Below are 50,363 nucleotides of genomic sequence, written 5' to 3'. Positions count from 1 at the left end.
GTAGCTAGCCGTGTAAGAACAGGTCTGGTTGCTGATACAACAGGTCTGAGAATGGCTAAAACACAGGAAGAATATGACAAAGAAGCATCCATGGGCTGCGCAGATCCTACAAGAGCTCTGCTGATGACTCGTCCTGCATTCGGCGGTAACATCATGGCTACACTGATGTGCCCTAGAACAAAACCTCAGATGGCTACCGTACGTCCTGGCGTTATGAAGAGAATCGACAAGGACGAAACAAGAAAAGGCGAACTGATCAAATTTGACGTTGACTTCACAGAAGCAGACATGAACGTTGAAATTCTGGAAGTTGTTAAATCCGATAAGAAATCTGTTGACCTGACAGAAGCTAAACTGATCGTTTCTGGCGGTCGTGGTATCGGCGGTCCTCAGGGCTTCGACATGATCAGAGACGTTGCAGATGCACTGGGCGCAGAAGTTGGTTCTTCCAGAGCATGTGTAGACGCTGGCTGGATCGAAAAAGATCGTCAGGTTGGTCAGACAGGTAAAACAGTACGTCCTGACCTGTACATGGCATGCGGTATCTCCGGTGCTATCCAGCACGTAGCTGGTATGGAAGGTTCCGAACTGGTAATCTCCATCAACAAAAACGACACAGCTCCTATTTTTGAAGTATCTGACCTGGGTATCGTAGGTGACGTTAAACAGATCCTGCCTAAACTGGCTGATGCTATCAGAAAATACAAAGCTAACAAAGCTACAAACTAATTCGTTTGCTACAAAGGGCTTCCCGAAAGGGAAGCCTTTTTTTGTGGAAAAACGGATGTGGCAGTTTATGCGGTATTACATTTAGGGCAAAAAACAGTGGATGAAATGTTGAAATGGGAAAAAATCGGAAGAAAGATAAATGAAAAAAATTTAGGCGAAAAATAAAATCATATATGGGAAAATATGGATTTTCAAGGGGCTGTATATGATTTTTGCATAAGAAATTCGTGAGAAAAAGCGCAAAAAATAGACTTTTTGTATGACATATGGTATACTGCAAGAAAACAAAATAGGAAGGTGAGTATCGTGCCGGAATTGGATTTTCAATTTAAAGATATTATGCAGATGGAACATCCTGAATTGATTTTGAAAAAGGCAAGACCTTTTATGGACTTGATGATGGAATATCAATGTGCATTGATGGAAGTGGAAACAAAGCTGAATGTTTTGAATGAGGAATTTGCGGCAAAATACCAGCGCAATCCTTTTGAATCCATTAAATCCAGAATCAAAGAGCCGTTGAGTATCATCAACAAAATGAAACGAAAAGGTTTTGAATTATCTGTTGAAAGCATGGAAAAGAATTTATTTGACATTGCCGGGATTCGCGTTATTTGTTCTTTCTGCGATGACATTTATGCCATTGCCAGCATGCTGACAGGTCAGGATGACATCATTCTGGTGGATGTAAAAGACTACATCAAGAATCCAAAACCCAATGGATACCGGAGTTTACATTTGATTTTGGATATTCCCATTTTCCTTTCTTCTGGAAAGAAACACATGAAAGTGGAGGTACAGTTCCGTACCATTGCTATGGATTTCTGGGCAAGTCTGGAACACAAGGTAAAATACAAAAAAGATGTGGAACATTCAGAAGAAATTGTGGCAGAATTGAAAGAATGCGCTGACGTAATTTCTGCTATGGATTGTCGGATGCAGGAAATTCGAAATAAAATCGAGGGAAAAGCATGAATGATGCAGGGGCAAACAACAAAAATGGTTTATTGGAAAAAGGGCGCAGCGGTGTACTGCATGTGATTTTCGGACGTTCCGCAGTGGTGTTGGTACTGATTTTGATTCAGCTGATCCTGATGTTTTGGGTATTTGACTATTTCCGAAAAAGTGTGCCTTATTTCTTTGGGGGACATTTAATCATTGCGCTGGCACTTGTTTTTATTGTGCTGAATCGTCCGTCAAATCCTGCCATGCAGCTTTCCTGGGTGGTCATTATCATGATTTCGCCCGTTGTGGGTGGATTGTTTTATTTTTATGTGGAAACCCATCCGGGACAGCGGATTTTGGAAAAGCGGCTGGAAACCCTTTATAAGCAGACGGCAAAGTATATTACGCAAGATGAAGAAATTGCCCAGAAGCTAGCGAAGCGGGACAAAGGAACTGCAAGGATGGCAGACTACATCCGTAAGCATGGAAATTTTTCTGTATATCAGAATACGAAAGTGACATATTTTCCTTTAGGGGAAAACAAGTTTGAAGCCATGCTGCAGGAATTGGAAAAAGCTGAAAAATTTATTTTTCTGGAATATTTTATTGTGGAAAAAGGGTATATGTGGGCGAAAGTATTGGAGGTTTTGCAGCGGAAGGTGGCAGAAGGTGTGGAGGTACGTTTGATGTATGACGGCACTTGCGCATTTAACTATTTGCCTTACCGTTACCCTGAAGAAATCAGGAAAATGGGTATTCAATGCAAGATGTTTTCGCCTATTTTGCCCATATTATCCACCCATTATAACAACCGCGATCACCGAAAAATACTGGTCATTGACGGAAAAGTGGGATTTACCGGAGGCGTGAATATCGGGGATGAGTACATCAACCGTCGTGCTCCCTTTGGGCACTGGAAAGATACAGCCATCATGCTGGAAGGCGATGGAGTGGAAGGGCTGACACAGATGTTTTTGCAGATGTGGAATGTTACGGAAAAATGCGAAGATTTCGGTAAGTATTTGCAGAAAGAAAATTGCGGCATACAGGACGACAGCGGTTTTATTCTGCCTTTTGGGGACAGTCCTTTTGACCGGGAACTTATTGGGGAAACGGTTTATATGGACATCATCAACAGGGCGGAGGACTATGTACATATTATGACGCCATATCTTATTATCGACCATGAAATGGAAACGGCGTTATGCTATGCGGCAAAAAGAGGTGTGGATGTGAAGCTGATATTGCCGCACATTCCAGATAAGAAGATGCCTTTTGCTTTGGCCAAGACTCACTATCCCCAGTTATTGAAAGCGGGGGTACGGATTTTTGAATATACGCCGGGATTTGTGCATGCAAAGGTATTTTCCAGCGACGGCAGAAAAGCTGTTGTGGGAACCATCAATCTGGATTACCGCAGTTTGTATCTGCATTTTGAATGCGGTGCCTTTTTATTTGATCTGCCAGTCATTGAAGAAATCGAGAAGGATTTTGAACATACATTGGCAGAATGTCAGGAAGTGACCATGGCGGATTACAGAAAAGGAAATATAATACAGAAAATTTGCGGCAAAGCATTAAAATTGCTGGCGCCGTTGATGTAAGAAAATGAAGATAGCTGGAATTCTTGAAATACGAAGGATTCCAGCTTTTTTTGTGGGAAAAGTGTCTGTTTTTGCAGAGAAATGCGGTAGGAAAAAAAGAGGGTGCGACAGCCTTTGACAGGTTTTGCAGGGAAAAGGTGTTATATTTCATAAAGAAATGACATAGCAAAACCAAGGAGGAAAAAAGATGCGGTATTATTTCGATGGGGACAGCAATCTATACGGATATCATTCTGATGAAAAGCCCTTTACATTTCCCACAAAAGTAAAGCAGATGGGCGCCGTAGACCATAGACGGAAAATCTATGTAGAGGATTATGTGTATACATACTTATATCAATATGGCAAAAGTCACAGCTGTACGGAAAAGGTGGCAGCACTGGTAGGCAGGCAGATTGAGATAGATGGTGAAGAAATTCTCATGATCTGCGGTGCCATTCAGGGAAAAGATGCCACAGAGGAAAATGGTACACTGACATTCAGCGCGGCAACATGGGAATATGTGGGCAGTCAGATGGACAAGTATTTCCAGGGGATGACGCTGGTGGGCTGGGTACATTGTCAGCCGGGATTTGGCGCTTTTCTCATGTCCAAGGATGAGGCGTTTCACAAGTTATATTTTCAAGAGCCATGGCAGGTGCTTTTTGTGGTAGACCCTGTGGACAAGCTGGATACTTTCTACATATATAACGAAGAAGCGGACGTATTACAGCAGGCGAAAGGGTATTTTGTTTACTACGAAAAGAACGAGGAAATGCAGGAATACATGTTGGATCACAGTGTGGTAAAGCCAAAAGAGGCAAAAAATCCAGAAGAAAAACAAGAGAACGAGGAGCAGGAGAAGGTGGAAAAAGAAGAAACAAAATCCCAGGAAGGACCACGGAGAAGGCGGCGGCCGACACCAGAGGAACGGATTGACGCGGCGCAGGAAATTCGGCGGGTATTACAGCGACGGGCAAAAGAGGCGGAAGCGGCACAACGGAGCAAGTATACCATGCTGACCAGTGTAAGCTGTATCTTATGTGTGATTTGTCTTTGTCTGGGATATGGGCTATTCAGCAACTTAAACAGGCTGGAAGATCTGGAAACGAAAATGGCCATGGTACAGGATTCTTATACGGTACTGGCGGAGAATGTGGAGGATGTGAAAGTACAGGCGGCTTTTGCACCCCGCATGACTGCGGCGGCAGAAGAAGAAACAGAAGAACCGGAAGAAACTCAGAAAACAGAAGGACGGATACACGTTGTGGAAGCCGGGGAAACATTAGGCAGCATCAGTCAGAAATACTATGGCGATGGAAATGGTGTAGAAAAAATCATGAATGCCAATGGACTGGATAATCCCAATCATATTGTATGCGGACAGGAATTGCTGATTCCATAAAATGTGAAAAAAACACGAGAAAAACCAGAAATTCAGAAAAGAATTGAATTTCTGGTTTTTTGTGCCTTTGGAAATAGACAAATTACAGCTTGAATTTTACATGGAGCACCTTACCGATGATGTGCAGGCGGGGCAGTTCAGCAGGCGTAAAAACCATGGGCGCATATGCGGGATTTTCTGCTTGCAGAATCAGCAGACCATCTTTTTTCAGCACACGTTTGAGGGTGGCTGTTTCGTTGTCGATGATGACAACGGCAATGTCGCCGGATTCCACATCATCCTGTTTGCGGACAAAAACAAGGTCGTTGGGATAGATACGAGCATTGATCATACTATCCCCTTGGACACGAAGATAGAAATATTCATGGCAGGCTGAAACTTCCGAAGCGTCTACAGTTTCATAGCCTTCGATATTTTCCACGGCAAGGGCTGGCATGCCCGCATGAACGGCACCCAAAATGGGAATCCGCACAGAATGACGCAAAGAGAAGCTTTCCGCTGGCAGATAACCACAGGATACCATCAATTCTTCATAAGATACCTGAGGACCGGCAATGGCACGAAGCAGATCAGGAGAAGGAGGACGATCCAGACGCAGGTTCAGGTATTTGGACAGATATGTGCGGTTAAAGCCTGTACGCTCAGAAAATTCGGTGGTGGTGGAATTGCCTATGAGTTTTTGCAACTGTTCTTTGAATTTCACTTTTTGAAACATATACAAAACCTCCTATATATTTTCGTTCAGTATAACAGAAGAAAGAAAAAAAGACAACGGAATTTGTGAAAAAAGTTGACATGAACAGATGTTCGTGATATGATGATAAAAACATAGCCAAATCGTGATGAAAAACATTGTTACTTTTCGTAATGTGAATACTATTGCAGAATTTTGTCGAGAATTGTCGATTAAATATAGTGATTTACAGAAAATAAAGCAGAAGAATCACGATTTTCTACAGTTTATGTGAAAATAATTAACGAAAGCTGGGTGTTTATGGGGAAGAAGGAAGATGTATCCAAAATGCATGCGTATTTGCAGAAAGAAGCCGAAAGCACCAGAGGAAAGGTGAAGCGGATGCTTTTGGAATGGGGAGCAAGTTTAGACCAATGCGGAAGGAAACAAGAAGAAATCCGAAAAATTTTACGGCTGAAAGCAGAATGTGAAGGGTTGGCGGCAGAGGTGAAAAGCAGGAGCATGGAAAAGGGATTTTCTTTGATTGAGGAAGCCTATGACCACAACATTGCTGTTTTGCAGGAGGAAATTGAACGAAAACTCACAGAAAAAAGAAAGATTGATGGTATGGTGGCACTGTTGTCTAAGGAGGAACAGGAGCTGCTGTTTTTGCGGTATCAAAAGGGATATGGATATGATTACATTGCTTTGAAGCTGAATATGGGGCGGTCTACTTGTTTTCGCATTCATGACAGGATATTAACGGAATTGGCGGATAAGTTGGAATCGGACGGATTTTTTTGTGATAAACGTGAAAAAAATTAACAGATAGGAAGTTGGGACTTTTTGAGAGTTTTGGTGTGATAGGATTTGTTTGCGGCCGACAAAAGAAGCAAAGGAGGGAGGAGATGTCCCATGAAACATTGAGTGAGAAGGAAAAAGACTTTTGCAGGGCATATGCAGGGGGCATGACAGCGGCAGAAGCGGCAAAAGCGGCGGGATATGCAAGCGGAAGTTACGGAAAACAGCTATTGCAAAAAGAGAAAATTCGGGCTTTTCTGGCAGAAATGGAAAAGGAAGTGATACCTTCCAGTCAGAAAAAACAGGAAGGGAAAATTGCACCGGGGGATGAGATACTGGCTTTTCTGACGGAAACCATGCGGGGCAGTGAAGAAACGGACATTAAGACCCGTATGCGTGCGGCGGAACTGCTGGGCAGGCGGAACGGGGCTTTTGCGAAAGAGGAAACGGAAAACAGCCGAGTCATCATCATCGATGACATTGGGAGGGAAGAAGGGTGAAAGAGAAAAAAATATTCCTTTCTTCTCTCATTGGACCGGCGTTTTACGAGGTGCATCGGGACATTGCAGCCCACAGGCATGTGCATTACTGGCTAAAAGGCGGCAGGGGCAGTGGGAAATCTTCTTTTGTTTCGCTGGAAATCATATTGGGGATGATGGCTGACCCGAAAGCCCACGCGGTGGTGCTGCGAAAGGTGGCGGTAAACCTAAAGGACAGCGTTTTTGAACAGCTCTGGTGGGCGATCCGCAGTCTGGGGGTGGAAGATCAATGGGAAAGCAAGCTGTCCCCTATGGAAATGGTTTACAAAAAGACCGGACAGAAAATCATTTTTAAAGGGGCAGACAAGCCCAGAAAAATCAAGTCCGCCAAGTTTCGGGAAGGATATGTGAAATACATCTGGTATGAGGAAGTGGACGAATTTTCGGGAATGGGGGAAATTCGTACCATTAACCAGAGCCTGATGCGAGGTGGAGAGGATTTTGTGGTGTTTTACTCCTTTAATCCGCCCAGAAGCCTCCAAAGCTGGGTTAATGGGGAAGCAGCAGAAGAACGAGAGGACAAGCTGGTACATCACAGCACCTATCAGACCATGCCCAAGGAATGGCTGGGAGAGCAGTTTTTTCTGGAAGCGGCTTATATGGAAAAGCGGCACAACGAAAGCTACCGACATGAATATCTGGGGGAAGCGGTCGGATGCGGTGGCGAGGTATTCCACAATATCGTTTTACGGCAAATCACAGAAGAAGAAATCAGAACCTTTGACCATGTGGCAAGGGGCTTGGACTGGGGATATGCCGTAGACCCCTTGCACTATACTGTGAACCATTATGACAGTACCAGACGGCGGCTGTATATTTTCTTTGAATTGCATAAGGTTGGCATGAGCAATCGACTGCTGGCGGCAGAGATCCAGAAAGAAAATAAAGGAAATGAGTTGGTGGTTTGCGACAGTGCAGAGCCGAAGTCCATTGCGGAATTGCAGGAATATGGCATTTCTGCCATGGGAGCGAAAAAAGGTCCTGACAGTGTGGTTTATGGCATGAAGTGGTTGCAGGATTTGGAGGAAATTGTCATTGACCCGAAGCGGTGTCCTATGACGGCGAAGGAATTTACGGAATATGAGCTGGAAAGCGATGGGAATGGGGGCTGGAAGGCTTATTTTCCGGACAGGAACAATCATGCCATAGACGCGGTAAGGTACAGTCGGGAGAGAGATATGCGACCGGTGCGGATTTGGTAAAGATAAGAGGATGTTGGAAATGTGAGCAGATAGGGCGGCATAGGAAGGGGAATTTTAGAGGTAGAAGAGAAAAAGAAATTTTGCCAAAGGGTTTTTCAGGGAGAAATCGTCTGTTGAAATTTGAGAAAGGAATTGAAAAAGGAGAGCAGGCGGTTTTTGATAGAAGCATTTTGGCAGAAAGGAGAAAGCATGTATTTATCGGAAATGGATTTGCTCAAAGCCAGACTGACGGCGGAAGGCAGGCTCAGTCAAAGCAGGATTTTACAGGAGATTCTGCGGGAGGACAGTCAGAGCGAACAAAAACGAAAAATGCGGGAGGGAGAGAGATATTACCGCTGCGACCATGATATTTTACGGAAAGATTTTCGCAGGACGACCATTTCGGAAACGAAAAATGGCGCAGAGGAATTGAAACCATTTTTTAATCCCAACCGCAGCAATCACCACAATGTGAATCCTTTTCACCATACGCTGGTAGCCCAGAAAGCGGCGTACTTGGTGGGGAGAGAGCCTACCATCATGGTGAAAGGTGAGGAAAAAAGTGAATACGAAGGAGAACTGGCGGCATTTTGTGATGCGGGGTTCAATCGGCTGCTGCATCGCTGGGTAGTGGGCGCGGCAAACAAAGGGGTGGAATATCTCCATGTGTATTACAACGAGGATGGAGAGTTCTGCACCTGCATTGTGCCGGCGGAAGAACTCATTGTTTGCTATGACGCGGTACATCAGGAGGAAATGACCGACGTCATTCGATACTACGACATCAAAGTGTTGGAGGATGGGAAAGAACATCTCCGCAGGCAGGTGGAATGGTGGACAAAAGACGATGTGACCTATTTTTCTGAAAACAGTCAGGGGGAATTTTTACAGAAAAAACAGGTGCCTCACTGGCTGGTGACAAAAGAGGAAAACGGCGAGGAAGTGGAACGGATTGCACACAACTGGGGGCGGCTGCCTTTTATTCCTTTGCAAAACAACGGCGAGGAAACCACGGATTTGGAGCTCATCAAAGGGCTGGTGGATGCTTACGATTTGCTGAGCAGCGAAGGAACCAACAATCTGCTGGACTTGGTGGATTTATACTGGGTCATTCAAGGATATGGCGGCGAAGCGGCAGGCGCTATGGCAAAGAAATTGCAGATCAACAAGGCAGTGCAGATCAGCGATAGCAGCGGACATGTGGAGGCAAAGCAGGTGGAACTGCCTGTGGAAAGCCGCATGAGCTGGATGAAGATGCTGCGGAAGGATATTTTTCATTTTGGCATGGGCGTAGACACGGACAGCGAAGACTGGGGGAAAGCGCCCAGTGGTGTGGCGTTGCAGTTTCAGTATGCTATGTTTTATTTGAAAATCAACGGCGTGATGCCAGAGATTCGCAGGGCGGTGAAAGAAGTGCTGCGATTTGCTACGGAGGACTGGAACCGCAGAGATGGCGGGCAAAGGGACTGGCGGAAAATTCAGGTACAGCTGAACACCAGCGGCATTACGGATGATCTGGAGACCGTACAGATGATTCGAGAGTCCCAAGGACTTGTCAGTGAAAAGACACTGCTGGGCAAACATCCTTTTGTGGAGGATGTGAACAGCGAAATGGAACAGTTGAAGAGAGAAAGAAGCAAGAAGGAGGAAACAACATGACACAGGAATTGATGCAGAGATTGGGGATTCAGAGCCCGGAAACAGCGGAAAAGGTGGAACAGTTTCTGCTGGCGCTGGAAGAAAGAAACAGACTGCTGACAGAAAAAAGTGCGGCACTGGAAAGAGAAAAAACACTGGCAGAAGAAGCCCTGCAGAACGCGAAAAAAATCGCGGCTATGGAAAAAGCCATTTTGGAAGCCGGCGGCAAGAATGCCAAAGCCATTCTGGCACTCATTGACGCAGATGAAGTGACAATGAACGAAAAAGGGGAACTGGAAGGGCTGGATCTGGAAGCGGTGAAAGCCGAAGCGCCTTATCTGTTTAACGAAAAAGAGGAAAAGACAAAAGGCACCGGTTTTCAGGCGGCTTATAACAAAAAGAAAACAACAAAGGAAAACGAGATTGCGCAGACATTCAGAAAAGCGCTGAGAAGATAAGGGGGAGAGAATATGAGCATCAACACAATGGAATATGCAGCAGTATTTATGCAGGAACTGGACAGTCAGATGGTGGAATGTGCCACCAGCGGCTGGATGGAGGACAACGCCGGACAGGTGCAGTACAGCGGCGGTGCGGAAGTGAAGATTCCCAAAATGGAGCTGAGCGGTCTGGGAAATTATGACAGGGACAAAGGCTTTGCAACAGGCAGTGTGACCGTCAACTACGAAACAAAGAAACTGACACAGGATAGAGGTCGTGCTTTTCAGGTGGACGCCATGGATGTGGACGAAACCAACTTCGCGGCAGTGGCAGGCAATGTCATGGGGGAATTCCAGAGAACAAAGGTCATTCCCGAAATTGACGCTTACCGCTACAGCACCATTGCACAGCTGGCAGAAACAAAGAGCAAGAAAAAAGATTACACACCTGCGGCGGATACCATTCTGGAAACACTGCTGAATGATATGACAGAAATTCGTGACAAAGTGGGTGATGGCGCAGAAATTGTTGTGACTATGTCCGCAAAGGTGGCTGGTATGCTGGATTTGGCGAAGGGCGGCAACAACGTCATTGACAGCGGCGAATTTACCCAGGGCAATATGACACTGAAGGTGAAGGAAATCGACGGCTGCCCTATTATCCGTGTGCCTTCTGCCAGATTCAAAACAAAATATGATTTTTACGACGGCGTTTCCGAAAGTAAGGAAACAGGCGGTTTTGTGGCAGCGGCAGATGCAAAAGACATTAACTGGATTATTGCCGTAAGACAGGCACCCATTGCCGTTTCCAAAACAGATGTGACACGTATTTTTGACCCCATGACAAACCAGAACGCAAATGCATGGAAAATCGACTACAGAAAATACCACGATCTGTGGATTACAGACAATGGCATGGAAGGCGTGCTGGTCAGCGTAAACAGCGCCGAATAAAGGCGGTGGAGCCATGAAAGAAGCAATTTTGGCAAAAATGGCAGAACTGCGGCAGGTGGGGGCGGAAGATGCCGCCCTTGCCTTTGCGGCAGAGAGAAGTATGGAAATGGTGCAGGCTTACTGCAATCTGGAGGAAGTTCCAGCGGAATTGGAACATGTTTGTGTTTGTATCGGATTGGAAATCTATGACAAAGGCGGTTTGCAGGAAGGCGACATCAAGGAAATCACAGAAGGAAAGGTTTCTGTGACATTTGCAGACGGAGCAGATACGGCAGGGGCATTTTTGCTGCATTATCAGGAGGAATTGAACCGTTTTCGAAAGATGCAGTGGTGAGAAAAGGGGGGGATACCATGGCAGGAAGCTGGCAGGCAGCGAAAAGGGCTGTGGAAAGCCATTTTACGGACAAGTGCCGTGTGACGGAATTTACAGAAGAAGAAACGTCTTGGGGGGAGACCCGTTTCAGCGCGGTGCAGGGCAAAGAAATGACTTGCAGGCTGGTGGAAGAAGGCGATGGCAGTGACATTGAGGGACTATTGGCTTACGGACAGTGGGAAGGGGTATTATTATACCCTACGGAAAATCACATTGCGGCAGGCAGTCAGGTGGAAGTGACAAAGCCGGACGGCAGGGAGGTCATCTTTTTTACCACGGGAGAAACCCTTTCTTACAGCACCCACAAAGAAACGGTATTGACACGGAAGTGTCCCTTTTAAGGGGGTGGATGCGTGATGGAAAGAAAAGATATGATGACATTGCTGAAACGGGCAGTGATACAGACGTTAAAAGAAGGATTTTCCATTTCTGTGTATGGAGAGCGTGTGCCACAAAAGGCGAAAGTACCCTGTTTTTCTGTGACGGTGGAAGAAACTAATCAGAAAAGACTGCTTGGCAGGCGCAGGGCAGTGGAGGCAAAGCTGAAAGTGCGCTACACAGGAGCGGAAGAAAATGACAAAAAGGAAACGGCGGCTGCAGTGGCAGATGGGTTGTATGAGGTGCTTTGGCTGGTGGGCAGTGCGGAGCGATTTGGGGCAAGGAGTATGTCCCATACCATGACAGAGGACGGCGTGGATTTTTTTGTTACCTATGGCTGGCAGATCATTGTGGAACAGCAGGAAGCCCTTATGGAGCGGCTGGAATACAACGGGGAAAAGGTGATTGGATATGAAGAAAACGAAGTTTGAAAAGGCGCAGCTTTTGGAAAGCAAAACACTGGGGTATGGCAGGGATTTGCTGGAAGCAGTGCTGGAGGATGGAAAAAGGTATACAAAGGAAGAAGCCGCAAAGGCGGCAGAGGCATATTTGCAGGGGAAAGTAAAGGAGGAGAAGTAATATGGCATTAGGCGGCGGCACCTTTTTGGTGCAGAACAAGGTATTGCCAGGGGCGTACATCAATTTTGTATCCAGACCAAGAGCCATGGGCGTTATGGGTGAAAGAGGCGTGGTCTGCATGGGTATGGAACTGGACTGGGGTCCTCAGGAAATGATGGCTGTGGAAGCGGCAGATTTCCAGACAAATGCCATGGAGGTATTTGGTTTTGGATACAGCCATGACAAAATGAAGGATATGCGAGAGCTGTTCTGCGGAGCGAAAACAGCGAAGATTTATCGCATCAACAACGGTACAGCGGCAACTGCCACCATTGGAGGAATGACAGTAACAGCAAAATACGGCGGTCTGCGTGGCAATGACCTGCGTGTGGTGGTGGCGGAAAACGTGGACGAAGAAGGCATGTTTGACGTGGCTACCTATATGGAAATGGAACAGGTGGATGTGCAGACCGTGGCGGACATTGACAGTCTGGAAGAAAATAAGTTTGTGAAATTCAACGGCACCGGTGCACTGACACCTACAGCGGCAACCCCTTTGACTGGCGGCACTACAGAGGAAGTTTCCGGCAGCGGATACACGGATTTTCTGGCGGCGGCGGAAAAAGAAGATTTCAATGTGCTGGCGTATAACGGCACAGACGAGGTGACAAAGAAGCTGTTTGTAAGTTTTACAAAACGCCTGAGAGATGAAGAAGGCGTGAAGTTTGTGACAGTTCTTTATGATTATCCCCAAGCGGATTACGAGGGCATCATTTCTGTGGGCACAGCGAAAGAACTGGTTTGCTGGACAGCGGGCATGGAAGCCGGCGCGGCTGTCAACGAAAGTCTGACCAACCGCAAGTATGACGGGGAATACGAAGTGGATGCAAAAGACACCAAAAGCAATTTCATCAAGGGGATTCAGGCAGGGAAATTCCTGTTTTACGATGACGGCGGTGAGGTACGTGTACTGCGTGATATCAACTGTTTCACTTCTTTTGAAAGCAACAAAAACAGTGATTTTTCCTCAAACCGTGTAGTGCGGGTGCTGGACAGCATTGCCAATGATGTGGCAAGGATTTTCAGCCAGTATTATCTGGGCAAGCGCAGCAACAACGCAGACGGCAGAAATCTGCTGAAAGCGGAGATTATTGCGTATCATGAACAGCTGTTGCAGTTGGAAGCAATCGAAAACTTTACGGCGGAAGACATTACGGTGCAGCAGGGCGTGGAAAAACAGGATGTGGTGGTATATGAAAGCGTACAGCCCACCGACGCCATGGAAAAACTGTACATGAGAGTGGAAGTTGTGTAAAAGGAGGAGAAGTATGGCTTATTTACGGGCAAAAGATACGGTAAATGGTGCTTTGGGCACTTGTTACGCCAGAATTGACGGGGAGCGTCATGAACTGATGCAGGTGAAAAACGTGACAGCTACCGTAAAGAAAACCAGAACGGAAATTCCCATTCTGGGGCTGACAGGGAAACAGCACAAAAGCGGCGGCTGGGAAGGCACTGGAAAAATGACGGTGTATTACGTTTCCAGTCTGTTCCGCAAGGTGATGCTGGATTATATGAAAAATGGCGTGGACACATACTTTGAACTGATGCTGACAAACGAAGACCCCACAGGGGAAACAGGAAAACAGACAGTGCTGCTCAAAGATGTGAACATTGACGAGATGGTCATTGGGAAGCTGGATGTGGATCAGTTTGCTTTGGAGGAAGATATGACATTTACCTTCGGGGACGCGGATCTGCTGGATGCTTTTGACGAACTGTAAGAAAATGGGCGGGCGGTAGGGAACAAAAGGAGGAGAAATATGCAGGAAGCGTTTTACAAAGAAAATGCGAAGGCTTTTCGGGAAACGGAGTGCTCCATTGCGCCAAGATTTCAGCAGGATGGGAAAGAAATGCTGTGGAAGATTCGAGGTATTTCGCAGGCGGAAAACGCGGAAATCTGGAAGAAAAGCGGCGAAAATCCGAAAAGATATGAAAGCATGGTGCTGGCGGCTTCTGTGGTATTTCCTGACCTGAAAGGGGCGGATTTGCAGGACAGCTATGGCGTTATGGGGGCGGAAAATCTGCTGGAAAAAATGCTGACCGCTGGGGAATTTTCCGCTTTGCAGGAGGCTGTGGAAGCGGTGAATCAGTAAGGGGGGACGAGATTGTACCGATTTTATTTGAAACAGGGGGAAACACAGTTTTTGTTCCCCGTGACGCCGTCACAGGTGCAGACAAAAGTGGGAAATTGCAATGAGACGGTGCAGATTTTACAGATGGGACAGGTAAATTTGCTGAAAAACGCCGGTTTGGAAGAAGTGCGGTTTCGGGCGTTGTTTCCCGGCAGGCAGTATCATTTTGTGCAGGTGGAAGAAGGATTTCGAGAGCCGTCTTATTTTCTGGAACGGCTGAAAGATTTCAAAAAAGCCCAGAAGCCTGTACAGCTCATTATTTTTCGAAGGCTGGCAGATGGTAGTCAGATTTTTTGCAGCAATGTGGAAATGGGTCTGGAGGAATATAACATTTTGGAACAGGGCGGCGAACAGGGGGATTTTTGGGTGGAAATTGCCCTGAAGGAATACCGAAAGATGCAGAGCATTGCTTACAGACCCGCAAGCGGCGGAAATACACTGGAAAAACAGCCTGCTCAGCGTCCTGCCAAGGAAATGGCGAAAACTTATGTGGTGAAAAAAGGAGATAATCTCTGGAATATTGCAAAAAAAGAACTAGGAGATGGATCGAAATTTGGAGAACTGGCAAAGAAAAACGGCATCAGCAACCCTTCTTTGATCTACCCGGGACAGGTCATTAAGCTGTAAGGGGGCGAAGGAATGGAATTTCGGATTTTGATTGCCCATAATGGTACGGTATATGATGCCACGCCGGTGACATTGGAAGGTGTGGAACTTTTCCAGAGTATTCGCATGGAAGCGGGCTGTCTGCGGTTTTCTGTAGTGCGGGACGGCATTTTGAACTTTGTGGAAGGGGACAAGGTGCAGTTTTATGTGGATGGATTGCTGCGGTTTGCTGGATGGGTCATGACAAAGGAGAGGACTTCAGCCCAGATCATTGCGGTGACGGCTTATGACATGCTTTTTTATCTGGCGAAAAACAAGGACACCTATGTGTACTGGGACAAGACAGCAACAGAAGTGGCAAAAATGATTGCCGCAGGGGCTGGGCTGCCTGTGGGAACCATGACGGATACGGGATGGAAGATTCCCCAGCGGATTGAGGAAGGACAGACTTTGCTGGATATGATTCAGTCGGCACTGGACTTGACGGAAAAAGCAACGGGAAAGGAATATTTTTTCTTTGACGGCGGCGGCAGGCTGATGTTACGGGAACGGCAGGAGTTGGTGACAAATGGGGTGCTTCGCTGTGACGGGGGCATCAGTGATTACTGGTACCGAACAGACATCAGCAAGGATACCTGCAATACGGTGAAGCTCTATCAGGCAGGGCGAAAGGAAACAGAACATCTGGCGTTTCAGGCGGAAAATGCGGAGAAGGTGGGGACATGGGGAAAATTGCAGTATTACGCACATGTGCCTTTTACATTAACAGAAGCTCAGCTGAAGGAAATGGCTGAAAGCGTTTTGCAGGAAAAATGCCGTGTGGTGAAGGAGTTGACAGTGGAGAACATCAATGGGGATTTGTTTTTGACAGCGGGGCAGTCTGTATATCTGGAAATTCCCGATTTGGCTGAGATCGGCATTGCGAAAATGAGCCTCATTGAGAAGTCCACCCATATTTTCAAAGATGGGGAACACAAAATGAAGCTGGAAATGAGAGTGGAGGAGTAACATGAGAGAGCTGGAATGTTTTTTTCAGGAGAATTGCTATCTGCCGCCCAATGAGAAAATCATGGTGTCTGACAGATTTGGAGATGGGGAGCTGCTTTGGGAAATTCGGGCGGTAAGAGAAGCGGAACTGCGAAAAATGGAGAGAGAAACAGAAGAAAATCTCTGTGCGGCGGCAGTGGTTTTCCCTGACTTGCAGGACAGAAAGTTATGGGAAAGTTATGGGGCAAAAAGCGGTGCGGAGGTACTGCAAAAAATGCTGACACCAGCAGAATATCTGCGGCTGCAAAAGGCAGTTATGGCACTGAACGGATTTCAGAAGCGAAAGGCAGAACGGAGAGAAACGGCAAAAAACTGATAAGGGAGGGCATTGACGAGGCAGATTATGCCAGTTATGCCCTCCGAAAATATGGGGTGCGTCCCAAGGAATGGGTGCAGATGGATTTGGCAGAGCGGATGTTTTACTGCGCAGTTATTGATCTGGAAATAGAAAAAATGCAGGAGGCGGAAAGGGGGTAAGGTTATGGAAATAGTATCTTTTCTGAAAATGTGGATGGATGTCTGGAACGAAGCAGAGGAAAAGGGGTTGAAGATGCCGGAGGAGGCTGGTACTTTTCAGAAAAAAGAAACGAAACATGATGAAGTAATGAAAGAAATCATTAAGTTTTTGCCTAGAAGAGAGTTTTCGGCAGAAAATGGAAAAATGGCAGTAGATTCTTTGGAGAAGGCTGTTTCTCAAAAAAATTTGATGAGTATTTTGGAAAAAGGACAAAATGCAGGGGAAAACATTTCTTTTATAGAGGAAAGAAAAAAGAAGATTGCTGCCAATATGGAAGTCATTGAAAAGAGAATACAGGAAAGTAGGTTGGGGAAAGCAGAAGAAAGTTTTTGGATGGCACAGACAGAAAGACCTATGAAAATGCCGGAAGAAATGGCTGGAACAGGGATGGAGAAAATGGGAGAAACCTTGCTTTCGCCAATTTTTGCGGCAGATGGTACAGAAGGAGAAATCCTGCGGCTGCTGCGGCAATGGCAGAAAAAAGAAAATACTTCTGAAGGAACGCAGCAGATTTCTATTTCCATTGGGCAGGTACGAGAAAGTGCTGATGTGAATCAGGTCATGGAGGCGTTGACGACAAAACTACGGGAAGCCCATCTTTCTGGCGTGAGAAAGGCAAGAGGGGGTTGAGAAATGATCGAGTTATTGAAGGAAATTGCTTTGGAGGCAGTGGACAGAGGCAGTCTGGCGGATTTCTGTACGGGAACCGTTGTGGCGGCGGCACCCCTTTCCATTCAGATTGAAAATGGTCCTTTGCTGGCAGAAAGGTTTTTGCTTTTGAGCCGCGATGTGACGGAACATGAGGAGTTGGGGCAGATTCGCACATGGACAGATACGGAAGGAGACCGATGGTCTTTTTATCGCATGATTCGGGGCAAGGCTTTGCAGGCAGGAGAAAAAGTGCTGCTGGCAAAGGCAGCGGGCGGACAGCAGTATATTGTGCTGGATAGGGTGAAAGGAGGAGGTCAATGATTCCTACAGGAACGGAAATATTGATACTGGATACATCAGAGCATATGCCTTCCATGACATACCATATGGCAGAAGAAAAAAAGGAAATCCGCGGGGCTTTGGACGGCATGGACGCGGTGAAGCAGGCTGTTTACAAGATATTGCAGACGGAACGGTACAAATATGTCATTTATGACTGGAATTATGGTGTGGAACTGGAAGACCTTTTTGGAAAAGCAGTCAGTTTTGTGATTCCAGAGCTGCAAAGAAGAATCACGGAGGCTCTCCTCGCCGACGACCGCATCGAAGCGGTAACAGATTTTTCTTTTGAAACAGAGAAGGGCAGTGTAACGGCGGCTTTTCGGGTACAGACCATATGGGGGGATTTGGAGGCAGAAAGGACGGTGGAAATCTGAATGTACGAAAGCTATGAAGAATTGATGGAAAGAAAGTTGGCAATGACCCAGGACAAAAGGGATAGGAGGCAGGGGAGTCTGATCTTTGATGCCATGGGACCGAATGCGGCAGAAACAGCGGCTTTTTATGCGGATTTGACCATGCTGGAAGACAGAACTTTTGCGGATACGGCAACGGGAGATGATCTGACCAGACGATGTGCGGAACGTGGTGTGATTCGCAAAGAAGCAACAAAGGCGACTTTTTACGGAAGCTTTGTGGATGCAGAAGGAGAAGCTTATCCTCTGAAACAGGGAGAACGGTTTTATCTGGAGCCCTATTACTATCAGGTGCTTATGGAAGAAAACGGCAGAGTGGTGCTGGAATGCGAAACAGCCGGAGAGGATGGCAACAGTTATCTGGGGACACTGCTGCCGGTGAACCATCTGGAAGGGCTGGCAGAGGCAAAGCTGACAGAGCTGCGAACAGACGGCGAAGATGCAGAAAGTGACGATATGCTGCGAAAACGGTATATGGACAGTTTTTCAGCTGACGCATTTGGGGGAAATGTTGCGGACTACAAGCTGAAAGTTGGGGCTTTGCAGAATGTGGGCGGCGTGAAAGTCTATCCTGTATGGCAGGGCGGCGGCACGGTAAAATTGGTGATTATCGACCAAGGATGGAAAGCACCTACGGAAATGGAACTGGAGGCTTTGCAGAAAGAAATCGACCCGGAGAAGCGGGGAGAAGGATATGGCATGGCGCCCATCGGACACCGTGTAACAGTGGCGGGTGTGACAGAGGTGAAATGCAATGTTTCCATGGAGATTACTTGGCAGGCAGATGCGGATACGGAAAGCGGCAAGCGGGAGATACAGGAAAGAATCGAAGCATATCTGCTGGAACTGCGGAAAGCATGGGCGGAATCTGAGTATCTGATTGCAAGAATCAGCTATCTGGAATCGGCAGCTCTTGCGGCAACAGGGGTGCTTGATGTGCAGAACTGCACCATCAATGGACAGGGGAGCAATTTGCAGATGGAGGCGGATGAAATTCCTGTTTTGGGAGAATTTGAGGTGGTGGTATGACAGCACAGAGATATTTGCAGTATTTGCCTGACTTTGTGGCAGAATATGTGGAATTTCAGAAGTTAGGAGAAATCGAAGGAGAAGTTCTGGAAGAAGAAAGCAAGGCAAAGCAGGAGATGGAACAGGATCAATGGATTTTGACAGCCACACGAAAAGGGCTTTTGCGCAGGGCAGCCATGATGGGCTTATCTGTTGCAGAAACGGAAGATACAGAAATTTTGCGGGAAAGGGTGCTTTCCTACTGGAACAGCAGAAGACCATATACATTTTTCATGATGCAGGAATGGCTGGATACGTTTTGTGGTGCAGGAAATTATCAGGCAAAGCTGGATTATGGGGCTTATCGGTTGACCATTGTACTGGAACTGAAAGAAAAGGAAAAAAAGGAACAGATTTTATCTTATTGGAAAACACTGATTCCAGCCAATTTGGTATTTGAGGTGCTGCTCAATACCAATACCCACGGAAAAGTGGGCGCGCTGACACATGGACAATTGAAAGAAAGCGGCTGGACTTATGGCGAGATTCCTTTTGCAGATCTGTCGGAGTATGTTCGTGCATAAGCAAAATACATGGGTTTGTTTTTCGGAAAGAAACGGAAAGGATTGGAGAAAAATCTTTTCCGTTTTTTGTTTGTCGGAAAAATGATATTTTTCTTAAAATGCCTTAGAAAGCCTGACTTTTTTGGAAAAAGACTTGCAGGCAGAGCGTGAGTATGATACAATACCTTTACTGTTTGAAAATGAGAATGGTTTTTTATGACCATTACAAATAATATTGGGAGGTTTTGACACATGGCAACACTTAGTTTAGTATTATCAGTGGTATTGGTTATTTTATCTGTATTACTGTGTGTAATCATTCTGTTACAGTCCAAACGTTCTGCTGGTCTGGGCGCAATTGGCGGCGGCGGCAGCGGCGACACATACTGGAGCAAAAATAAAGGCAGTTCTATGGAAGGCGCTTTGGAAAGATATACAAAAATCGGCGGCGCTCTGTTCATGATTCTGGCACTGGTAATCAATCTGATTGGATAAGAACGAATGAGGGATGCAGAAATGCGTCCCTTTTTTTGTAGAAAGAAAGGAGAAAAGGAGGAACTATGGAGAAAGAACAATTACAGGAAAGAAAAGAACGCATTCTGGAATGTATGAAAAGTCCGGCATATGTGCCCATGAAGCGGAAAGACATGCGTGTGCTGTTGGGTGTGCCGGAAGAAGATCGGACATATTTTGAACAAATCATCGCGGAACTCATTGATGAAGGAAAAATATTTGAAACAAAAAGAGGAAAGCTGGCTGTGCCGGAAACATTGCAGATGGCAACGGGAACATTCATCAGCCATGCAAAAGGCTTTGGCTTTGTAACACCGGATGAAGGCGGCGCAGATATTTTCATTCCCGCATCAGAAACCAACGGTGCTATGCAGAAAGACCGCGTCTTGTATAAAGTGACCGGTGGCGGCGGTAGCGGCAGAAAAGCGGAAGGCACTATTATCCGTGTGCTGGAAAGAGGTATGACCCGTCTGGTGGGGCTGTATGAGCAGGTGAAAGGATTCGGTTTTGTTACAGCAGATGACAAGAAAGTTGCAAAAGATATTTTCATTTCCAGAGAAAACAGCATGGGTGCTGTGACTGGGCATAAAGTAGTAGTAGAAATCACAGACTATGGCGAGGACAGACGGAATCCGGAAGGAAAGATCATTGAGATTCTGGGACATATCAACGATCCCGGTGTGGATATCCTTTCTGTGATTCGCAGATATGAACTGCCTGTGGAATTCCCTGAGGAAGTGTATCAGGAAATCGAAAATGTGGAACTGGAAATCAATGAAAAAGAGATGATGGGCAGAGAAGATCTGCGAAATGTGCTGACCATCACCATTGATGGGGAAGATTCCAAAGACTTGGACGACGCTGTTTCCCTGACAAAACTGGATAATAGCAATTATGAACTGGGCGTGCATATTGCGGACGTTTCCCATTATGTGCAGGAGAATACCGCTCTGGATAAGGAAGCTTACGAAAGAGGTACCAGTGTGTATCTGGTAGATCGGGTGATTCCCATGCTGCCCCATAAGCTGAGCAACGGCATTTGTTCCCTGAATCCCCACGAAGATCGTCTTGCACTGAGCTGCATCATGGAAATCGACCACAGAGGGTATGTGGTGAACCATCGGGTAGTCAATTCTGTGATTTATTCTGACTACCGCATGACATATACAGCCGTAAGGGAAATTCTGGAGGACAAGACACCGGAGCTTTTGGAAAAATATGCAGAAATCGTTCCCATGCTGGAAGAAATGAACGAACTGAGAGAAATTCTTGTGGCAAAACGGAAAAAACGCGGCTCTGTGAACTTTGATTTGCCCGAATCCAAGATCATTCTGGACGAGCAGGGCAAACCCATTGACATCAAGCCTTATGACCGGAATATTGCCACAAACCTCATTGAGGAATTTATGTTGGTCTGCAACGAAACCGTTGCGGAAAACTTCTTCTGGCAGGAAATCCCCTTTGTGTTCCGTTCCCATCAGGAACCGGATGAGGAAAAAACGGAAAAAATGGAACAGTTCATCCGTGGGTTTGGCTATCGTGTGAAGAAAAAAGATGGGGAAATCCATCCCAGAGAAATCCAGCGAGTACTGGCAGAAGCGGAAGGCAAGCCGGAAGAACGCATCATCACCCGTATGGTGCTGCGCAGCATGATGCAGGCAAGATACACAGCGGATAATCAGGGACATTTTGGTCTGGCGGCAAAATACTACTGCCATTTCACATCACCTATCCGTCGTTATCCTGACTTGGAAATTCACCGCCTCATCAAACTCACACTGGCTGGAGAAATGAGCGGCAAACGGGAACAGTCCTATCGGAAGAAAATGCCGGACATTGCCCAGCACTGCTCCAAGCGGGAACGTGTGGCAGAAGATGCCGAACGAGATACAGATGCACTGAAGAAAGTGGAATTTATGCTGGATAAAATTGGTGAAACTTATGAAGGCATCATCTCTGGCGTCACCAACTGGGGCATTTATGTGGAACTGGCAAATACTGTAGAAGGCATGGTTGCTTTGAACCAGCTGGATGATGATTACTATGAATTTGATGACAGAAACATGCAGGTGGTCGGCAAGAGAGGCGGCAAGATTTATCGTCTTGGAGATGCCGTGCAGGTGACTGTGGCAAAGGTATCCAAGGAATTGGGAACCATTGATTTTGTATTTGCAGAAGAAGCCTTTGAATTTTAAATGATTATCTGTCAAAAGCTGGAATCGATGATTTCAGCTTTTGCCGGAGATTTTTCCTGTATGGAAGGTATTTCTCTGGTAGAATATAATGGAAGAAACAGTTGTTTGAAATATGCGAAAGCTGTCATATTTCTTTTGAAATTTGTAACAGAAACGTCATTTGATTTTTCTGGAATCTGTGATATAATCTATCATGCAGAAGAAAACGCACAAAGCAGACAGAACGGAAGTGAGCCAATGGCAAAGGGAAACGGCACGAAGCTGATCGCACAGAATAAAAAAGCATATCATGATTATTTCATCGAAGACGTGTATCAGGCAGGCATTTCTCTCGTTGGCACAGAAGTGAAAAGTCTGCGGGCAGGCAAATGCAGTCTGAAGGAAAGCTTTATCCGCATCGAAAACGGGCAGGCTTTCATTATGAACATGCATATCAGTCCTTACGAACAGGGGAATATCTTCAACAAAGACCCTCTGCGTACCAGACGTTTGCTGCTGCACAAAAACGAAATCCGCAAGATTGCCGCACAGGTACAGGCTGCCGGATATACGGTGGTGCCTTTGAAGGTCTACTTCGACCGCAGTCTGGTGAAAGTGGATATCGCGCTGGCAAAGGGTAAAAAACTCTATGACAAGCGTGAGACCATTGCCAAAAACGACATGCGTCGTCAGGCGGAAAAAGAGTTTAAGATTCGTAATCTTACTTTATAAGACACACGGGGATGTAATGGTTTCGACGGGAGTCTTGAAAGTAGGGATAGCCATCCGCAGCCCGGTGAACTGCGTCATCAAGCCGGAAACTTTTCTAAAAAGAAACGACAACAATAAATTAGCATACGCTGCCTAATTGCGGCAGCTGTCAACCCCCGGATTCCTGCCGCCGGGGAGCTTGGCATCGACTTGGCGGGGCACTTTTTCGCTTAAGCTTTGCGGCGGAAAAAGACTCATGAAGCTACCGAGGAACATAGCCTGTCATTCGGCGATGGTCTGAGGGAATTCTAAAAGACTGACTGTGATGGGAGAAGTTCTTACAGATGGGTTTTCGGACAGGGGTTCGACTCCCCTCATCTCCATTCTAAGAACAAAACAAGCTTTGCTGTATGAAGCGGCAAAGGGATGTTCCAAAAAAGCTGCGCAGAAGATTAGGGGCATCATCATAAGCAAACAAAGAAAGCCGAAATCCTGATGATACTGCGGATTTCGGCTTTCTGATTCTAACTTAGATTTTATTTCGTATGTTTTCTTATGAAGATAGCCGTCGCACTTCCCCTTAAGAAATCAATCAAATAAAAAAACAATGTTTTCTTAAGTGGAAGTCGCTGTTCTTCAGCGTTTTTTTGGATAATTTCATGCGAAAAAAGGGGGATTTACATGAGAAAGAAATTATCATTGCTGTTTATGGCGCTTTTTCTGTTTATGGGCGTACCGCAGATGGCGCAGGCAGCAGAATATCCGTATGAGGTAGAAGTCAATCTGACACAGAATGTGGTCACTGTTTATAAAAAGGATGCCGCAGGGAACTATACCGTGCCTGACAGAGCCTTTGTCTGCTCCATAGGTCCTGCCACACCCACAGGCACATTCCGTACAACAGATAAATATGTATGGCGTGCGCTGTTCGGCAATGTTTACGGACAGTATGCCACACGTATCACTGGCAGTATCCTGTTTCATTCTGTACCTTATTATACCATGTACGATAAAGGCTCTCTGGAATACTTGGAGTACAACAAACTGGGTACATCTGCATCCATGGGTTGTGTGCGTCTGACAGTGGAAAATGCAAAATGGATTTATGATAATTGTCCCGCGGGTACTACCGTAAGAATGGTAAAGAATAACAATCCTTTGCCCATCCAGCCGGAACAGCCTCAGAAGTTGAATATCTATGATACAAAGCTGAGAGGCTGGGACCCTACAGACCCTGATCTGGCAAACCCCTGGCATAAAGTGCTGCCAGACCATGCCAGGATGGAAAGCATCAATGTCAAAAGTGCCAGAAGCAGTTTTGCTGTGGACGCTTTTTATGGCGGCGGTACTTATTATCTGACAGCAGAAGATGCCGGCAAAGTGTTTGCGCAGTTGGGCAAAACGCTTTCTCAGCCTGTACAGCCTGCAGATACGATTCATGCTATGGGAACAACACAGATTACATATGAAGGAAAAACAACAGAAATTTCCTATTGTATTTACGAAGGCAAAACATATTACAAGCTGAGAGATTTGGCTGGGGCAACAGAAACAGACATTTCCTGGAATGCCCAGACAGATGATATCGTTCTTTCCGATGGGGAAGAACCGAACTGGTTCAATCGTGTATTCCTTCGCAGAAATCTGGCTGTAGAAATTTCTGCATAAGAATAGGAAGAAAGCCTACATGAACAAGTCATGTGGGTTTTTCTTTGTCTGATTGGAAAATCTTAAAAATCTGTCAATTATACTAATTTTTCGGTGGTTTTGTTGATTTTTCCTCGTCATTGTGGTATGATGCTCGGGAAAAACCCAAAGAAAGAGGGAAAAATATGGGATGGAAAAAATTAACGGTCATTGTTGTGGCAGCGGCAGCCCTGGTGGGTGGAGCACTGTCCCTTTCTATGTACCTGACAAGACAGCAGGAAGTGGAAATGGAGGTCGCTGATCAGAAGCCTCAGCCGCCGCAGGCAGGTGATACCACAACATTGGCGGATATGGAAAATATGCCGATTTATTACGATGATGATGAAGTGCTGCTTCTGCCTGTCAGAAACGTGGTGGAAGGTCTGGGCGGCAGTGTTTCCTGGGATCGTGAGAAAAAAGCAACAGAGATTTCTTTTTATGGTAAGAAACTGCTTTTGAACCGCGGCAGCAGAGATGCGGAGCTGAACGGTTATGAAATCACGTTGGATCGGGAAGTGGAAGCCATCAACGGCAGTCTGTATGTATCTTCTGATGTGTTTTCTGAGTATTTTGCTACAGAAGTCATCTGGGACAGCAGCCAGCAGCTGGTAACCATCAAAACAGGCGATAATACCAAACCGGTTATTGCAGGACGTATGCTGGAAGGCGTAGACGGAGAGCGGAATTACTCTGCAGAAATTCCTGTTGTAGTTGGTTTGAATGATATCAGTTATGAAAAAAGTCTGAATGATGCCTTTGAATCCTTTGCATTGGAACAGCTGGCATCCTTCCCCAACGTAGTTCCTGCGGAAGAAGCAGAAGAAGCGGCAGAAGAAGCTGAAGCGGTGGAACAGTCTGGAGAAGAACAAGCGGAAGCACAGGCTGAAGAAGGAACAGCAGCGGAAGCAGAAGCCAATACAGAAACAGAGGCAAATGCCGAACAGGCAGAAGCGGCAGAAGAAACTGCGGATATGCCCAAACCCGATCATGTACGTCTTGGTTTTGTGAAGGGATATATCGGTGCAGAATTCCTTTCCTTCTATTGGGAAGTGGATGTAGACGGCAAACTGTCTAGTCAGGGTGTCAACGTTGACCTGCAGGGACAGAAGTATGTCAATATTTTGGATTTGACAGCCAGCCGTGATATCGAAACAGAGCTTCATGTCTATGCAGAAGATGTAGATCCTGAAAATTACTATATTTCTGCGGACAAAGAATGGATTTTGCTGTCCAATGATGAAGAAAACGGCACATATCAGGCAGTTTCCGTACCTGCGGAAATGACACAGAGTGTTTGGAAGGATAAATACAAGTTTTTAATTGCATAAATAGATGTTTCAAAACACCTCTATGAAACTATCATAGGGGTGTTTTTGTGTATACAATATATTTTTTGCGTCTTTGATATTTTCGTATCAATCTTGGTAATTGTGTATGAATTTCAGTACAAAATATTGCCAAGAAAAAGACGTTTGTCTGACATATAAGCGCGGTATTTTTGCAGATACATCGTGAAAAGGAATATAAATTGCATAAAAATATTTTTTTATACATGATAGGCACCGTCAATTCGCACAAAGGGTCTTTTGTTAGAAACATAACGGTTTTATTTCCATTTTGCGGTTGAAATCATAAGAATTTGATTGTATAATAAACAGGAACTTGAAGCAGTGCTGCGGTCAGGCAAAAGAGAGTTGTTGTATGACAAGGTTTTTGTCATAAATATACTCTTTCCGGGCAGGCAGCACGGCATGCACGGTTTTCCGTGCAGACCTAGGGGTTTCCCGAAAGCAAAGTTTTGTAAAATACAGAAGATTTACAAAATAAGGAGGAGAAAAAAATGTCTAAAGTAATGAAAACGATGGACGGTAACGAAGCTGCTGCATACGCTTCCTATGCGTTTACAGAAGTAGCTGGTATTTTCCCCATCACACCTTCCTCCCCAATGGCTGAAAAAACAGACGATTGGGCAGCAAATGGCAAGAAAAACCTTTTCGGTCAGACTGTTAAAGTAGTAGAAATGCAGTCTGAAGCAGGTGCTTCCGGTACTGTACACGGTTCCCTGGCAGCTGGCGCTCTGACAACAACTTATACAGCATCTCAGGGTCTGCTGCTGATGATCCCCAACATGTACAAAATCTCCGGCGAACTGCTTCCCGCAGTATTCCATGTAACAGCTCGTGCGCTGGCAGCTCACGCTCTGTCTATCTTTGGTGACCACTCCGACGTTATGGCTTGTCGTCAGACAGGTTTCGCTCTGCTGGTTTCCAACAGCGTACAGGAAGTTATGGATCTGGCTTGCGTAGCACATCTGTCCGCAATCAAAGGCCGTGTTCCTTTCCTGCATTTCTTTGATGGTTTCCGTACATCTCACGAAATCCAGAAAATCGAATGCATCGACTATGATGAACTGGCTAAAATCATCGACATGGATGCAGTTAACGCATTCAAGAGAAACGCGCTGAACCCTGAACATCCCGTTATCAGAGGTACAGCTCAGAACCCTGACATCTACTTCCAGGCTCGTGAAGCAGCAAACAAATTCTATGATGCTCTGCCTGCAGTAGTAGAAGAATACATGGGTGAAATCAACAGAATCACAGGCAGAGATTACAAACTGTTCAACTACTATGGTGCTCCCGATGCTGAAAGAATCATCATCGCTATGGGCTCCGCTTGTGAAGCTATTGAAGAAACAATCGACTACCTGGCAGCTAAAGGCGAAAAAGTTGGTCTGGTTAAAGTTCACCTGTTCAGACCTTTCGTAGCTGAAAAACTGCTGGAAGCTATCCCTAAAACAGTTAAGAAAATCGCTGTTCTGGATAGAACAAAAGAACCCGGCGCACAGGGCGAACCTCTGTACATGGACGTTTGCACAGCAATGTTCGAAGTAGAAAACGCTCCTGTTGTTGTTGGCGGCCGTTATGGTCTGGGTTCCAAAGACGTTACACCTGCACAGTTCATCGCTGTATATGCTAACCTGTCTCTGGACAAACCCAAAAACCACTTCACAATCGGTATCGTGGACGACGTAACCAACCACTCTCTGGAAGTTGGCGAAGAAGTTAACGTTACAGGTGATGACGGCACAATCAGCTGCAAATTCTGGGGTCTGGGCGCTGACGGTACTGTTGGTGCTAACAAAAACTCCATCAAAATCATCGGTGACCACACAGACATGTACGCACAGGCTTACTTCAGCTACGACTCCAAAAAGTCCGGCGGTATCACACAGAGCCACCTGCGTTTCGGTCACAAACCTATCCGCTCCACATACCTGGTTAAGACAGCAGACTTCGTTGCTTGTCATAAACAGGAATACGTTCACCTGTACGACATGGTTACAGAACTGAACGAAGGCGGTACATTCCTGCTGAACACAACCTGGACAGTAGAAGAACTGGAACAGCACCTGCCCGCGAAACTGAAAAGACAGCTGGCTGCTAAGAAAGCAAACTTCTACATCATCAATGGTACAGAAATCGCGAAAGAAATCGGTCTGGGCAACAGAATCAACACTGTACTGCAGGCTGCATTCTTCAAACTGGCAAACATCATCCCCATTGACCAGGCTGTAGAATACATGAAAGCTGCTATCACAAAATCCTATGGTAAGAAAGGTGACACAATCCTGAACATGAACTACGCTGCTGTTGATCGTGGTGTAGACGGTGCAGTGAAAGTTGAAATCCCTGCTTCCTGGGCAACTGCAGAAGATGCAGAAGTTGCAGCTGCTAGAAAATCCACAGAATTCGTTGATAAAGTTGTAGCTCCTATGAACGCACAGGAAGGCGACAAACTGCCCGTATCCGCATTCTCCGGTAGAGAAGACGGTACATTCCCTTGCGGTACAGCTGCTTACGAAAAACGTGGTGTTGCTGTTGACGTACCCGAATGGAACGCTGAAAACTGTATCCAGTGTAACCAGTGCTCTTATGTATGTCCTCACGCAGCAATCCGTCCCGTACTGCTGACAGAAGAAGAAGCTGCAAAAGCTCCTGCTGCATTCAAAGCAGTAGACGCTAAAGGCGGCGCTGCATTTGCTGGTCTGAAATACAGAATGCAGGTTTCCGCTCTGGACTGCCTGGGCTGCGGTAGCTGTGCAGTAGTATGCCCTGCTCCTAACAAAGCTCTGGTTATGAAACCTCTGGCTACACAGGAAGCTGAAGTTGCTAACTGGGATTACGCAATCGACGAAGTTGCTCCTAAAGCTAACCCTATGGGCAAAGGTTCCGTGAAAGGTTCTCAGTTCGAACAGCCTCTGCTGGAATTCTCCGGCGCATGCGCAGGCTGCGGCGAAACACCTTACGCAAAACTGGTAACACAGCTGTTTGGTGATAGAATGTACGTTGCAAACGCAACAGGCTGCTCCTCCATCTGGGGTGGTTCCGCACCTTCTATGCCTTACACAACAAACAAAGACGGCCGTGGTCCTGCTTGGGCTAACTCCCTGTTCGAAGACAACGCAGAATATGGTCTGGGTATGGCTTCCGCTGTTAAACAGATGAGAAACGGTCTGAAAGATAAACTGGAAAACCTGAAAGCAATCGACGCTTCCGTTGCAGGTGTTGTTGATGCTTGGGTTGACACAATGTTCGATGGTGAAAAATCCAGAGAAGCATCCGACGCTCTGGTAGCTGCACTGGAAGGCTATGCTGGCACAGATGCAGAAGCTAAGAACATCGTTTCCTACGTACTGGAAAACAAAGATCAGCTGGTTAAAAAATCTCAGTGGATCTTCGGTGGTGACGGCTGGGCTTACGATATCGGTTACGGCGGTCTGGACCACGTACTGGCTTCCGGCGAAGATGTAAACGTTCTGGTATTCGATACAGAAGTTTACTCCAACACAGGCGGTCAGGCTTCCAAAGCTACTCCTGCTGGTGCAGTTGCTCAGTTCGCTGCTTCCGGTAAGAGAGTTAAGAAAAAAGACCTGGGTATGATGGCTATGAGCTATGGCTACGTTTACGTTGCACAGGTTGCAATGGGCGCAGACAAGAACCAGCTGGTAAAAGCTCTGCTGGAAGCTGAAAGCTACCATGGTCCTTCCCTGATCATCGCTTACGCTCCTTGTATCAACCACGGTCTGAAAGGCGGCATGAGCGGCGCTCAGAACGAAATCAAACGTGCAGTTGAAGCAGGTTACTGGCATATGTACAGATTCAACCCTACTCTGAAAGAAGAAGGCAAGAACCCCTTCACTCTGGATTCTAAAGAACCCACAGCAAGCTTCAGAGACTTCCTGCTGAGCGAAGTTCGTTACAGCGCACTGCAGAGAACATTCCCCGAAGTAGCGGAAGAACTGTTCGAACAGTCCGAAAAGAACGCAAAAGAAAGACTGGAAAACTACAAAAGACTGGCTAACCAGTAATCAGGTTTCACAGGATTTCAAAATGAAATAAAAACAGGCTTTGCCTGATGAAATGGAGAGATTTCCCCCTAAAGGGAAGTCTCTCTGTTTTTTTATGGTTTCTTTCAACAATGTTACAATTTTATTGAGATTGGAAAAATTGCTTTTTTCCAAAAGGAAAATAGTGTATACTCACAATATGGAAGTGAAGGAGGGGGTTATTGCATATGCGTCAAACGCTGAAAAACTGTAAGAGAATCGTCATTAAGGTAGGTACTGCAACCATTACCTATCCCAATGGCAGATTGAATTTGAAACGGATCGAAGAACTGGCATGGGTGCTGACAGACCTGCGCAATCGCGGTATGGATGTGGCACTGGTCACCAGCGGTGCCATTGGTGTAGGCGCTGTGCGTATGTCAATGCCTTCCCGTCCCACTGTTACCCGGGAAAAACAGGCGGCGGCAGCAGTTGGTCAGGCAATGCTGATGCAGATCTATCATAACTTTTTTGACCGGTATAATCAGACCGTTGCCCAGATTTTGCTGACAAAGGAAGAAATGGGTACGGAAGAAAGATATACCAATACCCATAATACATTTGAAACATTGTTTGAAATGGGTATCATTCCCATTGTCAATGCCAATGACACCATTTCTACATATGAAATTGAATTTTCCGATAACGATCGCCTCTCTGCTATGGTAGCGGAGGTAACGGGGGCTGATCTGCTGGTATTGCTGACAGATATTGACGCCCTGTATGACAAAAATCCCAGAGAACATGCAGACGCGAAGAAGATTTCTTATGTGGAAAAAGTAACGCCGGAAATCGAAAAGATGGCAAGCGGAAAAGGCTCTGCCTTCAGTGTAGGCGGCATGCAGACAAAACTGGAAGCGGCAAAAATCTGTGAAAAAGCCGGGACAGCCATGGCTATTGCCCATGGGGAAGACCCCACGGTGATCCATCGGATTTTGGCTGGCGAAGATGTAGGAACTTGCTTTGGAAAAGGAATCAAAAGGAGAGATGAAATATGAGTTTTTGCCCGAAATGCGGAAGAGAAATTATTGATGAAAGCTTGGGCTGCCCTATTTGCGGTGTAAAAGAAAACACCCGCCCCGAAACAACGCAGCCCGATGAGCAGCCTGCGGAAAAAGTGGATTCTTTTACGGTAGAGGATGCCAAAGGCACTTATCAGAAATTCGAAAGTACAGAAAATACCAGCAGCGGTACATGGGCAAGCGGCGGTACCAATACAGAATATAAGCCTGTTAATGAAGGCATTCATCCTGCACTGAAAGTCATTGTGATCGTATTGATCATTTTGGTAGGCGGCATTGGTGCCATTGCAGGTCTCATTGCTGGTATTGCGCTGATGAAAAGCCCTGTGGAAGATAATCAGAAGTTTGGTAAACTGATTACCATCATCAGTGCCATTATGCTGGGTCTGAGCCTGATCTGCTGCATCATCGGTGGTCTGTCTGGTCTGGCAGTGGTACCTTATTCTATTACCTATAACTTCTGAGAATCATGAATGTATTTGACTTTTTTGGCTCTGCTGTCTGTCACCAGATGGCAGAGCGCAGTTTTTTCTGGGGGAACTGTCAAAGTCCTCTCTGTGCCCGCTGTACAGCCATTGAAGGCGGTATTATACTGGGTGTGATATTCTTATGGCTGGCAGGAAGAAAAGACGGAAATCGACCGTTTTCGCCATCTGGTGTGGTGCTGGCAGCGCTGTCTTTCCTGCCCATTGCCATTGACGGTGTCGGCAGTTATCTGGGATTCTGGCAGAGCAACAATCTGCTTCGTGTGTTGACAGGGGCACTGGCTGGCTATGGATTGCCAGGCTTGTTTTTGCTGGCTGCCAATTTTTCTCCTGCCAAAGAAAATACGAATCCTGTTTATAAAAATACAGGAGAGCAGATAGGTCTGCTTTTGGCGGCAGTGGCTTATGGTCTGCTGGTATGGCTGGGTATTTTGCCATATTTCCTTGTTGCCATTGTGTCGGCAGTGGGGGTTGTCTGTTTTTATGGCTGCTTCTGGTTTCTCATATTGCGAACGATGACAGCAGGAAAGAAATTCCCTTGTTTCTTATGCTCGCTGGCAGGAGGATTTTTCACTGTATTTGTAGTGGCAACAATTGTACAAAGAATTTCATAGAGAATCGAAAAAAAGCTGTTTTTTTCCATGGGATACAAGTATAATGGAAAGAAACGGCTTTTTTTGATTAAGGAGGCAGTTATATTTATGAGTATGTTGACAGAAATGGGAAAACAGGCAAAGGAAGCGGCAGTGGTTCTTTCTGTGCTTCCCACACCCAGAAAAAATAAAGCCCTTTGCCATGCGGCAGATGCTTTGCTGGCAGCAAAGGATGAGATTTTGGCAGCAAATAAAGCAGACGTGGAAGCGGCAGTGGCAGCAGGCATCAAAGGTGCATTCATTGACCGTTTGACACTGACAGAAAAGAGATTGCAGGAAATGGCAGATGGCTTAAGGCAGGTAGCATCTCTGGATGACCCTGTAGGCAAAGTTTTATCCATGAAAACATTGGATAATGGATTGATTATCGGTCAGAAACGGGTGCCCATGGGCGTCATTGGCATCATTTTTGAAGCCCGCCCTAATGTCACAGCAGACGCTTTCGGTCTGTGCCTGAAAGCCGGCAGTGCAGTTATTCTCCGTGGCGGTAAGGAAGCCATCGGCACCAACAAAAAAGTAGTTTCTGTATTCCAGAAAGCATTGGAAGAAGAAGGTCTGCCCGGTGCATGTGTGCAGATTGTACAGGACACCAATCGGGAAACCGCAAACGAAATGATGCGTCTGAATGGCTATCTGGATTTGCTCATTCCCAGAGGCGGCGCAGGACTCATTCAGAATGTGGTGCAGAACAGTACCGTTCCTGTCATTCAGACAGGTGTGGGCAACTGCCATGTTTATGTGGATGAAAGCGCTGACTTGGAAAAAGCAGTGCGCATTGTTATCAATGCCAAAACACAGCGTCCCGGCGTTTGCAATGCCTGCGAAAGCCTGCTGGTGCACGAAAGTCTGAAAGATACGTTCCTGCCTATGATTGGTAAGGCATTGCAGGAAAAACAGGTGGAAATCCGTGGGGATGAAGACACCTGTGCCAGAGTGCCCGGCGCCGTAGCGGCTACAGAAGAAGACTGGGCAACAGAATACGAAGATTATATCATTTCCACAAGAGTGGTGAAGGATTTGGATGAAGCCATCAACCATATCCGCCGTTATTCCACAGGTCATTCCGAAGCCATTGTGACAGAAAACTATACAAATGCCCAGCGGTTCCTCAACGAAGTGGACGCAGCGGCAGTTTACGTGAACGCATCCACTCGTTTCACAGACGGCGGACAGTTTGGCTTTGGTGCGGAAATCGGCATCAGTACCCAGAAACTCCATGCACGTGGACCTATGGGTTTGACAGAATTGACTACCACAAAATATATCATTTATGGTGATGGACAGATTCGTGAATAAAGAGAGAAGGGAAACATATGAGAATTGGTATTTTGGGCGCAGGCGGCGTCGGTGCCACCGTAGCCGGTGCCGTTGCGAAAGATAAAAACGCGGAAATTGTTTTGATTGCAAGAGGAGAAACAAAGGAAATTGTTCTGAAACGAGGCTGGATTCTGGAATCTGAAGTTTTGGGAGATCAGGTCATCCATCCTGCGCTGGTCAGCGATGATCCGGCAGAAATCGGTACCGTAGATGTGCTGGTATTGGCATGCAAAAGCTATTCCTTGAAAGATGTATGCGACAGATACAGAAGTATCGTCCGGGATGATACACTGGTCATTCCTTTCCAGAATGGCTTTATGGCTGCCCAGCAGGCACAGGAAGCATTGGGAAAAGGTCAGATTGCCCATGGCTTCATTTACTGCCTGTCTAAAATTGTAGAGAAGGGGAAAGTTGTCAATGTGGGTACACTGCTGCGTGCAGGTTTTGGTTTCCCTGACGGACGGAAAAACGAAAGAGCAGAACAGTTGGCAGCAATGATGCAGGCAGGTGGACTGCCTACCATTTATACAGCGGATATTCTGGAACCTATCTGGGCAAAGTTTATGATGATCTGCGGCAATAGCTGTGCCTTCCTGTATTATGATTGTCCTTCCGGCGGTATTCTGGAAGATTCTCAGCGGATGGCTTTCCTGAAAGGAACTTATGACGATCTGTACCGCTTGGCGGAAGGGGCAGGGGTACATCTGCCGGAAGATATTCAGGAACGCTATCTTAAGGAATTTGCAGAAATGCCTCTCAATTCCACATCTTCTCTCTATCGTGACATCAAAGATGGTGTACCCCGGAATGAATTGGAGCAGATTGTGGGCAATGCTGTCAGACTGGCAAGAGAAAAGAAAATTTCCGTGCCTTTCATTGCGGCGGCTTATGATAAAACATTACAGACTATGCTGTAAGAATCTGGACATCATTGAACAATCCTCATAAAAAATCATAGCCGGAATCCTTTGTATTTCAAGGATTCCGGCTATATTTGTTTTCTTATGAAACACTCTGAAATACCCGTATAACGCAAAAAAGCCTTCGTAAACGAAGGCTCTTTTTATGCTGAAATCAGATCGCACGAGTGATTTTGTTGGAACGCATGCATCTTGTGCAAACGTAGATAGATTTTACATTGCCGTTATCTTCCACGATTTTGATTTTCTTTACATTGGGTTTCCATTTTCTGTTCGCACGTCTACTAACCTGACTACGGTTAATGCTGATTCTATGACCTTTGATCTGGCCTTTTTCACAAATTTCACATCTAGCCATTGCCTGCACCTCCTTCATTGCTTGTATGTGACACAACAAAGTTATTCTAGCAGAAAACTTTTGATTTTGCAAGAAAAAACGCCCTTTTTTTAAAATATTTTTTTATGGGAAAACTTGCTGTGATTTTGTACAGGGAAAAAAGCAGAAACGTAAGAAAAAATTAAAGGATTTCTAATAAAACTGTTTTTGTTTGGTGATATACTGTAAACAAGAATCTGCACCCATTTTTAAGGAGGGAATCTGAATGATGCGAAAAACAGTAATTGCGGCGGTCCTTTTGGCGTTGGGCTGTAATGCGACAGCTTTTGGTGCCCAGAATGATGTGGTTATCAAATTAGATGAAAGAAATGTGGTACTGAAAGAAGACATTGTCTATGAAGATGGACGGATGATGCTGCCCGTACGTGCCATGGCGGATGTACTGGGAGCTGACGTGACATATGATACTAGCACCCGTACAGCTTTGGTGGAAAAACAGATGAAAACAGTGCTGGATGCGGATAATCAGCCCTTGGTATGGCAGGTTTCTCTGGGATTGGATTCCAATTATCTGACCCTGATGGGTACCCATGAACTGCTGCTGGAAACAAAACCGTTGGTGGTGAACAATCGGGCGTATCTGCCTTTAAGAGAATTGGCAGAAGCCATGAATCTGGATGTGGAATGGAGCACAGACGGTCAGAAGGATTATGTGAAACTGACTTCTGCCAGAATGCCCAACGTTTCTCTGCAGCCCAATGGCAGCTTTGATCAGGAAACCATGAGCCTGCAAATGCAGTGGAAAAACGAAGAAAATACAGTATTCTATGCATCCGAAGAATTTTGGCTGGAAAAATGGGATGGACATAACTGGAATAAAGTAGAACCTGATTCCAAAGCTTATGTAAGCACAGATACTTACAGCATTCTTACAGGCGGTCCCACAGACGGCAAACGGAATAAAAAGTTCACTTTCTGGCAGTGGGAAAAGAGCATGACCCCCGGAAAATACCGTGTGGCAGTGCCTTATCAGTATCTGGAAGGCAAAGGCGAGGATATGACATTCTTTAATCTGGAACAGACAAAGGCGTACAGTCAGGATACTCCTACCACTTATGTGGCATATGGCGAATTTTTGGTAGAAGCGTCTAACAAATAATCAATGGTCAAATGGCGGAAGGTTTGCAAGGAGCGGGTCTTCCGCTTTTTTTCAAAGTCAAAAGCAAAGGCAGGAAAGGGTGCTTCTCTTGTGTTTTTCGGCACTTTGCGGTATCATATACCATGAGTAAGTTTGTTTGAATAGAAAATACAAAGGAGAACGGGAATGTTAGATATTTGCTTATTGGGAACAGGCGGCATGATGCCCATGCCGGGGCGTTTTCTTACGTCCCTTGCGGCGCGGCTCAATGGGCGCATGATGCTTATTGACTGTGGCGAAGGCACACAGGTAACCATGAAAATGCAGGGATGGGGCTTCAAGAATATTGATGCTATCTGCTTTACCCATTTTCATGCGGATCATATCTCCGGGCTTCCCGGTCTGCTGCTGACCATTGGCAATGCAGGCAGAACGGAGCCTTTGAAACTGGTTGGTCCGCAGGGGCTGACATATATTGTGGAAGGTCTGCGCCGGATTGCACCGGAACTGCCTTTTCCTTTGGAATTGATTGAATTGGGAAAAGATACGCCCAATCCCCTGCGGTTGGGAGAATTTGAAGTTTCTTTCTGTCAGGCGGACCACATGGTACGTTGCTATGCTTACCGTATTGACGTCAAACGCCGCGGAAAATTTGACCCGAAAAAAGCGGAGGCGCTGGGACTGCCCAGACCGCTGTGGGGCAAATTGCAGAAAGAAGGCGCTGTGGAATTTGAAGGCAAAACCTATACACCGGATATGGTGCTGGGGGCGGAACGTCCGGGTATTGCCATGGCATACTGCACAGATAGCCGTCCTGTAGACAGATTGGCGCATTTTGCAAAAGGCGTGCAGCTTTTCATCTGCGAAGGCATGTATGGGGAAGAAGAAAAGAAACCAAAGGCTTTGGAGCATAAGCATATGCTCTTTTCCGAAGCGGCAAGACTGGCGAAGTTTGCGGAAGCAGAAGAACTTTGGCTCACCCATTTCAGCCCCGCTTTGCAGGAACCGGCAGAATTTTTGCAGAATGCCACAGATATTTTCCCCAATACCCTGTTGGGGGAAGAGAGGAAAATGACAACATTGTATTTCCCGAAGGAAGGATAAAATATGGAAAAAGATATATTGATTTTAGCAGTGGAAAGCTCCTGCGACGAAACTGCCGCCGCCGTTGTGAAAAACGGCAGAGAGGTGCTTTCCAATATCATTTCGTCACAGATTGCCTTGCATACATTGTATGGCGGCGTGGTGCCGGAAATCGCATCCCGGAAACATATCGAAGCCATTGATGGTGTGATCACACAGGCTTTGCAGGAAGCAGGCGTGACATTGGAGGACATTGACGCCATTGGTGTGACGTATGGACCCGGTCTGGTGGGGGCGCTGCTGGTAGGTCTGGCAGAAGCCAAGGCCCTTGCTTTTGCGGCAAATAAACCCCTTGTGGGTGTCCATCATATCGAAGGACATATCTGTGCCAACTATATTGAAAATAAAGATTTTGAACCGCCTTATATGGCGCTGGTGGTTTCCGGCGGTCATTCCCATCTGGTGTATGTGTCCGATTACGGCAAGTACGAAATTTTAGGCAGAACCAGAGATGACGCGGCAGGTGAGGCTTATGACAAAGTTGCCCGTGCCATTGGCATGGGGTATCCCGGCGGTCCGAAAATCGACGCGGCAGCCAAAAAAGGCAATCCAAATGCTGTGAAATTCCCCCGTGTATTTCTGGAGGAAGACAGCTACGACTTCAGTTTCAGCGGTTTGAAATCCGCCGTACTGAACTATGTGAATAAACAGAAAATGATGGGCGAGCCCATTGTGCCGGAAGACATTGCAGCCAGCTTCCAGCAGGCTGTGGTGGAAGTTCTGGTGGAAAAAACCATCCATGCGGCGAAGGAAAGAGGCGTGAAGCAGATCGCTATGGCAGGTGGTGTTGCATCCAACTCCGCTCTGCGGGAAACCATGCGGAAAGCCTGCGAGAAAGAAGGATTCTATCTGAGCATTCCTTCTCCCATTCTCTGCACCGATAACGCGGCAATGATTGGTTGTGCAGCCTATTATGAATATATGGCAGGGGTGCGGGATGGCTTCGACCTGAACGCAAATCCCGGTCTGAAATTAGGGGAAAGATAAGTTTTTGTTTCAAAAGGGGCGTTGTTTCGATAACTTTTTCAATATCAAGGAGGAAGAAACATGGCAGGTATTTTGAGCAGATTTAAAACCATTATGGAAGCAAACATCAACGCATTGTTGGATAAAGCGGAAGACCCTGTAAAAATGGCAGACCAGCTTGCCAGAGATCTGGAAAAAGATCTGGGGGAAGTGAAGGCGGAAACCGTTTCCGTCATGGCAGAGGAAAAACGTGCCAAACGTGCTTATGATGAAGGTGTAGCAGAAGTGGAAAAACTCCAGCGTTATGCAGAAAAAGCCGTTCTGGCTGGCAATGACGCTGACGCAAAGGTTTTCCTGTCTGAAAAGGCGGCAAAGGCAGCGAATCTGGAAAGCCTGAAAGGCGCATGGGATCTGGCAGCAGCCAATGCGGCAAAAATGCGTGAAATGCATGATAAACTCACAGAACAGCTGAAACAGGTGGAAGATAGAAAAGCAGCCATCCGTGCCAAAGCGGCTATGGTGAAATCTCAGCAGAAAGCCAATGAAATCAAGTCCGATTTGGGCGGCAGCTCTCTGGCAGCCTTTGATGCACTGGAAGAAAAGCTGAACCGGAAGCTGGATGAAGCGGAAGCAGCTGCGGAACTGAACACCAAGAAAGACGATATGGCTGACCTCATGGCAAAATATGATGATGATGCAACGGTACAGGACAGCGGTGTAGAAGATGAACTGGCAGCACTGAAAGCAAAGCTGGGCAAATGATGGGGGGAATGTGACCGATGGGACTTTTCGGCAATGAATTTCGCAATGTGGTGGAGTGGCAGGAAAGCGACGACACCGTGATTTTTCATAAATGGCATAATGACGAGATCAAAAAAGGCAGCCGCCTCATCATCCGCCCGGGACAGGACGCCATTTTTCTCTATAACGGGAAAATCGAAGGGATTTTTCAGGATGAAGGCTCTTTTGACATTGAATCCCAAATCATTCCTTTCCTGAGCACCCTGAAAGGCTTTTCCTTTGGCTTTAACAGTGGTATCCGTGCGGAAGTGGTCTTTGTCAATACAAAGGAATTTACCGTAAAATGGGGCACCAAAAACGCTGTGATGCTGCCCTGTGCAGGTCTGCCCGGCGGCCTGCCTGTCCGTGCCTTTGGTACTTTCCAGATGAAGGTTTCCGACTATGTGCGCCTCATCGACACCATCGCAGGCGTAAAAGATACATACTCTGTGGATGATGTGAAGACAAGAGTGCTGAGCATTCTAGATCAGCTTCTCATGAAGTGGATTGGCAGAGAAGGCAAGGATATGTTCCATTTGCAGGCAAGTGCCTATGACATCGGCAAAGGCATGCAGGAAGATCTGGATATGGAACTGCTGAAAATGGGCATGACTGTGACAGGCGTGCAGATTTCCAGCTTCAGCTATCCTCAGGAAATCCAGGAAAAGATCAACGCTGCGGCAGGCTATCAGATGGTAGGGGATATGAACCGCTACCAGCAGGGCAAACTGGCAGATGGTCTGGATCAGCCCGGCGGCGCTGCCGGCAGTACAGCAGGCATGGGCTTTGGTATGGCAGCAGGCATGCAGATGGCACAGCAGATGATGCAAAGCATGCAGCAGCCGACACAGCAGGCAGCCCAGCAGACAGCGGGAGGAAAACATTGTCCTTCCTGCGGTGCGGCAGTACAGGCTGGTGATAAATTCTGCTCCGGTTGCGGACAGAAATTGGAAGTGGCAGCTTTTTGCCCTTCCTGCGGCGCAAAAGTTAACGGAGGCGATCGTTTCTGCTCCGGCTGTGGACAGAAACTTTCCTAAAAAAATGAAAAAGGAATAAAATTAAAAGAAAAAGGCAGGAATCTCAAGAAATTACCAAAGAGATTTCTGCCTTTGTTTTTATTTTTTAGGGATACCTAAAATATCATATAATTCTGCCAGTTTATGAATTTCGTATGTAGGTACAGCAGCGGTGTCATTGATTTTGTTTTCTGCGTTCATCCAGCAGGCATCGATGCCTGCATTATTGCCGCCCAGAATGTCGGAAGAAAGGGAATCCCCGATGATGAGTACATCTTCTGGAGAAAGGTGTGGCGCTTTTTCAAAACAATGGTCGAAAAAGGCTTTCATAGGCTTGCGGCTGCCGATTTCTCCAGAAATGAAAATGTCCTTGAAATAAGGGGAAAGACCGGAATCCCCCAGACGTTTGTACTGGGTTTCTGTGGTGCCGTTGGTGACGATGTATAACTCATAAAGGGGCGCAAGGGTCTGTACCAGCTCCATAGCACCTTCCATGAGGTCGTGTCCTTCGTCCAGTTCTTTTCGGTAATCATGCTCGAAGGCAATGCCGTCAGCGTCAATGCCTAAGTGTTCGAATACTCTGCCAAAACGGGTGTAAAGCACCGTATCTCTGGAAATTTCACCTCGTTCGTAGCTTTCCCAAAGCTGACCGTTCATTTCCAGATAATAGCTGCGGATTTCGTCTGTAAGGGCAATGCCGTTTTTTTCAAAAACACGTTCCAGTCCCTTTTTTTCTGCGGCAACAAAGTCCAGCAGTGTCTTGTCTGCGTCGAAAAATAACGCTTTATATGTTTTCTGGCTCATAACATTCCTCCATCCAGTGTGATGATTTGCCCTGTCAGGAAAGAAGCGCTTTCGCTGGCAAGGGTAAGGGCAAATCTGCCCACTTCTTCTGGCTTGCCAAAGCGCATGAGGGCGATTTCGTCTGCCAGCTCTGCCCGTTCTTCTTCGGAAAAGCAAGCATTCATTTCTGTGTCGATGACACCGCAGGCAATGGCGTTGACCCGAATACCAGAAGGGCCCAGTTCTTTTGCCATGGCTTTTGTGAAAGCATTGATTCCCCCTTTGGAAGCGGAGTAAACAGCTTCACAGGAAGCTCCTGCTTCTCCCCACATGGAGGAGATGTTGAGAATCACGCCTTTTTTGTTGTGTACCATGGCAGGTATTGCCAAATGGGTACAATTCAGCACAGAGCCAAGGTTTACATTCAGCACATGTTGCCACTGTTCTGGGGTCATATCTGTGAATAATCCAATATGAGAGATACCAGCGTTGTTTACCAGAATATCAACAGGGCCAAAGGCATCCTGAATTTGCAGGAACATATCTTTGCAGGCGTTGTAGTCGGAAACGTCTGCCAGAATTGCCATACAGGAAACGCCCATTTCTTCCAGTTCTTTTTTTGCTTCTGCCAGCTGGTCTTTGCTGCGAGAAGCGTTCAGCACCACCCGTGCGCCTGCTCGTCCAAAGGCAAAGGCAATGGCTTTGCCAATGCCACGGGAGGAACCGGTGACCAGTACGGTTTTATTTGTAAAATCCATTTTTATCACAATCCTTTTTTGCGCATTATAATAGTCATTTTATCGGAAAACTTTAATCTTTACAAGGAGGAAATCTGCTGACAAATGAAAAGAAACCATGTATAATACTTCTTATATCATGATGGAGGAATTTTATATTATGGAAGAAATTAAGCGGCTGGTGTACAGCCGAGAATTACGATGGAATGAAATTATGGTAATTGCCATGCGGCTGTTTCGGGAAAACATCAAAGTGGTTGCTGCGGGAATGCTGGTCATTGGTCTGCCCATCAGTATTTTGCTGACACTGATTCAAGGCAGGGTAATGAGCATGCTGGAAATTGCTGATCAGGTATCAGCGAAAACTCTGGTATTATCTCCTCAGGAATCGGTCAATTTGTTACAGCAGATGATGACAAACAATGTATTGCTCATGGCAGTGACCGTATTTTTGGAAGCCATATTCACCATCGGTGTGGCAAAGGCTACCAAATGGCGTCTGGAAGGCAGACGTTTTTCTGCCAGCAAAGCTTTTGTGGAAGCAATGTCATTGGAACCCGTTGTGGTGAAAGTGGGTATTGTGTATATGATCCTGTTTTTGCTGGGAACCCTGCTGGTGATTCCTGCCATTTATCTGGGCGTTGTATGGTGTCTGTATCTGTACTGCATTGCGCTGGGCGGCAGACGAAGCGTTGATGCACTGGGACACAGCCGCGTACTGGTTCGCAGCAGATGGTGGCGGACATTCGGATTTTTGATTATACTGGCAGCAATTTCTTACTGCTGGAATTCCGTTTTATCCTTGATTTTTATGCTGTTCCCAGACAACTTTGCTGTCAACTGCGTGTATACCTGCATCACATATTTGACACAGGGCTTTGTGGTCAGCGCAACAGCCATCTTGTTCCTGAACCGGGAATCCGGGCTTTTTGGTATGGCTTCTTTGCAGGAACCGGAAGAAGTCCAGGAGGCAGAAGGAGAAAAAGCAGAATAAAATTGCTTCATAAGAAAACAGAGATAGCCAGAATTCTTAAAACAAAAGGAATTCTGGCTGTTATTTTTTTCGGGAGAGTTTCTGTATTTTTGTATACAATAGACAGGAAAGATGGGGTTTCGAACTACGAATTTTAGTGGGACATTTTCCGTCACACGCAGTGGATTTTTCCAAATCCCTGTGGTATAATCGGCTTATAACAACAACCAAATATAAGAAATGGCAGGTGGGGTATTTATGTATTCCGGGAAAGACGGATTTACAGCAGAAGAACTGAAGTATTTACAATTATTATCCAAACAATATAAAAATATCAACAGCGCAGCCACAGAGGTTATGAACCTGAAGGCGATTTTGAACCTGCCGAAAGGGACAGAGCACTTTGTTTCGGATATTCATGGGGAAGTGGAATCTTTCAGCCATGTACTCCGCAACGCTTCCGGCGTTATCAAAAATCAGATCAGTGCCATTTTTGGTGCAAGTCTGCGGGAAAGCGAAAAGAAATCTCTGGCAACGCTGATTTATTATCCCGAAAAGAAACTGGAACAGATGGCAGAAACAGAAGAGGACATGAACGACTGGTACAAAATCACCCTGCACCGTCTGGTTACCATCTGCAAAGTTGTTTCTTCCAAATATACCCGTTCCAAAGTCAGAAAAGCACTGCCTAAGGAATTTGCTTACATACTGGAAGAACTGCTCCATGAGGACAATGTGAGCAGAGATAAGGAAATGTATTATAACGAAATCATCAGCACCATCATTGACTTGGATCAGGCAGATCGCTTTGTTACAGCCCTGTGCCATCTGATTCAGCGCCTTGCCATTGATACCCTTCATGTCATTGGGGATATTTACGATAGAGGTCCTAACGCAGCAGCCATTATGGATATTCTGGAACATTATCACTCTGTGGACATCCAGTGGGGGAACCATGACATCGCTTGGATGGGGGCAGCGGCAGGATGTCAGGCGCTCATTTGTAACGTACTGCGTATCCAGACCCGTTATGCCAACTTGGATACCATCGAAGAAGACTACGGTATCAACCTGATTCCTCTGGCAACATTTGCTATGGATTGTTACGCCGATGACCCTTGCACACAGTTTGCGCCCAAAGGTACAGAAGGTGCATTGAGCGATAAGGACTTCCAGTTGATTGCCAAAATGCATAAAGCCATTTCTATTTTGCAGTGGAAAATGGAAGCACAGATCATCAAACGTCATCCCGAATTCCATATGGAAAACAGACTGCTGCTGGATAAGATCAACTTTGAAAAAGGCACCATCAACATCGAAGGTGTGGAATATGAAATGAACGACATGAATTTCCCCACCGTAGACCCGAAAGACCCTTATGCTCTGACAGAAGAAGAACAGGAAGTCATGGACAAAGTCAAATCTTCCTTTGTAAACAGCGAAAAATTACAGGAGCATATCCGCGTGCTGTATAGCAAAGGTGCTATGTATAATATCTTCAACTCCAACCTGCTGTTCCACGGCGGTATTCCCATGAATGACGACGGTACACTGAAAACCGTTACATTCCGCGGAAAGAGATATAAAGGCAAAGATTATCTGGATGCCGTAGAACGGACAGCCAGAGAAGCATACTTCAACAAACCTCACTCCGAAGCAAAACGCCAGTGCATGGATATCATGTGGTATCTGTGGTGTGGGGAAGATTCTCCTTTGTTCGGCAAAAAGAAAATGACAACCTTCGAACGGTATTTCATTGATGATAAGACTACCCATAAAGAAGTCAGCAACCCTTACTATACTCTGCGGAATGATGAAAATATTTGCCGTTATGTGCTGGAAGCATTTGGTCTGGACCCGGATACTTCCCACATCGTCAATGGTCATGTGCCTGTCAAAGTAGTGAAAGGGGAAAGCCCCATTAAAGCAAATGGCAAACTGTTCGTTATCGACGGTGGTTTTGCCAAGGCATACCAGAAAGTAACAGGTATCGCAGGCTATACATTGATTTACAACTCTCATGGTATGGTGCTGGTTAGCCACGAACCTTTCGTATCCACAGAAGTTGCCATTGCGGAAGAAAAGGACATCCTGTCTTCTACAGTAGCTTTGCAGTATACCCAGGATCGTATCCGCGTGAGAGATACAGACATCGGTAAAAAGCTTCAGGAAAGCATTGATGAACTGGAAAAACTCCTGTATGCGTACCAGAATGGTATCATCAAAGAGCAGTAAAACTTCTTATATAAAATCTATTTCATAAAAAATAAACAGCAGAAAGATTAGAACCAGTTTGGTTTTGGCTTTCTGCTGTTTTTATTTGGAAAAGCTGATTTTGCCATGAAAAAATGGGTCAGATAGGAGGTCTGACCCATTTTGTAATATGCTGATTTTTTTAAAGAGTTTGGCTTTTGTACTTAAAATGCTTTTCTTTTGTAAATTCTTTCACGGAAATCCGTGCTTTCTCTTTTGTAAAATGTTTTTATGACTTTTTCTTTCGTATGTTTGGCTATTTTATCTTTTGTAAGTGGAATTTATAAGAGATTAAACTCTTTCTACACCAAGGGTTACTTTTTCGCCGTTGATGCTCCATTCTTTGGTGTATTCGCCGCCTTTGCCTGCAACCACTTCAGCAGCCAGAACGTCTGCGGAGATGTCGTTTGCAGCCAGTACTTCAGCGATTTTTGCGTTGCCGTCATGGTAAACGCGGATACGGTCTGTTACATTGAAGTCAGCTTCTTTTCGCATGGTCTGTACTTTACTTACGATTTCACGAACGAAGCCTTCTTCTACCAGTTCGGGTGTCAGGTTGCCGTCCAGAACAACGGTCAGGTTGTTGTCGCCGCTGGATACGAAACCGTCTTTTTCAGCAGTGTCAACCAGTACGTCGTCCATTTCCAGAACAACTTCTTCGCCTTCTACTGTGAATGTTGCTTTGCCGTCTGCACGCAGAGTAGCCATGAATGCAGAGCCGTCTACTTCTTTCAGGTAAGCGCCGATAGCGGGTACCAGTTTGCCGTATTTTTTACCCAGTGTACGCAGCTGAGGTTTGAATGTGTATGTTGTAAATGCTTCCACGTCGTCTGTGAAAGTGATGCCTTTCACGTTCAGTTCGTCTGTGATGATGTCGCGGTACATTTCAGGCAGTTCTTTTTCTGCTTTTACATACATCATAGCCAGAGGCTGACGGTTTTTCAGGTTTGCAGCGTTTCTTGCAGCACGACCTTCTACAACGACTTTCAGTACGAAGTCCATATTTTCTTCCAGTTCTGTGTCAACCCATTCTGCATGGTATGCAGACCAGTCGCACAGGTGTACGCTTTCGGGAGCGGAAGCGTCTACTTTCTTCACCAGATTGCCGTAGATTTCTTCTGCGATGAAAGGTGTGAAAGGAGCTGCCAGTTTTACCATGGTATCCAGTACAGTGAACAGAGTCATGTAAGCGTTTACTTTATCCTGTTCCATACCTTCAGCCCAGAAACGTTCACGGCTTCTTCTTACATACCAGTTGGACAGATCGTCTACAAATTCTGCCATTGCTCTTGCGGGTTCTGTCAGTTTGTAGTGTTCCAGACAATCGTCAACGTATTTATTCAGTGTCTGCAGCTTGGACAGGATCCATTTGTCCATAGGAGGCAGTTTGTCATATTCCAGTTTGTGTTCTGTAGGGTTGAACTTGTCGATGTTTGCATACAGCACATAGAATGCGTATGTGTTCCACAGGGTACCCATGAATTTTCTCTGCAGTTCGCTTACAGCTTCATCATAGTAACGGCTAGGCAGCCAAGGTGCGCTGTTTGCGTAGAAGTACCAACGAACGGCGTCAGCACCCTGTTTGTTCAGAGCATCCCAAGGGTCAACAACGTTGCCTTTGTGTTTGGACATCTTCTGACCGTTCTTATCCTGAACGTGACCCAGAACGATACAGTTCTTGAAGGGTGCGCAGTCAAAGAGCAGTGTGCTTACTGCCAGCAGTGTGTAGAACCAGCCACGAGTCTGGTCAACGGCTTCACTGATGAAGTCAGCAGGGAAGTTTTCTTTGAAGATATCCTGGTTTTCAAAGGGATAATGCCACTGTGCGAAAGGCATTGCACCACTGTCGAACCAGCAGTCGATAACTTCAGGCACTCTTGTCATCAGCTTGCCGCATTTCGGGCATGTCAGATGAACAGCGTCAATGAAAGGTTTGTGCAGTTCGATGTTTTCAGGGCAGTCAGGAGACATTTCTTTCAGTTCAGCGATGCTGCCGATGGTGTGTCTGTGACCGCATTCGCATTCCCAGATAGGCAGTGGTGTGCCCCAGTATCTTTCACGAGACAGACCCCAGTCGATAACGTTTTCCAGGAAGTTACCGAAACGGCCTTCTTTGATGTTATCGGGATACCAGTTGATGGTGCGGTTATTGCGAACCAGGTTGTCACGCAGAGCGGTCATTTTGATGAACCATGTGCTTCTTGCGTAGTAGATCAGTGGAGTATCGCATCTCCAGCAGAAAGGATAGTTGTGTTCGAAGGGGATTGCTGCGAACAGGGAACCATCTTTTTCCATATATTCGATTACCTTAGGGTCAGCGTCTTTAACGAACATGCCTGCAAAAGGACCTGTTTCTTTTGTCATGTTGCCGGCATCGTCTACATACTGACGGAAAGGTACGTTGTAAGCGTTACATACACGGGCGTCGTCTTCACCGAATGCACCTGCAGAGTGTACCACACCGGTACCGTCTGTCAGTGTAACATAAGGGTCGCATGTTACGATGAAAGCTTTGGGGTCGTTTTCCAGGAAGGAGAACAGGGGTTCATAACGCATGTATTCCAGTTCTTTCCCTTTCATGGTTTCCAGAACTTCGTAGTTGCCTTCGCCCAATACGTTATCCAGCAGAGCTTCTGCCATGATGGCAACATAGTCCTGATATTTCACTCTTGCGTATGTTTCGTCCGCGTTAACTGTCAGAGCAACGTTGGAAGGCAGTGTCCAAGGTGTTGTTGTCCAAGCCAGGAAGTATTCGTTGTCTTTACCTTCAACTTTGAATTTTGCGATAACAGATGTTTCTTTAACATCTTTATAGCCCTGAGCTACTTCGTGAGAGGAAAGGGCAGTACCGCAGCGAGGGCAGTAGGGAACAACTTTGTGACCTTTATAAAGGAGACCTTTGTCCCAGATCTGTTTCAGTGCCCACCATTCGGATTCGATATATTCGTTATGGTAAGTAACATAAGGATGATCCATGTCAGCCCAGAAACCAACACGGTCACTCATGGCACGCCATTCTTTTTCGTAAGTCCAAACGCTTTCTTTACATTTAGCGATGAAGGGTTCTACGCCATAATCTTCGATCTGTGGTTTGCCGTCCAGACCCAGAGATTTTTCAACTTCCAGTTCAACAGGCAGACCGTGGGTATCCCAACCAGCTTTTCTCAGAACTTTGTAGCCTTTCATTGTTTTGTAACGAGGGATCAAGTCTTTGACCGCTCTAGTGATGATGTGACCGATATGAGGTTTGCCGTTTGCTGTCGGGGGTCCATCATAGAAGGTAAATACAGGAGCACCTTCTCTTGCTTTGATGCTCTTGCCGAAGATATCATGTTCTTTCCAGAACTGTTCTGTCTGAACTTCTCTTTCCACAAAGTTCAGATTGGTAGGCACTTTGTCGTACATATTAATTCCTCCTTTGGTTTTGTTCTTTCTTTATAATGTGATACCAATTAAAAAAACCCATCCGTCACACAGGACGAATGGGCTCGCGGTACCACCTGATTTGACGGCACAAAAAGCCGTCCACCTTATTGCATCACCATTATGATGCGTTCCCTTAACGCGGGATACGACAGAGTCTACTTGGTAAAACCGTTCGGTCTGCCACTCAGGAGTGATTTTCTACCGTTTCCTTGCGTCGGGCTTTCACCTGTCCCCAACTCTCTGTCAGCATGAACAGAAATGGTATACTCTCTCCGTCACAGTGTTTTTGCTATTCACGAGAGTTATTATATATTGTGCCTAAAAATTTGTAAAGACCTTTTTGCACTTTTTCCTGCAAAATATGCAAGTATGTTGTATACTTGCGGACTGTATACACAAAATGGTGTAAATACAGGTGGTTTTACAGAAAAATGGGAGAAAATTGCGGATTTTGTATGCAGATTACAAAAAAAGCCCGAAATAATTTGATTTCTTTGGAGAAGTTGTGTATAATCAAACTGTTTACGAAAGTACAGGCAGAAATTTTTCTGCTGCATAAGCAAAGGAGATTGAAATGGAAGGTAGAGATTTGGCACTGCTGACGGACTTGTATGAACTGACCATGATGCAGGGCTACTTTGAAACAGGTTCTTACAAAAAACAGGTAGTATTCGATTTGTTCTACAGAAAAAATCCCAGCGGCAACGGTTATGCCATTGCGGCAGGTCTGCAGCAGGCAATTGAATACATTCGCAACCTGCGTTTTACAGAAGATGATATCACATATCTGGAAGGTCTGGGACTGTTCTCCGCAGACTTCATTGATTATTTGAGAGATTTTCGTTTTACAGGTGAAATTTACGCCATCCCCGAAGGCACTGTGGTATTCCCCCACGAACCTTTGATGCGTGTAAAAGCACCTATTGTGGAAGCACAGCTGGTGGAAACAGCACTGCTGAACATCATCAACCACCAGAGCTTGATTGCTACAAAAGCAGCACGTGTGGTTTGGTCTGCACAGGGCGATCCCGTTATGGAATTTGGTCTGCGCCGTGCACAGGGTCCTGACGCAGGTACGCTGGGTGCCAGAGCGGCTGTCATTGGCGGCTGCTGCGGTACCAGTAACGTGCTGACAGGCAAACAGTTTGGCGTTCCTGTCAAAGGTACCCATGCCCATAGCTGGGTTATGAGTTTCCCTGATGAACTGACAGCATTCCGTGAATATGCCCGTCTGTTCCCCGATGCATGTCTGCTTCTGGTGGACACTTACAACACACTGGAATCCGGTGTGCCCAATGCCATCAAAGTATTCAAGGAAATGCAGGCAAAAGGCATTGAACTGAAAAACTATGGTATCCGTCTGGACAGCGGCGACTTGGCTTATCTGTCTAAGAAAGCAAAAGCCATGCTGGAAGAAGCAGGTTTTGCTGACGCTGTGATCAGTGCATCCAGCGACTTGGATGAAAACTTGATTGCCAGCCTGAAGCTTCAGGGCGCAAAAATCAGCCTGTGGGGCGTAGGCACAAAACTCATCACCAGTGATGACTGTCCTGCCTTTGGCGGCGTGTATAAACTGGCGGCAGAGGAAGATGAAAACGGCAAATTCATCCCCAAAATCAAACTGTCCAATAACCCGGAAAAAGTTACAAACCCTGGTATCAAGAAAGTATTCCGTATTTACGAAAAATCCACAGGCAAGATCAAAGCCGATCTGATTGCACTGGACGATGAAACCATTGATGAAACCAAACCGCTGGCGATTTACGACAGCAATGCAAAATGGAAAAACATGCGTCTGGAACCCGGCACATACAGAGTCAGAGAATTGCTGGTTCCTGTTTTCATTGACGGCAAACAGGTTTATGAAAGTCCTGCTACCATGGACATTCAGGCTTACTGCAATCAGGAAAAGGCATCTCTTTGGGACGAGCATCTGCGCTTGAACAACCCTCACATTGTGCCTGTTGACCTGTCTGATAAGCTGACACAGCTGAAAACAAAACTCATTGATAACATGAGTAAAAGATAATCAATAAGCAAAAAAGAAAACCGAAAATTCCTTTTCTAAGGAATTTTCGGTTTTTTTGTACGCCGAACAGGTATGACAAAACCCCCAGTTCAACTGGGGGTAGGTAAAAATACTTTAGTATAAGAAAGAAACCTCCTGCGTTATAATGAAAATGGTCTGGCAACCAAAATTATAGAAGCAGGAGGTTTTGTCAATGAATGACATAAGAAGTTTATCACATTCCAAATGGAGATGCAAATATCATATTGTTTTTGCACCTAAATATCGCAGACAGGTGATTTATAAAAAGTTAAAAGCAGATATTGGGAGGATATTAAGAGAATTATGTGAAAGGAAAGGTGTAAATATTGTAGAGGCGGAGTGTTGTTCAAAT

At 46.0% G+C, this 50,363-nt stretch carries 50 protein-coding genes, 1 other RNA gene and 1 other annotated feature; of the genes, 46 read left to right on the top strand and 5 right to left on the bottom strand.

Going from position 1 to position 50,363, the window contains the following annotated elements:
• The 4 genes from BUB35_RS06945 to BUB35_RS06930 all read left to right on the top strand — a co-directional run.
• On the top strand, positions 1-729 hold a 729-nt coding region (locus BUB35_RS06945; protein WP_072850389.1), incomplete at its 5' end, for an electron transfer flavoprotein subunit alpha/FixB family protein.
• Between the two features lie 339 nt (positions 730-1,068).
• Positions 1,069-1,704 (top strand): GTP pyrophosphokinase, encoded by a 636-nt coding sequence (locus BUB35_RS06940; RefSeq protein ID WP_072850395.1) that lies wholly within the window; start codon positions 1,069-1,071, stop codon positions 1,702-1,704.
• On the top strand, positions 1,701-3,278 hold the full coding sequence (cls, locus tag BUB35_RS06935) for a cardiolipin synthase (RefSeq protein WP_072850387.1): 1,578 nt from the start codon (positions 1,701-1,703) through the stop codon (positions 3,276-3,278). The genes BUB35_RS06940 and cls overlap by 4 nt, the downstream gene beginning before the upstream one ends.
• 187 nt (positions 3,279-3,465) lie before the next feature.
• Positions 3,466-4,662, top strand: coding sequence for a LysM peptidoglycan-binding domain-containing protein (locus BUB35_RS06930; RefSeq protein WP_072850385.1), 1,197 nt, complete (start codon positions 3,466-3,468; stop codon positions 4,660-4,662).
• Positions 4,663-4,744: 82 nt separating this feature from the next.
• On the opposite strand, the gene BUB35_RS06925 is transcribed toward BUB35_RS06930, so the two are convergent.
• The gene (locus BUB35_RS06925; protein WP_072850383.1) at positions 4,745-5,377 is read right to left on the bottom strand and encodes a LexA family transcriptional regulator; all 633 of its coding nucleotides are present in this window, start codon (positions 5,375-5,377) and stop codon (positions 4,745-4,747) included.
• Positions 5,378-5,656: 279 nt separating this feature from the next.
• Between BUB35_RS06925 and BUB35_RS06920 the strand changes: the two genes are divergently transcribed.
• From BUB35_RS06920 to BUB35_RS06765, 33 genes are all read left to right on the top strand, one after another.
• Entirely contained in the window at positions 5,657-6,160 is a 504-nt protein-coding gene (locus tag BUB35_RS06920; protein ID WP_072850381.1) for a sigma-70 RNA polymerase sigma factor region 4 domain-containing protein, read from the top strand.
• Between the two features lie 83 nt (positions 6,161-6,243).
• Positions 6,244-6,636, top strand: coding sequence for a terminase small subunit (locus BUB35_RS06915; RefSeq protein ID WP_072850379.1), 393 nt, complete (start codon positions 6,244-6,246; stop codon positions 6,634-6,636).
• Positions 6,633-7,877, top strand: a complete 1,245-nt coding sequence (locus tag BUB35_RS06910; protein ID WP_072850377.1) for a PBSX family phage terminase large subunit — start codon at positions 6,633-6,635, stop codon at positions 7,875-7,877. Before BUB35_RS06915 ends, BUB35_RS06910 begins: the two co-directional genes overlap by 4 nt.
• Before the next feature lie 156 nt (positions 7,878-8,033).
• Positions 8,034-9,515, top strand: a complete 1,482-nt coding sequence (locus BUB35_RS06905) for a phage portal protein (RefSeq protein ID WP_242949216.1) — start codon at positions 8,034-8,036, stop codon at positions 9,513-9,515.
• Positions 9,512-9,952: a phage scaffolding protein gene (locus BUB35_RS06900; protein WP_072850375.1), complete on the top strand. Its 441-nt coding sequence runs from the start codon at positions 9,512-9,514 to the stop codon at positions 9,950-9,952. The genes BUB35_RS06905 and BUB35_RS06900 overlap by 4 nt, the downstream gene beginning before the upstream one ends.
• A 12-nt stretch (positions 9,953-9,964) precedes the next feature.
• Positions 9,965-10,888: a hypothetical protein gene (locus BUB35_RS06895; RefSeq protein WP_072850373.1), complete on the top strand. Its 924-nt coding sequence runs from the start codon at positions 9,965-9,967 to the stop codon at positions 10,886-10,888.
• A gap of 13 nt (positions 10,889-10,901) precedes the next feature.
• Positions 10,902-11,222, top strand: coding sequence for a head-tail connector protein (locus tag BUB35_RS06890; RefSeq protein ID WP_072850371.1), 321 nt, complete (start codon positions 10,902-10,904; stop codon positions 11,220-11,222).
• Positions 11,223-11,239: 17 nt separating this feature from the next.
• The gene (locus BUB35_RS06885; protein WP_072850369.1) at positions 11,240-11,602 is read left to right on the top strand and encodes a hypothetical protein; all 363 of its coding nucleotides are present in this window, start codon (positions 11,240-11,242) and stop codon (positions 11,600-11,602) included.
• A 15-nt stretch (positions 11,603-11,617) separates the two neighbouring features.
• On the top strand, positions 11,618-12,070 hold the full coding sequence (locus BUB35_RS06880; protein ID WP_072850367.1) for a phage tail terminator family protein: 453 nt from the start codon (positions 11,618-11,620) through the stop codon (positions 12,068-12,070).
• Positions 12,051-12,218, top strand: a complete 168-nt coding sequence (locus BUB35_RS19225; RefSeq protein WP_087989091.1) for a hypothetical protein — start codon at positions 12,051-12,053, stop codon at positions 12,216-12,218. The genes BUB35_RS06880 and BUB35_RS19225 overlap by 20 nt, the downstream gene beginning before the upstream one ends.
• A 1-nt stretch (position 12,219) precedes the next feature.
• Positions 12,220-13,512 carry a phage tail sheath family protein gene (locus tag BUB35_RS06875; RefSeq protein WP_072850365.1) on the top strand — a complete coding sequence of 431 codons (1,293 nt, stop codon included), beginning with the start codon at positions 12,220-12,222 and terminating at the stop codon, positions 13,510-13,512.
• Positions 13,513-13,525: 13 nt separating this feature from the next.
• Positions 13,526-13,981 (top strand): phage tail tube protein, encoded by a 456-nt coding sequence (locus BUB35_RS06870; protein ID WP_072850363.1) that lies wholly within the window; start codon positions 13,526-13,528, stop codon positions 13,979-13,981.
• A gap of 39 nt (positions 13,982-14,020) precedes the next feature.
• A complete protein-coding gene (locus BUB35_RS06865) occupies positions 14,021-14,353 on the top strand; it encodes a phage tail assembly chaperone (RefSeq protein WP_072850361.1) in 333 nt (110 codons plus the stop codon).
• A gap of 12 nt (positions 14,354-14,365) precedes the next feature.
• Positions 14,366-15,019, top strand: coding sequence for a LysM peptidoglycan-binding domain-containing protein (locus BUB35_RS06860; protein ID WP_072850359.1), 654 nt, complete (start codon positions 14,366-14,368; stop codon positions 15,017-15,019).
• Between the two features lie 12 nt (positions 15,020-15,031).
• Positions 15,032-16,006, top strand: a complete 975-nt coding sequence (locus BUB35_RS06855) for an XkdQ/YqbQ family protein (protein WP_072850357.1) — start codon at positions 15,032-15,034, stop codon at positions 16,004-16,006.
• A gap of 1 nt (position 16,007) precedes the next feature.
• Complete coding sequence (locus BUB35_RS06850) at positions 16,008-16,361, top strand: phage tail assembly chaperone (protein WP_072850355.1); 354 nt, start codon at positions 16,008-16,010, stop codon at positions 16,359-16,361.
• 165 nt (positions 16,362-16,526) lie between these two features.
• Positions 16,527-17,192 carry a hypothetical protein gene (locus BUB35_RS06845; protein WP_072850353.1) on the top strand — a complete coding sequence of 222 codons (666 nt, stop codon included), beginning with the start codon at positions 16,527-16,529 and terminating at the stop codon, positions 17,190-17,192.
• Positions 17,193-17,195: 3 nt separating this feature from the next.
• Complete coding sequence (locus BUB35_RS06840) at positions 17,196-17,534, top strand: DUF2577 domain-containing protein (protein ID WP_072850351.1); 339 nt, start codon at positions 17,196-17,198, stop codon at positions 17,532-17,534.
• A complete protein-coding gene (locus BUB35_RS06835) occupies positions 17,531-17,929 on the top strand; it encodes a DUF2634 domain-containing protein (RefSeq protein WP_072850350.1) in 399 nt (132 codons plus the stop codon). The genes BUB35_RS06840 and BUB35_RS06835 overlap by 4 nt, the downstream gene beginning before the upstream one ends.
• On the top strand, positions 17,930-18,997 hold the full coding sequence (locus BUB35_RS06830; RefSeq protein ID WP_072850348.1) for a baseplate J/gp47 family protein: 1,068 nt from the start codon (positions 17,930-17,932) through the stop codon (positions 18,995-18,997). It begins immediately after the preceding gene.
• The gene (locus BUB35_RS06825) at positions 18,994-19,560 is read left to right on the top strand and encodes a putative phage tail protein (protein ID WP_072850346.1); all 567 of its coding nucleotides are present in this window, start codon (positions 18,994-18,996) and stop codon (positions 19,558-19,560) included. The genes BUB35_RS06830 and BUB35_RS06825 overlap by 4 nt, the downstream gene beginning before the upstream one ends.
• Before the next feature lie 231 nt (positions 19,561-19,791).
• Positions 19,792-20,034 (top strand): preprotein translocase subunit SecG, encoded by a 243-nt coding sequence (gene secG, locus BUB35_RS06820; protein WP_072850344.1) that lies wholly within the window; start codon positions 19,792-19,794, stop codon positions 20,032-20,034.
• A 65-nt stretch (positions 20,035-20,099) separates the two neighbouring features.
• On the top strand, positions 20,100-22,247 hold the full coding sequence (gene rnr / locus BUB35_RS06815) for a ribonuclease R (RefSeq protein ID WP_072850342.1): 2,148 nt from the start codon (positions 20,100-20,102) through the stop codon (positions 22,245-22,247).
• 237 nt (positions 22,248-22,484) lie between these two features.
• Positions 22,485-22,958: an SsrA-binding protein SmpB gene (gene smpB, locus BUB35_RS06810; RefSeq protein ID WP_022254334.1), complete on the top strand. Its 474-nt coding sequence runs from the start codon at positions 22,485-22,487 to the stop codon at positions 22,956-22,958.
• 7 nt (positions 22,959-22,965) lie between these two features.
• Positions 22,966-23,323, top strand: a transfer-messenger RNA (tmRNA) gene (ssrA, locus tag BUB35_RS06805).
• Positions 23,324-23,618: 295 nt separating this feature from the next.
• Positions 23,619-24,605, top strand: coding sequence for a L,D-transpeptidase (locus BUB35_RS06800; protein ID WP_072850340.1), 987 nt, complete (start codon positions 23,619-23,621; stop codon positions 24,603-24,605).
• Between the two features lie 164 nt (positions 24,606-24,769).
• The gene (locus tag BUB35_RS06795) at positions 24,770-25,951 is read left to right on the top strand and encodes a copper amine oxidase N-terminal domain-containing protein (protein ID WP_072850338.1); all 1,182 of its coding nucleotides are present in this window, start codon (positions 24,770-24,772) and stop codon (positions 25,949-25,951) included.
• Positions 25,952-26,463: 512 nt separating this feature from the next.
• A complete protein-coding gene (nifJ, locus tag BUB35_RS06790; RefSeq protein WP_072850336.1) occupies positions 26,464-29,994 on the top strand; it encodes a pyruvate:ferredoxin (flavodoxin) oxidoreductase in 3,531 nt (1,176 codons plus the stop codon).
• 206 nt (positions 29,995-30,200) lie between these two features.
• The gene (proB, locus tag BUB35_RS06785; protein ID WP_072850334.1) at positions 30,201-31,010 is read left to right on the top strand and encodes a glutamate 5-kinase; all 810 of its coding nucleotides are present in this window, start codon (positions 30,201-30,203) and stop codon (positions 31,008-31,010) included.
• Entirely contained in the window at positions 31,007-31,498 is a 492-nt protein-coding gene (locus tag BUB35_RS06780; protein ID WP_072850332.1) for a hypothetical protein, read from the top strand. The genes proB and BUB35_RS06780 overlap by 4 nt, the downstream gene beginning before the upstream one ends.
• A gap of 5 nt (positions 31,499-31,503) precedes the next feature.
• On the top strand, positions 31,504-32,133 hold the full coding sequence (locus tag BUB35_RS06775; protein ID WP_072850330.1) for a DUF2085 domain-containing protein: 630 nt from the start codon (positions 31,504-31,506) through the stop codon (positions 32,131-32,133).
• A 93-nt stretch (positions 32,134-32,226) separates the two neighbouring features.
• Positions 32,227-33,468 carry a glutamate-5-semialdehyde dehydrogenase gene (locus BUB35_RS06770; RefSeq protein WP_072850391.1) on the top strand — a complete coding sequence of 414 codons (1,242 nt, stop codon included), beginning with the start codon at positions 32,227-32,229 and terminating at the stop codon, positions 33,466-33,468.
• A 17-nt stretch (positions 33,469-33,485) separates the two neighbouring features.
• Positions 33,486-34,406 carry a ketopantoate reductase family protein gene (locus BUB35_RS06765; RefSeq protein WP_072850328.1) on the top strand — a complete coding sequence of 307 codons (921 nt, stop codon included), beginning with the start codon at positions 33,486-33,488 and terminating at the stop codon, positions 34,404-34,406.
• A 157-nt stretch (positions 34,407-34,563) separates the two neighbouring features.
• Here BUB35_RS06765 and rpmB read toward each other — a convergent pair whose 3' ends face one another.
• Positions 34,564-34,767: a 50S ribosomal protein L28 gene (gene rpmB, locus BUB35_RS06760; RefSeq protein ID WP_022254343.1), complete on the bottom strand. Its 204-nt coding sequence runs from the start codon at positions 34,765-34,767 to the stop codon at positions 34,564-34,566.
• A gap of 244 nt (positions 34,768-35,011) precedes the next feature.
• Between rpmB and BUB35_RS06755 the strand changes: the two genes are divergently transcribed.
• From BUB35_RS06755 to BUB35_RS06735, 5 genes are all read left to right on the top strand, one after another.
• Positions 35,012-35,905, top strand: a complete 894-nt coding sequence (locus BUB35_RS06755) for a copper amine oxidase N-terminal domain-containing protein (RefSeq protein ID WP_072850326.1) — start codon at positions 35,012-35,014, stop codon at positions 35,903-35,905.
• A 165-nt stretch (positions 35,906-36,070) separates the two neighbouring features.
• The gene (locus BUB35_RS06750; RefSeq protein WP_072850324.1) at positions 36,071-36,988 is read left to right on the top strand and encodes a ribonuclease Z; all 918 of its coding nucleotides are present in this window, start codon (positions 36,071-36,073) and stop codon (positions 36,986-36,988) included.
• 3 nt (positions 36,989-36,991) lie between these two features.
• The gene (tsaD, locus tag BUB35_RS06745) at positions 36,992-38,014 is read left to right on the top strand and encodes a tRNA (adenosine(37)-N6)-threonylcarbamoyltransferase complex transferase subunit TsaD (protein ID WP_022254346.1); all 1,023 of its coding nucleotides are present in this window, start codon (positions 36,992-36,994) and stop codon (positions 38,012-38,014) included.
• Positions 38,015-38,074: 60 nt separating this feature from the next.
• Positions 38,075-38,755 carry a PspA/IM30 family protein gene (locus BUB35_RS06740; protein ID WP_072850322.1) on the top strand — a complete coding sequence of 227 codons (681 nt, stop codon included), beginning with the start codon at positions 38,075-38,077 and terminating at the stop codon, positions 38,753-38,755.
• Positions 38,756-38,772: 17 nt separating this feature from the next.
• A complete protein-coding gene (locus BUB35_RS06735) occupies positions 38,773-39,810 on the top strand; it encodes an SPFH domain-containing protein (protein ID WP_072850321.1) in 1,038 nt (345 codons plus the stop codon).
• A gap of 78 nt (positions 39,811-39,888) precedes the next feature.
• Here the strand turns inward: BUB35_RS06735 and BUB35_RS06730 are convergent, their stop codons facing one another.
• Complete coding sequence (locus BUB35_RS06730; RefSeq protein WP_072850319.1) at positions 39,889-40,593, bottom strand: YjjG family noncanonical pyrimidine nucleotidase; 705 nt, start codon at positions 40,591-40,593, stop codon at positions 39,889-39,891.
• Positions 40,590-41,330: an elongation factor P 5-aminopentanone reductase gene (gene ymfI, locus BUB35_RS06725; protein WP_072850317.1), complete on the bottom strand. Its 741-nt coding sequence runs from the start codon at positions 41,328-41,330 to the stop codon at positions 40,590-40,592. The genes BUB35_RS06730 and ymfI overlap by 4 nt, the downstream gene beginning before the upstream one ends.
• Positions 41,331-41,469: 139 nt before the next feature.
• Between ymfI and BUB35_RS06720 the strand changes: the two genes are divergently transcribed.
• A complete protein-coding gene (locus BUB35_RS06720; protein WP_143158953.1) occupies positions 41,470-42,303 on the top strand; it encodes a DUF7847 domain-containing protein in 834 nt (277 codons plus the stop codon).
• Positions 42,304-42,540: 237 nt separating this feature from the next.
• Entirely contained in the window at positions 42,541-44,517 is a 1,977-nt protein-coding gene (locus BUB35_RS06715) for a fructose-1,6-bisphosphatase (protein ID WP_072850313.1), read from the top strand.
• A gap of 309 nt (positions 44,518-44,826) precedes the next feature.
• Here BUB35_RS06715 and ileS read toward each other — a convergent pair whose 3' ends face one another.
• A complete protein-coding gene (gene ileS, locus BUB35_RS06710; protein WP_072850311.1) occupies positions 44,827-47,940 on the bottom strand; it encodes an isoleucine--tRNA ligase in 3,114 nt (1,037 codons plus the stop codon).
• Positions 47,941-48,006: 66 nt separating this feature from the next.
• Positions 48,007-48,249: a binding site (T-box leader), on the bottom strand.
• A 286-nt stretch (positions 48,250-48,535) separates the two neighbouring features.
• Between ileS and BUB35_RS06705 the strand changes: the two genes are divergently transcribed.
• Positions 48,536-49,990 carry a nicotinate phosphoribosyltransferase gene (locus tag BUB35_RS06705; RefSeq protein WP_072850309.1) on the top strand — a complete coding sequence of 485 codons (1,455 nt, stop codon included), beginning with the start codon at positions 48,536-48,538 and terminating at the stop codon, positions 49,988-49,990.
• Positions 49,991-50,183: 193 nt separating this feature from the next.
• A partial coding sequence (gene tnpA / locus BUB35_RS06700) for an IS200/IS605 family transposase (RefSeq protein WP_143158929.1) occupies positions 50,184-50,363 on the top strand: 180 nt, incomplete at its 3' end.

The organism is Anaerotignum lactatifermentans DSM 14214, from assembly GCF_900142265.1.
Classification (GTDB): Bacteria; Bacillota; Clostridia; order Lachnospirales; family Anaerotignaceae; genus Anaerotignum; species Anaerotignum lactatifermentans.
Note: the sequence above shows the minus strand (reverse complement) of the source record. Positions and strands in the feature narration are given on the sequence as shown.

Excerpts from the sequence above, each read along its gene's own strand:
- BUB35_RS06940 (WP_072850395.1), top strand. The coding sequence starts at position 1,069 with ATGCAGATGGAACATCCTGAATTGATTTTGAAAAAGGCAAGACCTTTT.
- cls (WP_072850387.1), top strand. The coding sequence starts at position 1,701 with ATGAATGATGCAGGGGCAAACAACAAAAATGGTTTATTGGAAAAAGGG.
- BUB35_RS06930 (WP_072850385.1), top strand. The coding sequence starts at position 3,466 with ATGCGGTATTATTTCGATGGGGACAGCAATCTATACGGATATCATTCT.
- BUB35_RS06925 (WP_072850383.1), bottom strand. The coding sequence starts at position 5,377 with ATGTTTCAAAAAGTGAAATTCAAAGAACAGTTGCAAAAACTCATAGGC.
- BUB35_RS06920 (WP_072850381.1), top strand. The coding sequence starts at position 5,657 with ATGGGGAAGAAGGAAGATGTATCCAAAATGCATGCGTATTTGCAGAAA.
- BUB35_RS06915 (WP_072850379.1), top strand. The coding sequence starts at position 6,244 with ATGTCCCATGAAACATTGAGTGAGAAGGAAAAAGACTTTTGCAGGGCA.
- BUB35_RS06900 (WP_072850375.1), top strand. The coding sequence starts at position 9,512 with ATGACACAGGAATTGATGCAGAGATTGGGGATTCAGAGCCCGGAAACA.
- BUB35_RS06895 (WP_072850373.1), top strand. The coding sequence starts at position 9,965 with ATGAGCATCAACACAATGGAATATGCAGCAGTATTTATGCAGGAACTG.
- BUB35_RS06890 (WP_072850371.1), top strand. The coding sequence starts at position 10,902 with ATGAAAGAAGCAATTTTGGCAAAAATGGCAGAACTGCGGCAGGTGGGG.
- BUB35_RS06885 (WP_072850369.1), top strand. The coding sequence starts at position 11,240 with ATGGCAGGAAGCTGGCAGGCAGCGAAAAGGGCTGTGGAAAGCCATTTT.
- BUB35_RS06880 (WP_072850367.1), top strand. The coding sequence starts at position 11,618 with ATGGAAAGAAAAGATATGATGACATTGCTGAAACGGGCAGTGATACAG.
- BUB35_RS19225 (WP_087989091.1), top strand. The coding sequence starts at position 12,051 with ATGAAGAAAACGAAGTTTGAAAAGGCGCAGCTTTTGGAAAGCAAAACA.
- BUB35_RS06875 (WP_072850365.1), top strand. The coding sequence starts at position 12,220 with ATGGCATTAGGCGGCGGCACCTTTTTGGTGCAGAACAAGGTATTGCCA.
- BUB35_RS06870 (WP_072850363.1), top strand. The coding sequence starts at position 13,526 with ATGGCTTATTTACGGGCAAAAGATACGGTAAATGGTGCTTTGGGCACT.
- BUB35_RS06865 (WP_072850361.1), top strand. The coding sequence starts at position 14,021 with ATGCAGGAAGCGTTTTACAAAGAAAATGCGAAGGCTTTTCGGGAAACG.
- BUB35_RS06855 (WP_072850357.1), top strand. The coding sequence starts at position 15,032 with ATGGAATTTCGGATTTTGATTGCCCATAATGGTACGGTATATGATGCC.
- BUB35_RS06850 (WP_072850355.1), top strand. The coding sequence starts at position 16,008 with ATGAGAGAGCTGGAATGTTTTTTTCAGGAGAATTGCTATCTGCCGCCC.
- BUB35_RS06845 (WP_072850353.1), top strand. The coding sequence starts at position 16,527 with ATGGAAATAGTATCTTTTCTGAAAATGTGGATGGATGTCTGGAACGAA.
- BUB35_RS06840 (WP_072850351.1), top strand. The coding sequence starts at position 17,196 with ATGATCGAGTTATTGAAGGAAATTGCTTTGGAGGCAGTGGACAGAGGC.
- BUB35_RS06835 (WP_072850350.1), top strand. The coding sequence starts at position 17,531 with ATGATTCCTACAGGAACGGAAATATTGATACTGGATACATCAGAGCAT.
- BUB35_RS06830 (WP_072850348.1), top strand. The coding sequence starts at position 17,930 with ATGTACGAAAGCTATGAAGAATTGATGGAAAGAAAGTTGGCAATGACC.
- BUB35_RS06825 (WP_072850346.1), top strand. The coding sequence starts at position 18,994 with ATGACAGCACAGAGATATTTGCAGTATTTGCCTGACTTTGTGGCAGAA.
- secG (WP_072850344.1), top strand. The coding sequence starts at position 19,792 with ATGGCAACACTTAGTTTAGTATTATCAGTGGTATTGGTTATTTTATCT.
- rnr (WP_072850342.1), top strand. The coding sequence starts at position 20,100 with ATGGAGAAAGAACAATTACAGGAAAGAAAAGAACGCATTCTGGAATGT.
- smpB (WP_022254334.1), top strand. The coding sequence starts at position 22,485 with ATGGCAAAGGGAAACGGCACGAAGCTGATCGCACAGAATAAAAAAGCA.
- BUB35_RS06800 (WP_072850340.1), top strand. The coding sequence starts at position 23,619 with ATGAGAAAGAAATTATCATTGCTGTTTATGGCGCTTTTTCTGTTTATG.
- BUB35_RS06795 (WP_072850338.1), top strand. The coding sequence starts at position 24,770 with ATGGGATGGAAAAAATTAACGGTCATTGTTGTGGCAGCGGCAGCCCTG.
- nifJ (WP_072850336.1), top strand. The coding sequence starts at position 26,464 with ATGTCTAAAGTAATGAAAACGATGGACGGTAACGAAGCTGCTGCATAC.
- proB (WP_072850334.1), top strand. The coding sequence starts at position 30,201 with ATGCGTCAAACGCTGAAAAACTGTAAGAGAATCGTCATTAAGGTAGGT.
- BUB35_RS06780 (WP_072850332.1), top strand. The coding sequence starts at position 31,007 with ATGAGTTTTTGCCCGAAATGCGGAAGAGAAATTATTGATGAAAGCTTG.
- BUB35_RS06775 (WP_072850330.1), top strand. The coding sequence starts at position 31,504 with ATGAATGTATTTGACTTTTTTGGCTCTGCTGTCTGTCACCAGATGGCA.
- BUB35_RS06770 (WP_072850391.1), top strand. The coding sequence starts at position 32,227 with ATGTTGACAGAAATGGGAAAACAGGCAAAGGAAGCGGCAGTGGTTCTT.
- BUB35_RS06765 (WP_072850328.1), top strand. The coding sequence starts at position 33,486 with ATGAGAATTGGTATTTTGGGCGCAGGCGGCGTCGGTGCCACCGTAGCC.
- rpmB (WP_022254343.1), bottom strand. The coding sequence starts at position 34,767 with ATGGCTAGATGTGAAATTTGTGAAAAAGGCCAGATCAAAGGTCATAGA.
- BUB35_RS06755 (WP_072850326.1), top strand. The coding sequence starts at position 35,012 with ATGATGCGAAAAACAGTAATTGCGGCGGTCCTTTTGGCGTTGGGCTGT.
- BUB35_RS06750 (WP_072850324.1), top strand. The coding sequence starts at position 36,071 with ATGTTAGATATTTGCTTATTGGGAACAGGCGGCATGATGCCCATGCCG.
- tsaD (WP_022254346.1), top strand. The coding sequence starts at position 36,992 with ATGGAAAAAGATATATTGATTTTAGCAGTGGAAAGCTCCTGCGACGAA.
- BUB35_RS06740 (WP_072850322.1), top strand. The coding sequence starts at position 38,075 with ATGGCAGGTATTTTGAGCAGATTTAAAACCATTATGGAAGCAAACATC.
- BUB35_RS06735 (WP_072850321.1), top strand. The coding sequence starts at position 38,773 with ATGGGACTTTTCGGCAATGAATTTCGCAATGTGGTGGAGTGGCAGGAA.
- BUB35_RS06730 (WP_072850319.1), bottom strand. The coding sequence starts at position 40,593 with ATGAGCCAGAAAACATATAAAGCGTTATTTTTCGACGCAGACAAGACA.
- ymfI (WP_072850317.1), bottom strand. The coding sequence starts at position 41,330 with ATGGATTTTACAAATAAAACCGTACTGGTCACCGGTTCCTCCCGTGGC.
- BUB35_RS06720 (WP_143158953.1), top strand. The coding sequence starts at position 41,470 with ATGGAAGAAATTAAGCGGCTGGTGTACAGCCGAGAATTACGATGGAAT.
- BUB35_RS06715 (WP_072850313.1), top strand. The coding sequence starts at position 42,541 with ATGTATTCCGGGAAAGACGGATTTACAGCAGAAGAACTGAAGTATTTA.
- ileS (WP_072850311.1), bottom strand. The coding sequence starts at position 47,940 with ATGTACGACAAAGTGCCTACCAATCTGAACTTTGTGGAAAGAGAAGTT.
- BUB35_RS06705 (WP_072850309.1), top strand. The coding sequence starts at position 48,536 with ATGGAAGGTAGAGATTTGGCACTGCTGACGGACTTGTATGAACTGACC.